The sequence below is a fragment of the Vibrio sp. WZ-1 genome (genome assembly GCF_052037695.1).
Lineage (GTDB): Bacteria > Pseudomonadota > Gammaproteobacteria > Enterobacterales > Vibrionaceae > Vibrio.
The window spans coordinates 1-57,671 of record NZ_JBQEQR010000075.1 but is presented as its reverse complement, the minus strand read 5'-3'; the positions used below and the strand labels follow the sequence as shown (position 1 = coordinate 57,671).

Here is a 57,671-nt window from a genome sequence, read left to right as displayed (position 1 = left end):
TAGCTGCTTGTAGGTATCCGCTATCCATTCACTTAGATCGAGCCTATCTTCGGGTTCTGCGGTATCCAGCAGTGACATTGTACTTTCTTTTAAATCGGATAGCGCATCTTGAACATCAGTTTGAGCGCTATTGAACAATGGCGGCGTCATTGTAGAGAGCTCAGATATTCGATACTTAATGTCTGTTATGGGAGAGGGCGCTCTGTTGTCTTTAGCGATTTGATAAATTTCGGACAAATTATCAACATACTTTGAGAATAGTTCTGCTCGTTGTAGGGTTTTAGATTGCTCAGAGAGATTCAGCACTTGCTGAGTGGCAAGTATAAGCAGCATACATATTGGCAATAAGACTAGGCCAAAAAGTTTATGTTTAACTGGAAGGTTGTTCCAAGAAATCGCTCGTGCCACTGTTTATATCCATATAAAACTAGTTGATATAAAAAGTGTAGTTTAATCTTATTAATGTGCTTGATTACAATAAGATAATAGAATAAAAATCACACCTTAGGCTTAATTCTAGCTTTTAACCATGCTCGTATCGCTGAGCATTCCAGAGAAGTCATGTATAAAATAGCGATTTGACCAAAAAGTTACTTCACCGCTGAATAGAGTTGGTGTTAAATACGCTTCGGCCAAGTCTTTATATAGTAAACTCATGATGATTACTGCTGCAAAACTAATTCTAATTCGAGGTCTTCCTGGGTCTGGCAAATCGACGTTGGCTCGAAAGCTAGCAGCGGAGCTAGATGCAAAGCACTTTGAAGCTGATATGTTCTTTGAAATGGATACTGGGGAGTATCGGTTTGATCCTTTGCAGCTGAGCGATGCTCACCAATGGTGCTTTTCGCAAACTAAGAAGTGGTTGAAACGAAAGCGAGTCGTGATTGTTAGTAATACTTTCGTTCAACATTGGGAAATGCAACGTTACTTAGATTTAAGTAAAAAAGAAGGCATCCCGGTAGAGATTCACATATGTAAAGGTGAATACCAAAGCATTCATGGTGTCCCACTGGCGACCATCGAAAAAATGCGCCGCCAATGGCAAGATTAAGGGTGGGATACATAGCGCTATTGGCCTCGACCATCAATCATAACAACTAGAGTTCTTGTCATTATAGAGATATCAGTCGTAATCCAACCTTTATACGAATCTAAGCTCAACGCATAGCTATGGTCAAATGCCACTTTTTTTCTGACATCTTCAATGCATGAGTCATACCCTTGATTGACTTGAGCTAGCCCTGTGATTCCTGGTAATACGCCATAGGTGCGTTCGACAAAAAACGGAATTTCATCTTCTAGTTTTTGATAGAAGTCCGGTCGTTCCGGTCTAGGACCAATTAACGACATATCCCCTTTTAGTACGTTAAATAACTGAGGAATCTCATCGAGTCGGGTTTTTCTAAGAATGCGCCCTACAGGTGTGATTCGCGGATCGTTTTTGCTCGCCCATACCGCCCCTGAACGTTGCTCTGCATCCACATACATGGTTCGAAATTTCATTATGTAGAACAAATCCATTTGCTCAGGTGTTGAGCGGCCGACGCGAAGCTGACGATATATGATTGGCCCCCTAGAGTTACTCATTATCACTAGTGCGATCACTGGAAATAATGGAAGTGTAATCAGCAATATAACCAATGAAATAACCACGTCGAAGATGCGTTTTGAGTTGCGAATTCTAGATTGTACTGATTTCATAATGCTTTCCTTAGTGCCCAATACGGGTCCAGCGGTGACGTTCTAAACCTAATAAATATCTCAAACCACCAACAAAATTGGCGTAGTGTCCTACCAATAAGTAACTTCCAAGCTTAAATGGTTTACTTACTAGGTGCTGAGGAGCGAAATGTGCAATGGCAAAAGCGGTATAAATCACTACCTGAGCAGCCACGATATATTGGAACAGCCAGTAGTCGAACAGTGCTATTGAACAAGCGAAGCTCACCAACATTAGATAAGGAACCGCTACTCTCAGCACTTTACCGGAGAAAAATGTGAATGCTGTCCCTCTATATCTCGGCATCAATAAATGGTGAAGCTTTATCAGTTGTTGCATGTTCCCGGCGGAAATACGAAGACGACGTTTAAAGTCTACATCGCGGTCACTTTCTTCAAGCTCAAGTGCGCGCATTCTAGGTTCATAAATCGCTTGCTTTCCTTTGGCGACAATACTCATTGGTAATACAAAATCATCATTAATAATGTTCGCTGCTAACGGGGAAAAGAGCTCCGTGCGAAAAGCGTAGAATGCACCGTGGGAACCTATCGAAGAACCGATGAGGGATTCAAAGTATTTAATGTTACTCTGGTAATGCCAATACTTTACTTCGCCTTGATTTTGAGAATTCAGTATTTGATAGGAGGCATTGACCACTCCGACTTTTAGGTTTCGAAAATGATCTGCGGCAACGAGCAAGGAATCACATGAAATCAACGCGGAAACATCACTAAGTACTGTAACGTCAGAAGTTACCGTCGGAACCAGTTCATTAATGACGGCAATTTTACCTCTATTCATTGAGAAACTTTTCACGATAAACAGCGTATCTGCGCACATAGCTTCTTGGATGGTTTGCTCTGCAATTTCTACTGTCTTATCGATACAGCCGTCACAAGCTATGATGATGGCCAATTTGTTGCGAGGGTAATCTAAGCTCGCAAGGTTTTTGATTTTTTCTGCGATCCATTTTTCTTCATTGTATGCGGGAACGATGATGGTAATGCTCGGTAAAAACCGATCCGCTTTGCAATCCATGTAACCACGTTCAAGAGGGCTTGAAGTAGGAGGAACGACATGTCTTTTGGACAAGTACTTTAATAATAATGGATAGCCGATGTGATGGTAGATAATTAAAGTAACTGAAATTCCGAAGATAATTAACAATGTCATTTCAATCATAGCTGTGCTCCTTCGATGATGTTTGCATAGCGTTTAATCATTGTTCGAATATCAAAATGGCGCTTAACATGATCCCGTGGTGAAAGGGGAATGCAGCCCAGTTGTTGCTGAAGTGCTTTCGCTAATGGCTCTGCTGCATTCGGTGGAACCAGCACGCTGCTTTGGGGGCACAGTGTTTCACTGACTGCACCGACGTCTGACGCAACGCAAGGTACGTTACATGCCTGCGCTTCTAAAGTGGACAATGGAAAGCCTTCTTGTAGAGAAGGAAGACAGAAGAGGTCGAGACTTTGGTAAAAAGTCGGCATGTCCTGAACAAGTCCTAGAAAGGATACTCTATTGCTCAAACCTAATGACTCGACTTGAGCTTTCAGGGTTGGTAGGCAACTACCTATACCTGCGATTGCTAAATGTACATCCTCAGGAAGCGAATGAAGTGCGCGGATCAGAATGGCATGTCCCTTTACTAGTTCCAGTCGTCCGGCTGTACCGATGATCTTTCTGTTGGTAGGAAGGCCTAGGGCGCTTCGACACTGTAGCGGGTGTCCAGAGACGAATCTTTCACAATCAATACCATTATGAATGGTGTTCACATTGGGATAATTCAATTTCGAGATAATTTGCTTGGCAACCAGATCGGCGTCGGCAATAACCTTAGGGCGCAGAAGCTTGAGTAAACGTGATTGTAGTCGAGCTGCTTTTCTATTATTCAGATGCCAAGCATCATGTTCTGTATGAATCAGACAAGGTGTTTTTGTGATGCGAGCAGCGAGTCCTCCATAAAGCAAAGGGCCGATATGATGGGTATGAACCACATCAGGTTTGAAGCCTGTTATGAACTTGAGTAAGTCATACAAGCAGGAAGGGGAGAAACCGGGCTTTTTGTCTAAAAATATTAAGCGATTTTGGTATGGCTTCAGATTCGCCCACTTGTCTATTGCGTCGGCTGATGTTCCTTCGAGGCTAACGATCATGACGTGGTCTGAAGCTGGAGCAAAACGTAGCATTTCTAACACTAATGTTTCTAAGCCGCCAGGAGCCAGGTGCTGTACAACATGAACCACGTTTCGTTGGCTTTGCTCGACAGAGAGTCTCTTTTTCATTGCAATTTACCTACTATGACGTTTAAGTAGATGTTTGCACGAGTTGTGCCAGATTATGTTTCTTTAAAAACAAGGGCTTGGGGTTTTTGTTGAGAGCTGTTTCATTTTGAGAAGCAGAATGGAGAAGCATAAAATGGCAAAAGCGCCACGAGTGGCGCGAGACGAAGCAAATGATAAATGGGTTAAGGGGTAACTCGTGGAATCACGGTAATAACAGGCACCCCTAAGCTCTTGGCCAAACTTTGTTTAGAACGAATGGAGTTATCCATCAGTTCTAAAATGGTCGCTAAGCTGATGCCTAGCCCAGCGCCGCCAACAAAGCCTAACAATACAAATACGATTGCTGGTAAGTTTGAAGGAGAGCTGGGTACAAAAGGTTCATCAATGACTTTCACTCTTTTTCCTTCTTCAAAGCTACCCAATGAACCAGTCAGTTGTGCCATCTCGTAACGCTCGACAAGATCCTCATAGAGCTCTCGTTTGACCGAGACATCTCGAGCAAGGCGGTTAATGTCTGTCGTCGTGCTACCAAAACGGTTGGCATCATACTCAAGTTCAGTCACCATTTTTTTCAGACTAATGGTTTCTTCTGTGAGGGACTCAAACTTACCTCGCATGATTTGTAACTGATGTAACTGACTGACCAATAGTGGTTGTGCTTCTCCTAATTGGCTGAGCTTGGTGTTGCTGGCGATGTCCCAGAGTTGTGCGCTATTGAGTTCCGGCTGTTTCGATTTGATCAGTATTGAGCGTTCCTGCTCCAACCGCTGGAGCTCTCGCAACTTGCCTTGAACAAGGCTGTGAGCCTCTGTATACCTTGCGCGAAGGAGAGTAAGTTCACTGCGGATCTCGATAATCTGTTCTTCTATCTTACCAATCACTGGGTTTGTTTTTGACAACTGTTGGTCTAGGCTGCCAAGGCTTCTTTCTACACCTGCCAGTTCGGCTTCTTTTTCTGCCAAGGTTTGTTTTAAGCTAGCTAAGCGAGCAAGACTTTGAGATTGCATTTCTGGCGTAGCGTGTGAATAGGCATTTTTATATTCGGCATAAGCTAACTCGGCTTTGTCGAGTTGTTCTCTTCGCTTAGTAATGTGCATGTTAAGGAAGTGGCTTGAATCCTTAATCGATGAGCGTTCTGGCGCGAGCAACTGCTCAATAAAGTGTTCGCTTACAGAAGTAAGCAGAGTGTCCATTCCTTCTGAGTGAGGGCTTTTTAGTTGAATCTGAATGAAATCTTTACCTAACTGATGAACAGACAACTGGGAGGCTAATTGTCCGATGATATAGTCACGTTGTTCGTCTGTAGTGTGTTGATCGATCAGCCCCTGTTCTGTGGCCACAGAGTAAAGTACGTGGCGACTTTTCAATAATGTACTTAGCGCACTGAGTCGATCTTTGAGCATGGTCGAGACAGCGATGTCTTCAAGAAACGGATTCAATTTAGCTGTTTCTTGTATCAACATGCTGGTGTGAGATACATAAGTTGTTGGTAGTAATCTGCTCATTCCTAAACCTAGAATAGGCAGTATTATCATTGGCATGACGATCAAGTACCGTCTTCGCCATGCACCAACTAGCATTGTAGTTAAGTTACTCCTTAGGTCATTCATAGCTGCCTCACTAGTTCATCAATGAAATCTGCTTTGTTATCCCAACTTTGTTGCTCAACTATACTCATCTTGTCTTTGTTGAGAGGAAGGTGGTTGTCGATGCATCTTTTTACATCGGTGGCGTTGTTTACAATATTGATCATCCCTTTATAGGGTTCGATGGCAGGAAAGTGAGTACTGATCACCGGCTTTCCTACAGCGAGATACTCGAGTAGCTTGAGTGGATTACATGCTCTGATCTGTTCGTTATCGACAAATGGTAACCAACTTATCGCCCAATGCTGCGAGTATTTAGGCAGGTCTGCATGAGGTTTTGAACCCAGATAATGTACGTTCGGTAGGTTAGGAAGCAAGTTTGTTGTTAACTCGCATGGACCAATAAATACAAAGGCCCAGTCTGGGCATGACAAGGCGGCTTGGGTTATTAAATCATAATCTAACCAGTTGGAAAGACTCCCATAAAAACCAATGACTTTCTCTCTTGGGTATGGCAAATCACTCGCGGCGGGCGTTGGGGTAGAGAATAAGGCGTAGTCGACGCCATGAGGCACGACATAAGTTTTGTTAGGGGGAAACTTACTCGCAAGTGAGTTGCTAGCAACAAGAATGAGGTCTGCGCATTGTATTAAGTCTGACTCATGGCGGATAACAGTATTGTGGTCAACGCCCGCTAATGCCGAGAAGTCGTCACCGCAGTAATAAACAACACCGCTGTTGGTCATTGACTGGCATACATCAACAGCGGTTGGTAGAGAAGTCCAAAAAAGAGGCTTATCAAATTTCAGTTTTTTTAGGGTGTTTGCCAGTTGGAATTTGATCATTTCACAGGCAATGCGTCGTGCAAATCGAGTTTTAGGTGCCGGTATGGTGAGGCAATCTACGACATCGATATTGTGAAACTTGCCATTTGAGTAGGATGCTTCTTGTTGGGAGTTAAATCGGTTTTTAATTTTTGATGTAGCCCGTTTTAAGTCTTTGGCTGATAAGGTCGGTTGGCGAAGTCCGATGGAGTTAACCCAAAGAACGCGATAGCTGCGACTAAGCTTCTTGATGATATGCTGAGTCGAAGAAGGTAAACCACCAAAGTCTTCACCAAAAACCACAATCTCTTTCATAAACAACTCCAAAATAACTTTTAACTGTAATCTAGGGAAATTGTTTCATAGTTCATGCCAGAGTTTTATTTTATGAAAATCAATTAGTTATATTGGTTCCTTTTGCCGCGCTGTTGTTATTCTCATTTTGAAAGTCACTTTGCGCGATTCTGTTTATTGCAACGGTGAGTGCCGCAAGAATATAAATTGGCCACGTAAAGCCTTGGGTTAAGAAAGTGCCAGATACGATGGTGCCAATCAAGCCACCAAACACTGCGTTCGCGCCAATTACGAGTGCTGATGGGGAGTCTTCACGAAGTAATTTAATGGATTGTCGAGATGTGCGGCATAAAGAGATGATCAGTGCGATAAAAACAAATAGGCCAAGAAAGCCGGTTTCAGCTAAAACCCCAAACCAAGTTGAATGCACTGCGTGGTTGATACCGTCCCAATGAGGGCTGTAGAAGAAATAGTTGTAATAGAAGTTGTCTAGTCCCACACCAGTGATAGGGTTATGTATCGCCATCTTAAATGCAGCTTCCCATGCGTAGAGTCTGCCCATGGCTGAGGCGTCTATTCCTGCTTCCGCAGCACCACCTGAGGCTCTTCCTGAAATGCCTGCTACCGCGTACAAAACGAGCGCGCCAATCAAACCAAGCGTGATAACCAGAGTTTTGCTTTTAATATGCTTGAATGCGAAATAACCAAACACTGATAGCGAGCCTAATAGCCCCCCTCGGCTTTGCGTTTCAATAATTGAAGCAAACAGGACAATACAAACAAAGAGAGCGAATCCTCTCAAGAGCCAATGTGAACGAACGTCTACCGCTTGAGCAACCGCAAAAGCCAGAGGGAACATGAGAACTAATGCGAGGTCGTTTGGGTCGCCTAGCACTGAACCAAAGCTACGACCTATGGATACACGAGTCCCTTCAACAAGATCAATACCATTGGATGCATTAGACAGGGCGACATAGCCGATGAGCAAGCCTGCAGTGATGATAGAAAATGATATTTTTGCAAGTTGCTTGGGACTATTTATCAGCCACGTAATAGCGAGTGTCATTAGGATTATTTTCCAATAAACGGTTTTGAACTCAGTAATAGCGATACCGCGGTTAGATGCGAAAACAATACCTATGGTGGTGAGAAGCCAAAAAATAGCTAACCATTTTAGCGATGGGTGCCAATACGGCTGTATGGAGCGGCTCAATATAATGTGGAAGCACAAAGCCCCCAATGCGCCTAAAGAAAGTAGCAAAGGGATTTTGAAGTTATAGATTGTAGGGAATGCTTCATGGATTCTGAAGAAAGAGAAAATGACGAAAAGAGTAACGAGCCAAAAGGTTTGGCTTAAAGCAAACAAGGCCACCAAAGGGAATACACAAAGCGCAACAATCATCACTGGATGAGGAAGGATCCACCAAGCGCCTGCCGCGACGAAGCAAAACCCCACGGCGATGGCAATATGTCCACTGGTGCTGCTTTGACTGTTCATTGGGATATCCTAGATAACTGAACGTGCCACTTTTGCACTTGTTCATTAACCGCTTTGCGTTGTTTTTTTGTCATATAGTTTTTGGCGATGAAGAAGTAAATAGAGCACATTGCTATACAACATAGTATTGCGATAAAAACGGAATGGCTGGAATGCACAAGTACGAGTCCAACACCAGATAGCAAGTGCATGACAACCAATAAGTTGATATTAAACCTTATTTTTATACAGCTCTTACCAACAAAGATCGTCATGAAGAGTTTTGCCATTTGAGCTATGTAGAGCGAGATGAATACTCCCCAGACTCCTATGTTGTTCAGGGCAAACAGTAGCAACACAGCAATACCTGCTGAGATAGCGTTGATCAGAAGTAATTTATGGGTGTGCTTTTTATAGAGAATCGGAAGGTTCAGGAGCTCGTACCATTCTTTAAGCATTGCGATTGGTAATAGGAATAGAGTGTATAAGAAGGCATCGTGATAAGCCTCAGGTAACAGAGTGTGCACAACAATATAGGCTAATGTCGCAACCAGAGTGGTTAATGATGCAATGTAGATGATACCCAGATGTGTTATTCGCATCGCGGTATTTGTATTACCTTCTTCAAGGTAGGCGAAGCGGCGAGGCATCCACCACATACCAAAAGGTTGAACCAATATACACATCCCTAAAGCAAACTTGGCAGCAATAGCGTAGATGCCTAGTGTTTCCAAAGATGCATTGGCACTGATAAACCACCGTTCAGCACCATTTAGGCAAAAAGCCATGAGCCCCGCGAGCATGATTGGTGTGCTGTAACGAAGAAACGAATGCACTTGTGCTTTGTTTGGGAAAGTGAAGTGGTAGCGATTAATGAGGTGGAGCCAAATAAACTGAACGACAGAAGCAATTAGGCCGCCAAACAGCACTGATAATACGGAAGGCGAGATGTTTAATGCCATGATGATAAAAATAACCTGAATTACGGTGGTTGTAACCATCACAGTAAACAAGGTTTTTGCCTTATCGTCCTTCATTCTTAACCAGGCGGTGCCAATGCCAATGCTCCCCTCAAAGCTGACACACAAAATGATGACGACAAACTCGAGTAACACAAATTCTAGTGGAAGCGTAACCAGAGAGAGTATTGCAAACAGAGCCAGTGCAGTAATAAACGATATGCTAACGGTTAACGTGTAGATGTTGTTTCTTAGTTTTAATTGTACGTTTGTTCGTTTTTCTGTTCCGACAAATCGAAAGAGAGCTTCGTTTAGCGCAAAGCAAACAACCAAAGCAATGACAACGTTAAAAGAAGTAAGTAACTCCAATTTCCCCATCTGTGCAGGTGCTAAGAAATGAGGGATTACAGGCAGCATTAATAAGCTAATGCTTTTATTAATAATCAGCGCCAAAGCGAAGTAAGACATGTTAATCATCGCCTTAGACATGATGAGCCCCCTTAGTAGGACTCGAATGGGTTGGTTTTGAAAGGTTAGCGCTATCATTGCTTAATGTACGAAGAATCGGTTCATAACAACGATTTGCTTTATAAAGCTTAGCGAGATTCATTGCTTCCATGCTCATGGTCACTTTTTGCCAAGGTGATTCATTGAGCAAGCGTATTGCGTTGTGAAGTGACTTAGGGCAATTCGGTGTGTATTTAATGCAGTTCTTTCCATGAATGAGCACGCGGTCCCAATAGCTGTCATCACTCGGAATCACCACACACATCCCTGCAGCTAGCGCTTCTAGAATCGAGAGGCCAAACGGTTCGTTAATACTGGTGGAAACAAATATTCCGCAAGAAGCGCGAAGCTCATCGAGATTGTTAGGGGATTTAACCCAGTGGATGTTATCCGCCTCGAAATCTGGTGTTGAGGTATCTAATTCACTTTGTGGCTCTATGTAGCATATTAGAGTGTCTATATAGTTGTCTTTGTCTAAACGGCTGGCTTCGACAAGAAGGTCAACATTTTTCCATTTGAGCAGACTTGCCGCCCAAAAAACTCGTTGAGATAGTGGGTTCGCAGGGCTTGACCAACGTTGTTCTGACAAACCATTCACAAAAATGTCGGCGTTACAGTTCGACCATACTTTCCTTGTTTCCGCTGAAGAGAGTTTTAAATACTTTGCTAAAGCGAGAAGAATAGAAGGCTTTGTACTGGCGAGATAGTAGATCTTTGCTGCTTTGGTCAGGCAATACCCCGTAGAACGAGCCATCGCCACAGGGCCGTGAATCATTTGTATGATGGGTTTATTACTAATTAAACGTAATAAATACAATGGCATATCATTACTTGGACAAGAAAGTCCCATATAGCTGTGAAATTTAGCTTCTCTGATTGCGATGAGTAAGAGCTGTAGGGTGTAAAAGCAGCACATAATCCAGTAACCAAGACCAGAAGACTTTTGTATTGGAGAAGCTTTAAGTGGTAATAGCTTGATATGGGTGTTTATCTTTAACTGGGATTCCCAATGCTCAATATGAGTAGAGGCGATATAACCAGTAATGCTTTTATTCTCGCAGAGAGCCAAAATTTCTGAGTTGGCAATTTTTGAACCGCCATTCATGGGTATCGAGTCAAACATTAATACGCGCTGCATTGCTCACCTCCACTAGTTCAGGTTCAGCCATCGTGTTATTGGTTTCACGCCTCGTGAAAGAGGGATTCGTCTTGGTTTACAGCTGCTAAGTTCTTCAAGGTATATCGATTCAATTGCTTGTACTGAAGTCGAAATAGATAAGTTGGTTTCAGCATGCTTTCCGGCATTGTTCGACAATTTTTCGCGTAATAAAGCATCCGTCATTATTTGTTGAATGGCATTTAGTAGGCTGGCCATACCAGTGCTTTGATACAAGAGAGCGCTATGATTGTGTATAAACAGCTCGGGTATACCTCCAATAAGAGGGGCAATAATTGGTAATCTCGCTAAAGCGGCCTCACCAAGCGCCAAGCCAAAAGCTTCTTCATATGCGCCACTAATGAATGCATCGACATTGCCAGTTAGCCAAGCCGCAACGTCATCTTGCTCACCAACAAAATGAACACGATCTTGAACCCCAAGGCTCTTTGATAACTGCTTTAAATGCTCCCTTTCTTCTCCGTCGCCGACAATGACCAAATGAGGGTTTTGATGGTGATAATTGTGCATGCGCATGGCATGAATGAGTCGATCAAAGCCTTTTCTTTTGATTAGGGAGCCTACGGATAAGAAGGTAAAGGCGTTGGCTGGTATACCTAAATTGTGCTTCACATCCTTTGGTTGGGATTTCTGAGTTAAAGAAACACCGTTGTGAACGACCCGCATTTGATGTTTTGGGTAGCCATCTTCTAACAGTTGTAAACTGACGTCTTCACTGACGCAGATTAATTTGGGTGAGAGGTGTAGGCCTAAAGAAAAGCGATCTCTTAAGGTGTAGTGGCAGTGCAGTTGCGTCACGAGGGGGATCTCTGCCATTCGTGCAGCCCAGCACATCCATTGACATGGTCCGCCACTGTTTACGTGTACCAGATCAATTGCGTGCTCTTCTATCAGGTTTATTCCTTGTTTGATGAGCGTGTTCCATCCGCTCACATCCCAGCGGGGCACATGCCAGCCTCCAACCATATGAAATTCAGAAACAGTATGCTGGATGCTGAGCTGTTGACATTTTTTTGCTAACGGTAAGCAGTTGGTCCAAACGATAGGCTTAAACTTCGAACGATCTAGGCCTTTGAGCAGGTCAATCAACACCACCTCACTACCTCGAAGCCAGTTGTCTCCGTAATGGACGTATAAAACGCGTTTGATGTTGTTCATAATCACCTCGGATAGCCAATCTGTTATGTATCAACAGTTGCAACCGAGATGCCAAAATATGCTATTAGTTTATGTGTATGATTTTATTCGAATTAAATATGGCGTCAGGTGCATATTGGGAGATGAGTTCTCAAAATGAGACTCGAAATGAGGATCGTGCCTAATAGTATTGGACGAGTTTAGGGATCACGCTCTCGGTCGAAAAGTCTTTGGATATAGTTTCAATCGCTTTTTGGCGAATTAGAACTTTCTGTGTTTCAGTTAATGTGTTCCAAATGGATAGTTTATCTGAAAGGTCTTGGATGTTTTTGGCTAGGAACCCATTGTCACCGTCGACGATAAGATCAGGCAACCGACCTACAGAAAAACTCAACACTACAATCCCTCTGGCCATTGCTTCAAGAGCTGCCATTGGTAACCCTTCGTAGCGTGAAGATATGACTAGCAGGTCTATATTTGACCAAACATTGTTCATGTTTTTCTGGTGGCCATAAAAAGTAACGTTGTTAGGTGCGTTAAGCTCTAACTGATCTCGGTCTGGGCCATCACCATAGATAGAGAAGCTTATGTTTGGATTGAGTTTTGCTAGTTGTATGAAATTATCGGCTCCTTTTTCATGGCTTAAACGTCCAACAAAGGCGATTTGTTGATAGTTAGGAATATCTAGTGGGAGAGATACAAAGTTATTTAACAACACCGAAGAGCAGGGCAGTTTGTGTTGTATCTCTTTGCTTACGGCAAATCGAGAACGCGAAATAAAACCAGTATAGCGATCCATAAAGTCATACAACCATACCTTACCTGTTGGTGATTCTCCCGCATGGAAAGTTGAAGCCAGTTTGGGAAAGGTACATGACAGAGTTTTAGCTACTCTTGCGATAAGTGCGGCTTTGTAGCCATGAGTGTGGATAACGTCAGGTTTATGCTGCTTTACAGCGGCTAATAACTGCTGAAAGAGCGGTTTTTGATGGTCGATGGAAGATAATTGATATAAGTAGGCACTTGTGATGTGCTCATCGGATAACTTTTGATGAAGAATCGAATGCATATCGTAATGGTTAGTAAAAATAACCAAAGGTTGATAGCCAAACTGCTTTAACCCTCTAGCCAATTCAAGTACGTGGCTTTCGATTCCTCCGAAGATCCGGCTATCTATCAGCAGCCAGATTTTTTTGCTCTTGGCATCCTTATTCAATTTGGGCCTCGTCTGATTCCCATGCTTGTTTCTTGCGATATACCGTAGATGGGCTTAATTCAAGCATTACTGCTGCATTGAGAACATTGCCATCACAAAAGCTGATAGCATTTTGAATCGCTTCTCGTTCGACTTCCCACATGGGTCTAATACTGCCATCTTCTTTAAAATAAGGGGTTCGATTCGCATTTATGTGTGTGATAGGCTCGCCCAAATGAGAAGGGCGTGGCTCTACATCAGCAATCTTCGAGCTAGGTGTAACCTGCTGCTGATGCTCCACTGGTTCACGATCATATTTAGTACTTGTTGTGTCTGTTTGATTTCTTGGTTTTGCTGTTAACTGTGCAGGTAAGTGGGACAGGCAAACTTGTTCTTCATTATTTAAAACGACAATGTTGCGAATGATGTTTTGCAGCTGTCGCACATTTCCTGGCCAAGAGTATGCTTTGAAGAGAGCCTGAACCTCTTTGCTTAAAGACTTGAACTTCTTCTTGTCTTGTTTTGCGTAAGTGTTCAAGAAGTGAGTAGCAAGCGTGACGATGTCACTTCCTCTTTCTGACAATGGTGGCATGTCGATAGGCACAACATGTACGCGATAATATAAATCTTCACGAAATCGACCTTGTTCGACTTCTTCTAGAGGATCTCGGTTCGTCGCACAAATAATGCGTACATCTACCTTCATCTCTCTGCTTGCGCCTAGTGGTGTATAGGTTCCTGTCTGTAAGAAGCGCAGGAGCTTTTTCTGCATTTCTAGCTCCATTTCGCATAACTCATCCAAAAACAGGGTGCCGCCATGTGCTAGTGTGGCTGCACCTTTTCGGTCTGTAGTTGCTCCGGTGAATGCCCCTTTAACATGACCAAATATCTCACTTTCCATTAGGTCTCGCGGAATAGCGCCACAGTTGATGGCTATGAAGGGTTTATCGCGACGATCACTTTGACGATGGATAGCTTCTGCACAGACTTCTTTACCCGTGCCACTTTCACCAACAATGAACACGCTGGCAGTAGTAGGGGCTACCGCATCGATTGTTTTGTAAACTGCCTGCATTGGGAGGCTAGAGCCGATAAAGCCGTGATAGTTGTGTCGATCAAACGTTGCTTGAATGTTTTCAACTAAATGTTCGAGCTTTGCTCGCTTAAGGTGTAATGAGACGGATGTTTTGAGACGATCGGCATTGATGGGCTTCTCTAAAAAATCTTCTGCACCCTTTTGAATGAGGTTGACAGCTAAGTTCACGCTGCCATGAGCGGTTGCAATAATTACCGAGGTTTGAATATTGTTTTCGTTTATCCAATCTAAGACGTCTTCACCAGACATATCGGGTAACTTAATATCCAGAATGACCAGTTGGGGTTTGGTTCGCTCGATGAACTGTTTGGCCTCTCTACCTGTTTCAACATGGAAAATGTCATAAGGCTCATCTTTAACATATTGCTTATATAAGATAGCAAGAGAGGTAGAATCCTCTACCAACAAAACCTTCGGTCTCATAATCCTTCCCCCAACGTTGTTCCATTGTCTGAATCATTTTAATAATCCTTGATTACATAAGTATTAGCATATGTTGTAGGGGATGGAAGATATTACTTTATTTTTTAATGAATTAAGTGATTAAGAGCAGCGGATGATGATGATTAAAACCCCATGTTTTTTCTATCAACTAACGCAGAAAAAGAGTGTTTAGCGACAGCAGTTAGGTTTTCACATTTGGCTATAGCCTGTTGGTTTTCACCGTCTAAGCATAGTCTTTCTATGTCTCGAGCTAAGTGAGATAGCGCTCTGTTTCCTAATGCTAAAGCAGAGCTTCCGAGAGTATGTGCTTCAAACTCAAGTCGCTCTAGATCGTGGGATCGGACTGCTTGCTCAATGCTTGTAAGTCGCTGTTGAGACTCATCGATATAATGGTCAATTAGCATTGGAATAACATCCGCACTTGTGTCTTTTATCATCTGCTGCAAGATCATTTCGTCAACGAGATCATCCTTTGATAAGGCTTCGGTTGCTTGCTTCATCGCTTTACCCCTTTCACAGTTCTAATAATTCACTTTTATTTACTGATTCTATCCAGTTTTGTCGCCAACGGATGGGAATGAATCGTAATTTTTCAATTTGTCTTTGTATCTCTTCCTTGAGGCTAGGTGAGTGCTTCATGTTTAAAATAGAACCAATCAGTTGCGCGCCACTCGAATCAAGAAGTGCTTTAGCTTGATCGAGCTGTCGTGTTGTCGTTTGACCAAAACAAGTGACTAGTATCGTTGCGTCACAAGTCGATGCGACCATGTGGGCTGGGACATTGCTTTTGTTCAGACTTAGGAGGGGTGAAGTGTCGAACACAATTTTATCGTAAGATGATAGCCAATCCTTGATATCACAAGATAGATGCTTTGGGTCTCGGAAGTTGAGCTGTTTGGTCGTTTGTTCGGGGGCGGTCACTCCAACGAATGTTTGGTGACTTAACGTATGGCCGATCAGTTGCCCAATTTCATCATCCAGTTTATACAGAGCTTCGAAAGCAGGTTTGTGCAGGTTTAAATCAACATACAAAGTGCGCTGACCGGACAATATAAATCGTTCAGCAAGTGACGTAGCAATAGAAGTGACACCGTCTTCACTTTGGCAAGCACTGATGCAGACAGAACGGTACCCATTAAGCTCGCATTGTAAATAAAGCTGCTCTATTTCAGCGTGTGTTGCTGGTATCGTCATTAGAGTGCTCCTATCAAGACAATGGTGGTTGTGATTTGGAGCAGATCGCGCAAGCCTGCTCGCGCCTTTTCTGCAAAGCTTTCATCTTTGTGCGGAATATATATCGTGTCACCAGCGCGAATGACAGGTAAATCATAAATATTGGCGGTTTTACTAAAATCGACCAAATTGAATGTTCTTGCCTGGCCTTGGCAGCAGGACATGTTGACCACGCTTATCTTCTCTAAATATGCGCTGTTTGTCGGGCCCCCAGCTTCTGCAAGCAAGTCTAAGATTGTCATGTTGTCATTAAATACATATCGACCAGGATCGCGAACTTCGCCAAGTACTCGAACGGTAGATTCTTTAGAACGGTCTAACCAATTTTTATCTTTCTCTGGTATATAGATGGTGTCTCCAGGACGGACTTTAGGCAAAATAGACTCATCGCCAGTTTCAAAATACAGAGACAGATTTAGCTTACTTACTTTGGCGTAACCCAATCCTCGGTGAGTAACGCGAATGTTATGAATGTCTGCGTTTTGTGTTGGTCCGTCGGCTGCGGATAGAATGTCTAGAAAGTGCATTTCGTGAGTAAATCGATAGCGACCCGGGGAGTTTATTTGCCCAAAAACATATATTGAGGCATCTGAACTTTGGCGCACCCATTGCGATTTGTTATCAGAAGGGTCATCAGGAAGTTCATGTACGCGAACGATAGAACCCGCGAAAATAGTGGGAAGTCTTGATCTTGGAGAGCCATCAAGGATGTACTTATCTAAATTGAACTTAGTCATTTTCCCGTTGCTTGCCACTTCTATCTCAGTGGTGTCTGCACGGCGTGTTGGGCCTCCAACATGAGCGAGCAAATCGATGAGATCCATTTCATCAGACCATTCTATTCGTCCAGGACGAACCACTTCGCCCATGACCGCAACTGCTCGGTCGGGGGAGACTTTCAGCCAAGACTTTTCATTCATATCGGTTTTTTCAGGGACGAAGATAGCATCGCCAGCTTGAATAGCTGGAGGTGGTTGGTTGCTTAGACCTTCGGTATGAGCCGTTAAGTCAAACTTTAACACTTGGCCATTGGCTTTAATAACTCGGATCTGGCGAGATTCAGCATAGCGAGTTGGCCCTCCCGCATTAGCTAAGATGTCCATAAAGCTTGCACCTTTTTTACCTTCATAGGCGCCTGGCTTGTCAACTTCTCCCATTATGTACACCACATTTGCACCCGCTTTGATTTCCTCTTCTTGCTTAGGAACAAAAATAGTGGCGCCAGGTTCAATCGCTGGTAGTAACTTAGCATCACCTGAATCTAAATAGTTCTTCAGATTGAAGAGGATAGGTGTGTTATTTGTGATGATTCGTATTTGCTCGACGCTAGCGTAACGGGTGACACCGCCAGCGCGCATAATGATGTCTACCAATGAAGAGCCAGATTTATAAGTAAAAGAACCAGGCGCGTTGACTTCTCCAAATACTTTGATTGCTTTGGCGGAGTCTGCGCTGTCCCCCGAGTTTGCTAACTTGGCAGCATCAAACTCTTGTTCAATGTTGCCCACCAATGGAGAGGCTGGCACGAAAAGAACGTCAAGGGACTCCAATGTAGGTAACTGATTCTCGTCACCAGTATCTAAAAAACGTTTGTAATCAAATTCGATGTTTTTATTGCCCCGTTTGACAATCATTTTGTCGAGTTGAGCACCTGAACGTAGGTCGCCAGCTTCATACAAAAACATCTGTATATTCGAACCTGCAGGAAGCGTGTATTCCCCAGGTTTGCTTACATAGCCTTGCACAGAGATAAGAAGTTGCTGTTGCTTGATGAACACTCTCGCGTTGCTTACATCGCGGTATACGGTGTTTAAATTCTCAATGATGACGGCCTGAAGTTGTTGTTCTGTATAACCAGCAACAAAAACGGGACCTATTTCAGGAAGCTCTATTCGGCCGCGCTTATCAACCTGAAATCCTTTATTTAACGTAGCTTCACCTGGGAGGTTGATTTGAACCAAATCACCGACTTTAACGGTGTCTGAACTATTATCTGCCAGAGTATTTGATGGAACAGTGCTAAAGAATATTGAGAACATCATTAGGAGTATGCGCATGTGTTTCATAATGTGCCTCCGTGAGGTGTCTCTGCAATCACTTCAATGCTCACACGTCGGTTGGTTAGTCGAACTCCGGGAGTTTGGCCTTCATAGAGAGGTAGTTCTTCCCCCAAGGATTTGGTCTCAACTCTATCAGGAGTGATACCAAAGACCGTAAGGTAGCGCTTTACTTGATCTGCTCTATCTTTCGCTAATTGTTGGTTGTAATCAGTATCTCCAGACGCATCTGCATGACCCGTTACGACGAGGGTTAGAGCTTGATGGTCACGTAGCAGATAGGCTGCTTCTGCTAAGTGCCCCATGTATTTCGGGTTAATTTCTGCTGAGTCGATAGCAAATTGGTTATCGATATTGAGTAATTGATAGATGTTAGCAACGACATCGAGGTCTTGTCGAAGTGCGTCAATATCTTCTGGTGGGGTGCATGTTGTGTGAGTTAATACGTAGTCGAGTTGTTGTTCGAGTTGGTTGAGCCGACGTCTTTGGATAACAAGATCATTAGCAGCGTCTAACAGCAGTCCACCTTCTAGCTCGCGCGCAATTCGGTTTTGCTTTTCTAGGGCTTGAACGACGGCAGCTGGAAAACACCATCTAGCACCTTCCTGAATCAAAGCGTCAAGGTGTAACTTGCTAAGGTGCCAATCAAAACGTAATCCATGCTCGGGGCCAAGTGGTTCGTCTGGCATCACCGGTGAAAACTGATAGTTTTCAATGGATATATCTTGATAGCTTTCAGCCAGACCACCTGTGCCATTATCTGGGTATCCGAAAGATGAGCACCCGATAATGCCGACCAACAAACTGCAAACGACTCCTTGTTGTACAGTATTTAGCATGCCAACCTCCGTTTATCACGGTTATTTTCGTTTTAAAGTTTTGAATTAACAGGTATTGCATGATCAATACGAAGCAGACTCATGATCTCTAATGGTTGGCCTGCTACATTCTCGATTCGCATACTTCTGTTGCGCTCAACTAAACGCTTATACAAGTAAACAATGGCACCAATACCAGAAGAATCAAGAAATTGGACGTTTTCTAAGTTCACTTCAACCTCAGGATGATTGTCTGAGTGAATGATGTCATCAATTTGGCTTTGCGCCTCACGGCAGCCTTTTGCGTCTAGATCACCATAAATTTCCAAGGTTAGTTGAGAGTGGCTTGTTTCGATTTTTTTTAGTTCCATTGTGATTCCTCCTTTGTTTAATTGTTAACTGCACTTAATGTGCCAAATAATTTATCCAATAAATACAATGCGTTAGATTCTTTTGCGCAATTGAACATGAGCGAAAGTCATTGACTCTCAAATTGAGAATCAAAACGAAGACGGCAACGAAAGACTCATATTGGGAAATGTGTTACAAAAATGAGAATGATATAGAGGAGCTAGTAATGGCAACATGAAGTGCTTTGAAGAATCATGTAACTAAGGTGACGATGAGCATCAGTAATGTTGCACTCTCTCGGATATATTTTGCTTATCTATGTAGCTTTGTTTATTGATGAGTTCTAATGATATTCAGGAGAGGGTAACAAGGTCGTTGGTTATTATGAGAATGAATTTAATTGCTTTGGCAGTACTTGCTACGTCTAGTGCTCTTGCAGAGTCTTTTGATACCCCCTTTGTTCCCCTTGCAGAAACCTACCATCAAGATATCGATATAGCGGAATATTGGTACAGTGAGAAGCTGGATGGCATCAGGGCGTATTGGACGGGCAGGCAGTTTGTTACGCGAAACGGGAATACCATTCATGCACCTGAATGGTTTAAAAAAGATTTACCTCCGTTTCCCCTTGATGGGGAGCTTTGGGCTGGGCGAGGTAACTTCAATATTGTTCAACAAACGGTTTTGGATAAAACACCCAACGATGCATCGTGGAGAGGCATCGATTTTATGGTGTTTGATATTCCTGAAGCGGCTGGTGATTACCAAAAGCGATACTATAACCTGCAAAGTATTGTCTTACAGCTAGACGCTGACCACGTGAAGTACATTGAGCACAGGCCGATAAAAAGTGAGAAACAACTTTTTAAGCAGCTCGACAACATTGCACACTCAAAGGGGGAGGGTGTGATGTTACGAAAGGTATCTAGCCGTTATCAAGCGGGGCGCGGTAGTGATTTACTTAAGCTTAAGCACCACGAAGATGCAGAGGGTATCGTCATTGGTTACAAACCAGGTACTGGAAGACTGCTTGGGATGATGGGGGCAATGTTAATACAGACATCCGATGGAAAGCAGTTCTATATTGGCAGTGGTTTTACCGATGAAGTTAGAAAGTCACCACCAAAACTAGGTGCAACCATTACTTTTCGTTTTAATGGCTATACGCATAATGGTATTCCTAAATTTGCTCGTTACCTACGCGAGCGTCTAAAAGAGTAGAGTTAGCGTGTGATGTTAACGCCACAACGTTCAAACAACGCTTTCCAAAAATGCACATGTTCTAATGTTTTTTGTCGAAACTGGCGATGTGCCCCTCTAATTCCGTAGATTGCTCCGTGTGCAGTCATCCTCTCTTCAACTAAGTTTATACCAACGTCCAGTTGTTGATAGGTTCTATCGACAAGTGCCATATATGGCTGAACTTCGGCAACATAGATGGATTGGAAGACGTTTCTTAAATAGCGAAATTGGGTCGTGTCTCGGTTGGCGCCGCAAAAGATTCGGTCTTGGTTTTCTTGGAGCATATGTGTGGTGTGCTCAAGCCATTTTGTTGCGTCAACGAGAGTGTAGTAAAGACGACCTACAAGACGCGTTTTTTCGAGTTCTTCTTGGTAGTTCACGATTGTGACGTCGGGTAAGCGAGAGAGCGTACGAAAAGGTGTTTGATACATTGCGTCCAATGCCTGAAAAGCAGCTCGGACATGAGCGACTTGATCTTTGCTATCCATTGGTAACCAATCTGAGCCTGTCAGTTGTTTACGCATAGCTTCGCTCGTAAGCAGCATGTTATCGAGGTGTACCATCAGGTGATGCCATTTCTGATCGTATAGTTCACTGAGCTTTGCCCTTTCTTCATCACTCAATGGGTAATCATTTAGGCAGCCATTGAGAGTGCGCAGTAGCTTGGTTTGATAATCGAAATCGTAAAAGGCGTCTTGGACTTTACCCATTTGTGAGTTCTTCTCAGCGAGCAAATTGAACAGGCCGCATTGGCGTAATTGGTAGCTTTCTAGCAAGCCAATTGACAGGCGAGGCAACTCTTGAAATAGATCTCGTTTGTCAGGAATGGTAACAGCGGGCGAGGCGTCTAGTTCAACTTTCGATGTGTCTAATACATTTGCCAGACGCTGATTGTACTTTTCGAACATCGCTTTTTCAGGGGCCAACCATTCGTTGCACCCGTTTAGCATAGTAGTTGACAGTAAAACTGCCGCAGCGACAAATGAAGTTCTCACAGCATTTCCTTTTTAATCACTTAGATAAGTATACCGCCCGATTATTCTTAGAGATCAAAAAAGCCAGCGGGTGCTGGCTTTTACATTATTATTTAGCGTCGAACTACAGCTGAGAAAAGTTCAACTGCACTTCTGGCTCTTGGCGATGCATCCAGCGTAGACGAATGCCCAATAGGAACGCTGCAGATGAAAGACCAATAATAAAGCCTAGCCAGAAACCTTGTGCGCCCATTGGCTCTACAATCCAATCTGTACGGCCAAGTACATAACCGATTGGCAAACCAAGTAACCAGTAAGCTATGAAGGTACGATTGAAGATAGCGCGCATGTCTTTATAGCCACGTAGTGCACCAGCAGCAATTACTTGAACTGCGTCAGTACACTGGTAGATTGCAGCGAACAGCAACAACACCATTGCAAGTTCGATTACTTCTGGGTTGTTGGTGTAAAGCAGGGCGATTTGCTCACGGAAGATAACGGTTAGGATTGCAGTCATCATCGCTAGGGCAAGGCCTACCATTATACCAACGCGAGAAGCCACACGAGCACCGTCTACGTTCTCTTCGCCTAAGCGATGGCCAACACGAATACTCACTGCTGCACCTACACTCATTGGTAACATGAAAACAAGTGAAGAGAAGTTAATCGCAACTTGGTGCGCCGCGACAATGATTGAGCCCAACGGAGAAACCAAAAGCGCCACCACTGCAAACAACGTCACTTCAAAGAACAACGCCGCAGCGACAGGGAAGCCAAGTTTGAACAAACGAACTTGCGCCTTAAGTTGAGGCTTGTGGAACTCACCAAACAGATTGATGCTCTTCAGGCGTGCTGACGTTGTCACGTAAAGCAGCAACAAGCCAAACATCACCCAGTACACGATAGCTGTAGCAACACCACAACCCACGCCACCCAAGGCTGGCGCGCCAAACTTCCCATAAACAAAAATCCAGTTGAGAGGGATGTTTAACATCAAACCGATGAAGCCAATCACCATGGCTGGTTTGGTCAAAGACATACCATCGGTAAAGCTGCGCAAGGTTTGAAATAGCAAAAATGCAGGTACAGCAAAAATTACGGCATGGATATACCCGATGGTCTTTTGTGTCATCGCTGCCTCAACATCCATAAGCTCAAGGATGAACTGGGTTTGGAAAAGCACACCGATGATCGGAATGCTAATAAGCAGGGCAAGCACGATACCTTGTTGGATCTCAAATGGGATCTTAACTCGGCGACCAGAACCGTTTAGTTGAGCAACAACGGGAACGAGGGCCATTAACAAGCCAACACCAAATAGGATAGACGGCAGCCAGATACTTGCAGCTACAGATACCGCTGCCATATCGGTAGCGCTGACGCCACCTGCCATCACGGTATCGACAAAGCCCATCCCCGTTTGCGCAACAGAAGCGATCAACACAGGGGTTGCTAGTTTTATAAGACTCGATGCTTCTTCTTTATAGCGATGCACGAAAATACTCCAGAGCGGAACAATAATTAGAAAAGATAGAGAGTGCTCGAGGACAAAAGATGTGATGAACTGATCTGATGGTTGATTTTAGTCACTATAAGGTGAAAAAATGCCTCGAAGGAACTCCGCGCAGATGATAAACAATTGTATGCTCAGATACCATACCCACAAGATGCGGATTTTTGGTTAATTGATAGACGATTGTAAAAACAGTTGGTGGTCGTTTATCTTGGCTATCGGCTACGAATAATAAGTAGGTAAAAAGAATGTTTACAGGAATAGTTCAAGGTACGGCAAAAGTCGTTCATATCGACAAAAAAGAGCGCTTCCAAACTCACGTTGTTGAACTGGAAGGTGCATTAAATGAAGGCCTAGAAGTTGGTGCATCTGTTGCGCACAATGGTTGTTGCCTCACCGTAACTAAAATCGAAGGGAACCGAATCAGCTTTGACCTAATGCAAGCGACACTAGCGTTGACCAACCTTGGTGAGTTGGCAGAGGGCGACAGCGTGAATATTGAACGCGCCGCTAAGTTTGGCGATGAGATTGGTGGCCATAGCATGTCAGGGCACATCAGTCTGATGGCAGAAATTACAGATATTATCGATACGCCAAATAACCGTACGATTTGGTTTACGCTGGCTCCAGAGTCAATGAAATACGTATTGGCGAAAGGTTATATTGGGCTTGATGGGTGTTCCTTGACGATCGGTGAAGTGAAAGAGAACAGTTTCTCTGTACACCTGATCCCTGAAACGCTAGAAAGAACGCTATTTGGTTGTCGCCAAGTTGGTGAAAAGATCAATGTAGAGTTCGACCCGCAAACGCAAGCGATTGTTGATACGGTAGAGCGCGTACTAGCAGCGAAACAGCTCTAAGACTTAATAAGAAAGCTTTAAATAACAAAGGAGCACATCAAGCTCCTTTTCTTATTTTTATTGATTAGAATGTTAGGTTCTACTCGTAATTATCGTCGATGAACAACTCGACTTTTTGCTGTAGTTCATCAACTTTCATGTTGAGGTGGATGGCATGGCAGCAAGCAGGGCAATCATCATAGAACTCTTGGTTACCGTTACTTGCATCGAGTGTGATGCCAATTGAGTGCCCACAGTGAGGGCATTTCACGTGTCTTTCTGTGTAATTTTGCATACAAAAACTCCTAATATTGCAGGGCTTTTAATACTTTGTTGTTTCGAAAATACAGCCCTTAACCCAAGTCATTTTCGTTGAACGCCGTATCTAGAGGCTTCTTGGGTATGATTACTCGCTCTTCTCTAAGGTTAAGAGATACAACGTAAGCCGAGTTACTAAGAATATTAGGTGTTCTTGTTGCTAATTGAGTCGAAATAAGTGGAAAAGTTGACCCCAAACTCACGGTTGAGCTTGGGGGGATTATGTGATGGTGATGTGCGTCGAAAATTTACAATATGAAATGATTTACATGCTAAATATGCAACGCATATTCAATATGAGACGATCTTATTTATCAGCACTTGAGCTTGTTCTAAATAATGTCCGCCAAATAAGTTGCAATGGTTAAGTACATGATAAAGGTTGTAAATTTCCTTTCTCTCACAATATCCAATGGGTAATGGAATAATCGATTCATAGCCTTGATAGAACTCTGGCTGAAAACCACCAAATAGTTCGCTCATTGCTAAGTCGCACTCTCTATCTCCCCAGTAACTCGCGGGATCAAAACAAATTGGTCCAAATGGGGTTAAAGCGACATTGCCATTCCATAGGTCGCCATGTAATAGCGAAGGAGTAGGAGTATGGTTTGCTAGCAGGCGTTTAACTACATCAATAAAATCTTCAATATCTACTAGCTCTATGCCTTTTTCTTTCAGAAGCTGCAATTGCCACCCGATACGCTGCTCAGCAAAGAAAACACACCATTTTTTGTGCCACTGATTGGGTTGCAGTGTAGATCCAATATAATTGTCATTATCGAAACCAAATTCTTTTTGCTCTCCCCATTGATGGAGGAGTGCTAACTGCTGACCAAACTTAAAGCTGTTAGAAGCATCTTCAAGTGGTTTTGTCGGAAGGTAATTCAAAATGATGAAGGAGTGAGCTTTGGTTTTTCCGACCAAGACGACTTCTGGTACAAAAACAGTTGAGGTCTCACGAAGCAAATGGAGACTTTCTGCTTCCAATTCGAATTTATTGAAAAACTCACGATCGTTGATTTTTACGAAGTAACGCTGTTCGCCATCGCTAATCATGTAGCTTTCACTGATGTCCCCTCCTGACAGCCTCGTTTTTTCAGTAATTTGATACTCAAATAATAGGGTGTCAGACAGCTGCTGAGCTATTGCTTGCCACATAGAAAACTCCACCAATCGACTTAACCTCCAATAGTTTAGATGAAGTGACGATTGATTGGCGGGTAATAGAGCAAACTTCAGCAACAAAAAATGTTGTAAATGTTAATAAATTGCATAATTGTGAATCAAGTCTCTTATAAGTGACTGATTTAAGTGCATACCATATGGCGATGCATCTGCACAACGAGTATTATTCTTTTTTTGACTTTAGTTCCATAGGCGATATGAAAATACTCATATGTGATGATTCTGCGGTAGCTCGAAAGTTGGTTATTCGTTCTATTTTGCAAGAGCCAGCACTTCAGCTAATCGAAGCTCAAGATGGCTACGAGGCGCTTCAAATAATGATGGAGCAAAACATAGATGTTATGTTTCTCGATCTGACGATGCCAGTAATGGATGGCTTTGAGTTACTAGAATCATTACCAGTAAGTTCCTATGAAACAAAAGTGGTTGTGATTTCCGGAGATGTACAGCAGTCCGCGAAAAATCGATGTTTAGAGTTAGGTGCAATTGATTTTGTAGAAAAACCCTTCTCTGAGCATCAAATAGTGCCTTTGTTTGCTCGTTTAGGGTTGCACTACGCATTAAAAAGCCCAGAAAATACAAGCGAGCAAACAAAGGTAGAATTGTCTCCAATTGCAAAGTTTCGTGAAGTCACCAATATCGCCTTAGGTAAAGGTGCAGCAATCATGGCTGATCACCTGAGCGAGTTTATACAACTGCCGGTTCCTCACGTCGGTCCATTGTCATACGGCGAGCTGCACATGACATTGGTGGATGTATTAGGAAGAGAGCGTTCTGTCGCTGTATCACAGCGTTTCGTGGGTGGCGGTGTTCATGGTGAGGCGCTTGTTTGTTTACGCGGTAAGGACATCAATCTCATTGGTGAAAAGTTGGGGTATTTGCTTGAGTTTACGCCATCAAATGAAATTATTTTAAATATCGCAAACCTTTTAGTGTCTTCTTTCCTTACCTCTTTGGGAAACCAACTCGACAAACAATTCTCATTACGTCAGCCTGCCATTATTGACTCAGTTTCTCCTTTCAAAGAAGAAAGTGAAGAGGGGGGCGAGCTCTTTACCATTGAGTACACTTACATGGCGGAGTCCCTTGATTTTGAGTGTGAGGTCCTTTTCCTAATCGACAAGTTGTCTGTGGAAATCATTTATGAAATCATGGAGCTAGTTTGATGTCTGAGATTACGTTAGATATTGCTGACTTTCATTGGGTTACTCAAATTCTTGATACGATGGATTCAGGATTGGTAGTAATTGACCGAGAGTATAAGGTTTGTGTCTGGAATGGCTTTATGCAGTCATACAGCGGGGTATTGTCACAGAACATTTTGGGGCGTTGTCTCTTTGACCATTTTGAAGACCTACCGAGAACGTGGTTAGAAACAAAAATCAAAACCGCGGCAGATCTAGAAACTCGTTCCTTTTCTAGTTGGGAGAATCGACCTTATCTATTTAAATTTCAGAATTTCTCCCCCGTTTCTAACGGCAGTAATTACATGTATCAAGATATCGTAATAACACCGTTGCATTCGCTTTCCGGCGAGATAAATCATATCGCTATACAAGTTAACGATGTTTCTGAAACGGCACGTAACCGAATCCATTTAAAAGAGACGAACTTGCATCTTTCTGAAATCAGTAGAAAAGATGGGCTTACAGGGTTATTTAATCGAGCATTTTGGGAACAAGCTTTTAAAGAGGAGTTCGCTAGACTTAAATGCATGGAAACCCCATGTTCTTTGGTTATTTTTGATATCGACCATTTTAAGAAAGTGAATGACACATACGGACACCATACGGGGGACGAGGTGATCCGTCGAACCGCTAACTTGCTGAAACGCACTGCGAGAGGGAGTGACATTTGTGGTCGCTTTGGTGGTGAGGAGTTTACAGTACTATTACCCAACACAAGTGAGGAGCAAGCAAAGTACTTTGCAGAGCGTTTGAGAAAGCGAATTGAGCAAGAAATCGTAAAAGTTGAAGAGTTTTTGATTAACTACACGATAAGTCTTGGCGTTTGCGAGTATAAATCTCAGTTTGATAGTCATACTCAATGGCTGAAGTCTGCCGATTCAGCACTATATCGTGCAAAAGAAGGCGGGCGAAACCAAACATGCAGTCAACAAGAAATGCATAAAATTGGTTGATATTCGTCCAGTTAATTGACTAATTTTGATATATATGAAATTAGTTAATGAAATTTTTTTGGCATGTCTTAGTATTGAAACTATTCGCTTTCCACAGTGAAAGCCAGCACCAAACGGAGAATAGAAGTGGTTGTAGAAACCGATGGATATCTGGCTCTAATTGAGCACTTGTCGCTAAACCTCGATATTTTTACTTCAGGAACCGGCGATACAGGTTCAGAAAGCATTGAAGATGTAGTAACCGACATGGTTGCCTCCAACATCATGGCGATCTTTGAACAGAACCCTGAGCTTCACTCAAGTGTTCGCTTTAAGCTTCTAAAAGAGGCTGACGCTGTAGTCGAAGATCTAAGCGAAGTGCTTGCGGGCGTTTGGCATAGAAAAGCGACAAACGAACAGATTACCTTCCTTGACGAATACATTGCCTTAGTTAAGAACCTATTTGATACCGCTGTCGCGACATACGATTAGTTTGGGTCGCTCTGAGTCCTTTTAATAGAAGAAGAGTTACAGGGTGACTCTTCTTACTTGCCAAAATTTAGATGACCAGTAGGGGTTATCTAACCTTGATATAATCACACCTTTTGATGTAGATGCGTGCATGAACTGCATATCTCCGAGGTAGATGCCTACGTGGTACGTTGTCCTCTTCGTCTTAAAGAAGACGAGATCGCCTTTTCTCGCATCTTGCCAATCCAGTTTTATACCTTGTTTTGATTGTTCCTTAGTTGTTCGAGGTAGTGTTAATTGGTATGCCTCAACAAAAGCTTTTTGCACAAAGGCGGAGCAATCAATACCATTTTTCTGATTTCCGCCATAGCGATATGGTGTGCCTTGCCATTCGACATAGAAGTCATTTAATGCCGGAGTATCGGAGAGCAATTGTGCCGAACTTAAGCGCTGGTCAGTTGTAGGGCTATTGCCTGGGCTAGACGAGCAGCCTACTAGTAATAGGCTGAATAATAACGAAAATTTTATATATCGCATCCTGTTTGCATTTAATCCTATTGTCTTATTAATGAAATCTTACCGTCATAAGCGCTCAATAAGATGGGCTAAAAATCACACTTAAGTCTCATTTTCGTGACAATCCAAGAGTGATGACTGAGCCCTAACTAGAGTAAAGCGTGGACATTATGACAAGCCGCAAACGTTCAAGTATTTCATTGTCACTGATACAAACCATCACTATTACATTCGTCACTATACTTGCTCTTGTTATAGCTTTATCTGCGTCAAGTTTCAAAGGTATGGAGCGAGTTGGTGTCGAGTTTGATGATCTTTCCACAAAAGCGCTGCCCATGGCGATGGCTAATGCTGCGCTAACAAAAAATGTCTTGGAACAAATCAAGTTACTCAACGTCGGTATGCAAGTAACGGAGCTCAATCAGCTTAGCTTGATAAGAGCTCAACTGATTGAACTGGCCTCTCAGACCAACGAATTGGTCAATCAAACTTCAGGAGTTGATTTCCATCTCTCTCAGATGCTTGCTGAGAATTTAGATGACTTACACAGCATAACGACAGTCGTTCTTTCCACACAAGCATCTGTAATCCAGATTCAAGCTGAGATTAACAGTGAACTGAGTGAGTTTCGATATGGTTTAAGCTCAATTGGTCCAGAAATGAATCGAATTAGTTCATTTCTTAGTATTGATAATCCAGAATCAGCCGATGCTGCAAATCGTTTTATTGCTTCCGCAAGTTCGATGGAAAGCACATTCCTGTTAATGATGATGCAAACAGAGTTGGAAGAAGCTGAGAGAGAGTATCGAGAGCTGAAGAATCGAATTGCGGGTATTCACCTCGCGTATGATGACTTTAAGGCTTGGCACCCTGAAATCTCTGAGTTTACGAGCTTAAGCGCACCCTATGAGATGGTACAAGCTGGTTTTGAAGAGGGTGGGCTCCTCCATAGGATTCTTGCTAAGTTACAACAAACAGAACAACAAAAAGTTGACTTGGAAAGAGCCTCACAGCTTTCTAATCAAACCATTGCGTTATTGAGTCAAGTCTCTGAAGCCGCACGTAACTTAATTGACGACAGAGAGAGGATAGTACAGCTAACGATTAAGGAAGCGAGCTTCATAGTTGTAATGAGTTGCAGCTTATTGGCTTGTCTCATTGTGATTTCTTGGTTTGGTATAAGAACGTGGGTTAATAGAGGGCTGAACAACATTACACGTGAGTTGTCTTTATTAACCGAGCACGACCTACGTTCAATCGCCGTCGCAATAGGGCCTAGAGAAATGAAGGATATTGCAAGAAAGCTCAACCAGGTTATAGATTCAACTCATGAATCCATAGCATTGGTTACGCGCAATTGTGAAACGCTCTATCAAACAGCAGAAATTAGTTACGAAGCGGCAGAGCAATCTAATCAGAGTCTGGGTTCGCAAAATGAAGCTTTAACATGCATGGTTACTACCGTTAAGCAGTTAGAGGCATCAATAAAGGAGATTGCTGTAATCACCGCTGCCTCATTTGAGGACTCGCAAGCCGCAACAAATAGTACGATGAAGGGTGTTGAGGTGGTCGACCAAAACCGAGAACGCCTTGCTTCTTTGGCCCAAGCACTGACTGCTAATGAAGACTCGATGCTTGAGTTAGATCAGCGAGTAAAGAAAATTTATGAGATGGTCGAGGTTATCAGTAGTATTGCCGAGAACACTAACTTGTTGGCTCTTAATGCAGCTATTGAGGCGGCTCGTGCAGGTGAACAAGGTCGTGGGTTTGCTGTTGTTGCGGATGAAGTTCGTAAATTGGCCAGTGGGACATCTCAACAAACCACCAACATTCGTGAAATGATGAAAGAGCTAGTGGCCGCAGCAGAAGGCTCGCGTAGAGCAGTCATAGACTCTCGAGAAGAGATGACACGAGCACTGCAATCGAGTGACGACGTTAAAATTGTTTTCTCGAACATTAATGTAGCCGTGAAACATATTCAGCAGAGAATTGAGCAGATATCCGTAGCAACAGAAGAACAAGACCGTGCTACGGCTGATGTTTCTCGTTCAATAACCCGTATTTCAGAACAAGGTGAGTTAACAAAACTCCGCTTGGATTCTATGGTTGAAAACTCAGAGCAAGTTGCAGAAATAGCAGGACATCAGCAAGCAATGTTACACAAGTATCAGCTACATCAAACGATTTAATATTTATTCAACTTCCAAAGATTAAAGGTGGGCAAATGCTCTGCCTTTAATCTTTCCATGTATTAAGGTGGGCTACAGTTAATAGCCACTGACTCGTGTTGCGATAAAAATGCAACCTTGCGCAAACTCCTTGATATACAAAATGTAATTACACGTATTTATAAATGCCTGAGTTGATATATAAAGCAACTCGTTGAATAATGGTTTTGTATTAGGACATCACAAAATACATACACAAGATGTCCTAGTTTCGACATAGACCTCACATTCCATCGATGCCAACGGAGGGCACTATAGAATGAAGTCTGAACCATTACATTCGCGTAAGTTTTCAATTCGTTTTACCGTTGGTAGTCTGTTTTTGTTTGCAACGGCAGTCACTGCGTTTATTGCGATCTCTTTACAGTACTATTTTGGCAAGCAGATGTCTCAAGAGCATGTGCTATCCAAACTCGTTATGGCAACGACTGAGGTGAGTGAGTATATACAGCAAGTGGATGCGAATGCGGCAAGCAGTGCGAGCATACTTAGAAGTGTGTCGATTGCTACACAGCATCAGTTTAGCGAAAATGAAATTAGGCAAATATTCACACAAGTATTGAAAGATAACCCTCTTTTTTACAGTCTGTACTTTGGGACTGAAACAGATGATTTCTATCAAATCATTAACTTAGCATCGTCTCCGATTGTCAGGGAAAAGATTGATGCTGACCCAGAAGATCGTTGGGTCATCATTAAGATAAATGGAGAAGGTGATTTAAGGCTGAGACAAACACAGTATTTCACCGAAAAGTTCGAATTAACAAAGAGTAGTACTGAAACAAGTAACTACTTTCCAACTCAACGACCATGGTTCGATGCCGCAACTCAGGATGGTATCTACAAAACTGATCCTTACTTGTTCCAACACTTAAAGATCACCGGACAAACCTATTCAGTCAGAAGTAAACAAGCTGTCATTGGTGTCGATATTGTTCTGTCAGCGATAAACGAAAAAATAAAGCCTTCAGAACTAGGGATGAGTGAAGATAGCGGTGCAGAGTCTTTTGTTTTCAATAATAAAGGGGAGGTTATCGCATCAAACATTTCCTTGTTTGCTCCCGTGGAAATTCCCAATTCTAAACCATTGAAACTGAGTCCCGAACAGCAGCAAATTATAATGAATACCCGTTCGCTAATGGTTTCAAACCAAAATGATTGGGGGCCTTATGATTACGCTCAGGCGGGTCAACCAAATGGTTATTCTGTCGATATGCTTCGCCTTGTCGCTGAGCAAACAGGGCTCCAGATAGAGTTTATAAATGGTTTTGACTCAAAAACATTGGTAGACAAGTACATTCAAAATGATATCGACATTTTGCACTCGGTGGCCAAAGGCGCCAAAGGCTTGGGATATCAAAGTGTGTCAATGTTTGAGGGTGAGTTAGCCATCGCAAGTCGAGGAATTAAAAATGTGGCAAAGGGACTTGATGGCTTCCAGCAACAGAAGGTTGGTGTTGTAAGCAGTTTTGGTCTAAAGGGATGGCTATTAGACCGTTATTCAACGCTAAACATCTTAGAGCTCCCTAGCTTAGACATAGCAAAACAAGCTCTGCTACAAGGCCAAATCGATTATCTGATTGATAACTATCACACCTTAGAAGAACTTAAGAGTTTAGATACTCGTGATTCAATTGAATTAACCACGCTAAAAACCAGTGAAAATCCGAGTTACCATCTTTTCATGAAAGAGTCAGATGGCTCAGTATTAGCGATAGTCAACCAAGCGCTATCAGCGATTACTGTTGAGCAAAAAGCTGCACTCAATGAAAAATGGTTAAATTCAAGCCAATGGCGTGGCAGCTTTGTACCTTACCCAGACATATACGAAATCACCAAAGACAGTGAAAAACACGACAGCATGATACCCGTTAGGATAAATGGTGAAATGAAGTATGTGTATCTGACACCGTTGGTCACCAATGGCAGAAGTGTTGAATACTTTGCAGTGGTTATCCCTCAGTCTGTGGTAACCGAACAAGTATTTTCTAAGCTGGTTACTTCAACGTTAGCCACCGGCTTGGTCATGATGGGGTTAATACCGCTAGCATGGAAGTTTGGCTCTCCAATTGTTCGGCCAATAACAGAGCTTAGAGAGGTCACAGAACAGATAAAAGCAAGGAAGTTTGATAGCTCGATGGCGGTAAATACTCGAATTAAAGAAGTATCTGAGCTATCAGACTCGGTCGTTGAGATGGCTGAGGAAATTCAACGTCATGAGAAACAACAGGATGAGTTTGTTGAAGCCTTTATCCGCCTTATTGCTCAGGCTATCGATGACAAATCACCTTATACAGCTGGGCACTGTAATCGCGTTCCAGAAATTGGTTTGATGCTGGCTGAAGCGGCTGAAGCCAGTACTAGTGGTAAATTTAAAGACTTTAAGTTCAATAATGCAGATGAGCGACGGGAGTTTAGAATCGCTGCATGGCTTCATGACTGCGGTAAGATTACAACCCCAGAGCATATCGTAGATAAAGGCACCAAGTTAGAAGCAAACTATAACCGAATTAATGAAATACGCACGCGATTTGAAGTATTGTGGCGTGATGCAGAAATCCAGTATTTAAAAACGATACTCTCTGGTGAGCTAACAAAAGAAGAAGCGACAGACATCTTTTATGAACAGAAACGTAAATTAACCGATGACTTCGAGTTTATCGCTCAGGCAAACATTGGTGGCGAGTTTATGAGTGATGAGAAGGTAGAGCGAATCAAACAGATCGCTCAACAAACTTGGTTAAGACACTTCGATGACCGTCTGGGTTTATCTCCGTTTGAAGAGCTGAATAAAAAAGAAAACAGCGCAAACTTGCCTGTTGTTGAGAAGCTATTAGCTGACAAGCCGGAACATATTATTCATCGTATACGCCCTGTGGAGTTTGATCCTAAGCATGGGATCAAAATGCAGGTTCCAGAGCACCAATACAACATGGGTGAGGTTTATAACTTATCTATTTCTCGCGGTACATTGACTGCTGAAGATCGCTATAAAATTAATGAACATATGATAAGCGGTATAAAGATGCTTGAGGCGCTGCCGTTTCCTCCTGAGCTACGAAATGTGGCCCGATATGCATCAACGCACCATGAGACGCTAAAAGGTTCTGGCTATCCTCGAAAGCTGAGTGCCGAAGATCTTTCTGTTCCTGAGAGAATTCTAGTTATCGCAGATATATTCGAAGCGTTAACCGCGGCGGATAGGCCATATAAAAAGGCTAAGCCTGTCAGTGTAGCAGTCGACATTATGTACAAGATGGCGTTGGATGAACACTTGGATATGGAGCTATTCCAACTGTTTTTGGAAAGCGGCGTTTATCTTGAGTATGCCAATACGTTTTTACCTTCTGCACAGGTTGATCATGTTGATGTGAGTAAATATATATACCCAAGTGACTTCAAGGTGCAGGATTCAGAGCGTTGTCATTGATTCGAGGGCAAGGAAAACAACGCAGTGTAATAGCCTGTTCTTTCCAAGTTGTTTGACGTAGCCATTGGTTTAATAAAAAACCGAGTCAATGACACGCTCCCAAAGGGCACTCTTTACAAATAGTAAGGGCCTTGGCTTGTATACTTTGTTGTCGATTCTTGATTTAGACCCACTAGACCTTTAAATCGCCGCGCGTCTACAAACCAAGTCATTCTCGCTGAACCTAGCATCTCGAGGTTACTTGGGTATAGATTCCAAGGATCAGAGTTTAGAAGGATTTCATTGAGGGGGCATCAGAAAATACAAGAGCTCATCAACTAGTGTACACACGTGCGCATCCAGTACTGTTCAATTAATTTACTACTTTGTTTTAACTCTTGAATGTACTTGGCTTTAATTGTCGACAATCTTCAGTGATCTTTTTGTTTAATGGTCGATTTCAACCTTAATTACCCTTCTTGGTACTATACCTTAGTCTAAATTGTCGACAATTTACTTGATTGTCGACAATCTGATCGTCTATTTTATATTCAGGTTAACAAATTGTTGACACTTTGATTTCTAAATACGAGTGCCTTGAATATGAATACAGAATTGAAAACTCGTCATAAAGTGATTGTCTCTGAGAAGGAGCACACTAAATCTGAATCGCTGACCGAATCGTTAGTGGAAGCGATTGTGAGTGGTGAAATTGAACCGGGCAGTAAAATCTCAGAGCCTGAATTAGCCAAGAAATATCAAGTGAGTAGAGGCCCTTTACGTGAAGCCATGATGCGCCTAGAAGGGCTTGGATTGATTGAGCGCATTCCGCATGTTGGCGCTCGTGTTATTACTTTCTCTCCAGAAAAACTCATCGAATTGTATTCAGTCCGCGAAGCATTAGAGGGTATGGCGGCAAGGCTAGCGGCTCGCTATATCACTCAAGAAGAGTTACTTAGTTTGGAAATGCTATTGTCGACACATTCCAAACATATCGACGAAGTCGAAGGATCGTCTTACTTCCACCAGCATGGTGACTTCGACTTCCATTATCGAATTATTCAAGCGAGCCGAAATAGCAAGCTTATCTCTTTGCTTTGCGACGAGCTGTATCACTTGTTGCGCATGTATCGTTACCAATCACCGCGTGCGCAATCTCGTCCTAATGAAGCACTCAACGAACACAAATTCATTCTGCAAGCAATTCGCAACCGTGATGAAGAGCTGGCGGAAATGCTGATGAGAAGGCACATCTCAGGCAGCCGAAAACTTATCGAATTACAGATTTCAGATTCCAAAACTTTACCCAAAATAATTGGAGTTGCGGCGCGGCAACAAGACAATTCAGCCCTATGAGCATAGGTGCGCTATGTAATTAGGGTGAATTGGCGCAGTTAACAAAGCTGCAGCTTCAAGTATGAAGGGTAAAACAAGACTAGAAGGAAATTGTCATGAGCTTATCTCCGGGGGCGAAGTTCAGACTCGCCATTGAGCAAAACAACCCGCTGCAGATCGTCGGCACCATTAACCCATACTGCGCCATGATGGCGAAAAACTTGGGTCACCAAGCTATCTATTTGTCGGGTGGTGGCATCGCTAACGCGTCTTACGGTTTGCCAGATCTTGGCATTACGACACTGAACGATGTTTTAGTCGATGTAGACCGTATAACCAACGCGTGTGATTTGCCGTTATTGGTTGATATCGATACCGGTTTCGGCGGTGCGTTTAATATTACTCGAACCATTAAAGCGATGGAAAAAGCGGGTGCGGCGGCAGTGCATATGGAAGACCAAGTGGCACAGAAGCGCTGTGGTCATCGTCCAAACAAAGCGATTGTTAGCCAACAAGAAATGGTCGACCGAGTGAAAGCGGCAGTGGATGCGCGTAATGACGAGAGCTTTGTCATTATGGCTCGTACTGATGCGTTAGCGGTGGAAGGCATGGATAGCGCGATTGAACGAGCGATTGCATGTGTGGAAGCGGGCGCAGATATGATCTTCCCAGAAGCCATGAATCAGCTAGACCAATATCAACAGTTTTCGACAGCGCTTGAAGACGCGACAGGGAAGCACGTGCCGATTCTTGCCAACATTACTGAGTTTGGACAAACGCCACTTTACGGTTGCGAAGAGTTAGCGCAATCCAAAGTGGACATGGTTTTGTACCCATTGAGCGCATTCCGTGCGATGAACAAAGCTGCCGAGATGGTTTACAAACACTTGCTTGAAGTTGGCAACCAAGAAGCGATGCTTGGTTCAATGCAGACACGAAAAGAGCTGTATGAGCACCTTAATTACCACGACTACGAGAATAAGTTAGACAAGCTGTTTTCGGAGGGTAAATAAGGTCAACAAAGAAACAAACGGAAGCCCAAGAAAAGAATCTCTAATCCAATAACGTGAAAATTGTCTGATTCAAAAGAGCCCATTAAGAGAGCCAAATCAGACAGAAAAGGAGTTCAACAATGCCTCATTCTGTAGAAAAGAAAGCTGAGATAGGTGGCGCGGGTCTACGCGGTCAAAGCGCTGGAAGCACAGCTTTATGCACTGTCGGTAAAACGGGGACGGGTCTAACGTATCGTGGTTACGATATTACGGACTTGGCAAATCATGCTCAATTTGAAGAAGTGGCGCATTTACTGTTACGCGGTCACTTACCTAATCAACAAGAGCTAGACGCCTACAAGACACATCTATTGAGCTTGCGTGGCTTACCAGCGGAGCTTAAGCAAGCGTTAGAGCTGATTCCTGCAGATGCTCACCCGATGGATGTTATGCGCACAGGTTGTTCTATGCTGGGTAACTTAGAACAGGAAATGGACTTTGAGCAACAGCGACATGCTACTGAGCGCATGCTGGCGCTTTTCCCTGCCATTATCTGTTACTGGTATCGCTTCAGCCACGATGGCGTGCGAATCAAAACGCACGATAACAGTGAAGACTGTATTGGCGGCTACTTCCTAAAACTGCTTACCGATAAAGCACCAAGCGAAACACACAAAAAGGTGATGCACTGTTCTTTGATTCTTTATGCAGAGCATGAGTTTAATGCCTCAACATTTGCGGCGCGCGTGTGTGCTTCTACGCTTTCTGATCTTCATTCTTGTATCACAGCTGCTATCGGCACGCTACGTGGTCCACTTCATGGCGGTGCAAACGAAGCGGCGATGGAGATGATCCAAGATTGGCAAACGCCAGATGAGGCAGAAGCCAATATTCTGCAAATGCTAGAGAACAAAGACAAAATCATGGGCTTTGGGCATGCGATTTATCGTGAAAGTGACCCTCGTAATGCACTGATCAAGCGTTGGTCAGAAGCGTTATCGAAAGAGGTGGGTGACACACATCTTTACGCGGTCTCTGAGCGTGTGGAATCCGTTATGAAGCGCGAGAAAGGTCTGTTCTGTAATGCCGATTTCTTCCATGCTTCGGCTTACCACTTCATGGATATTCCAACCAAACTGTTTACACCAATCTTTGTGATGAGCCGACTGACAGGTTGGGCGGCGCACGTGTATGAACAACGTGCGAACAATCGAATCATTCGCCCAAGTGCGGATTATACCGGACCGGATCATCAAGACTGGGTGCCAATCGAACAACGCTAGCGCGTGACGCCTCTTTGTGAGTTTTGTCTTGATGGCATTCACAAGGGGCGTCTCTTTCACCGCGAATCCATTTCAAAAACAGTATCGCGGTGCGTTCAGGCACAAGATGTACACTAAAGCGGAAGCAAGCCCATGAGCATCACCACAAATATAAATACTCAATATCGTAAGCCGCTCCCGGGAACCCAACTCGATTATTTTGATACCCGAGAAGCAGTTAACGATATTTCTCCTGGAGCCTATGAAAAGCTCCCATACACCTCACGCGTTTTAGCCGAGCAGTTGGTTCGTCGTTGTGACCCAAATACGCTCACTGATAGCCTAAAACAGTTGATTGAACGCAAACGTGACCTCGATTTTCCTTGGTATCCGGCACGAGTGGTTTGTCATGACATCCTTGGACAAACTGCATTAGTCGACCTCGCTGGTCTGCGTGATGCGATTGCCGAACAAGGCGGTGACCCAGCGAAAGTAAATCCGGTGGTTGAAACACAATTGATTGTCGACCATTCACTGGCGGTCGAACACGCAGGCTTTGACCCAGACGCGTTTGAGAAAAACCGTGCGATAGAAGAGCGCAGAAACGAAGACCGATTCCATTTTATTGAATGGTGTAAAACGGCGTTTGAGAACGTCAGTGTTATTCCTGCGGGTAACGGCATCATGCACCAAATCAATTTGGAGAAGATGTCTCCGGTGGTGCAAGCTAAACAAGGCATTGCTTATCCAGATACCTGTGTCGGCACTGACAGTCACACGCCTCACGTTGATTCTCTTGGCGTTATTGCGATTGGTGTCGGCGGTTTAGAGGCGGAGACGGTTATGCTGGGTCGCCCGTCGATGATGCGCCTGCCAGACATAGTTGGCGTAAAGCTTACTGGTAAGCGTCAACCGGGTATTACCGCCACCGATATCGTGCTGGCGATTACCGAGTTTCTGCGAAATGAACGCGTGGTTTCATCTTATCTCGAATTCTTTGGTGAAGGGGCGCGAGACCTAACCATTGGTGACCGCGCGACCATCTCAAACATGACACCAGAATACGGTGCGACCGCTGGGATGTTCTACATTGATGAGCAGACCATTAATTACCTCAAACTGACGGGGCGTGACGAACAACAGGTCGACTTGGTCGAGAAGTACGCCAAGCAAACCGGCCTATGGGCAGATGATTTAGACACTGCCGTTTACGAACGCGTGCTTGAGTTTGATTTGTCTCAAGTCGGGCGCAACCTGGCTGGTCCATCTAATCCGCATCGTCGTTTGCCTACCTCAGAGCTTGCTGAGCGGGGCGTTTCTGGCGAGTGGCAAGAGAAAGAAGGCGAACTTCCAGATGGCGCGGTGATCATCGCGGCGATTACTTCTTGTACCAACACCAGTAACCCAAGAAACGTTGTGGCAGCAGGTCTTGTTGCTAAGAAAGCGAATGAGCTTGGCTTGGTGCGCAAACCTTGGGTGAAGTCTTCATTTGCTCCGGGTTCTAAAGTTGCTCGACTTTACTTGGAAGAGTCTGGTTTACTCCCTGAACTAGAGAAGCTTGGTTTTGGTATCGTGGCTTATGCGTGTACAACCTGTAACGGCATGAGCGGCGCACTTGACCCGAAAATCCAACAAGAAATCATCGACCGCGACCTGTATTCAACGGCGGTACTTTCTGGGAATCGCAACTTTGATGGTCGAATTCATCCTTACGCAAAACAAGCATTCTTAGCATCGCCACCTTTGGTCGTTGCATACGCGTTAGCCGGTACGATTCGTTTTGATATCGAACGTGATTCTTTAGGCACAGACAAAGACGGCAAGCCGGTTTATCTCAATGACTTGTGGCCAACAGATGAAGAAATTGACGCTGTGGTGGGTGAGTACGTTAAGCCAGAGCAGTTTAATCAAGTCTACATTCAAATGTTCAAACTGAATGATGAGGCTCGTAACCCGAATCCGCTCTACGATTGGCGCCCGATGAGTACGTATATCCGAAGACCTCCTTACTGGCAAAAAGAGGGGGAGGGAGCATTGGCTGGTGAGCGAACTCTGTCTTCAATGCGTCCTCTTGCAGTTTTAGGCGATAACATTACGACCGACCATTTGTCGCCATCGAACGCGATTTTGGCAAGCAGCGCAGCAGGTGAGTATCTCGCAAAGATGGGCGTGCCAGAAGAAGACTTTAACTCATACGCGACGCACCGAGGGGATCACTTAACCGCGCAGCGCGCCACTTTCGCTAACCCGAAACTGTTCAACGAAATGGTCACGGAAAATGGCGAAGTCGTGCAAGGATCGCTGGCGAGAGTCGAACCTGAAGGCAAAGTGACGCGCATGTGGGAAGCGATTGAGACTTACATGAATCGTAAGCAGCCACTTATCGTGGTCGCAGGTGCGGATTATGGTCAAGGATCGTCGCGAGATTGGGCGGCGAAAGGCGTTCGCTTGGCGGGTGTAGAAGCGATTGTCGCGGAAGGTTTTGAGCGTATTCACCGTACCAATTTAGTTGGCATGGGTGTACTGCCTCTGCAATTTAAAGATGGCGTGAACCGAAATACGCTCGAATTAGATGGCACTGAGCTTTATGACGTTATTGGCGATATCACTCCTGGTGCTGATTTGGCGTTGGTGATTACCCGTGCTAATGGCGACAAGGTTGATGTACCAGTGACTTGTCGACTCGATACCGAAGATGAAGTTCACGTGTACAAAGCGGGCGGTGTGTTACAGCGCTTTGCTCAAGATTTCCTCTCGCAATAGATAGCGCAATAACGGAGCAAGATATGGATAGCAAGATGCAAAGCCAAATCAAAGTCCCGGCGACTTACATGCGCGGCGGTACGAGCAAAGGTGTGTTCTTCAACCTTGAAGATTTGCCACAGCCAGCTCAAGTTGTAGGCGAGGCAAGAGACAAACTGCTACTTCGTGTGATTGGTAGCCCAGACCCGTATGCCAAACAAATTGATGGCATGGGCGGCGCGACTTCCAGCACCAGTAAAACTGTGATTGTGTCGCGCAGTCAGCGAGTCGATCACGACGTTGATTACCTGTTCGGACAAGTATCGATAGATAAGCCATTTGTCGATTGGAGTGGTAACTGTGGCAACCTTTCTGCTGCAGTCGGACCTTTCGCCATTCATGCAGGGTTGATCGACGAAGATCGTATTCCTCAAAACGGCATCGTTACCGTTCGTGTATGGCAGGTAAATATTGGCAAAACCATATTGATTCATGTGCCAATCGTAAATGGTTTCGTTCAAGAAACAGGGGAGTTTGAGCTTGATGGTGTGACGTTCCCTGCGGCAGAAATCCAAGTTGATTTTGTCGACCCTGCTGACGGCGAAGGCAGCATGTTTCCAACTGGCAATCTAGTAGACGATTTGGTCGTAACGGATGTTGGGACTTTTAATGCCACCTTCATCAACGCTGGTATACCGACGATCTTCATTGATGCAGAAGCGCTTGGCTACCAAGGTACTGAGCTTCAAGATTACATCAATAACGATGAATCTGCTCTTGCAAGGTTTGAGTCTATTCGTGCTTATGGCGCGCTAAAAATGGGGCTTATTGATTCGCTCGAAGAGGCTCAAACATGTCAACACACGCCTAAGATTGCGTTTGTTTCACAGCCTAAATCCTATTTATCGTCGAGTGGTAAAACCGTAGAAGCAGGTGAGGTCGATATTCTCGTCCGGGCTTTATCTATGGGTAAACTTCACCACGCTATGATGGGAACCGCAGCGGTCGCCATTGCCTCGGCGGCATGCGTACCAGGTACTTTGGTCAATTTAGCGGCTGGTGGCGGAGAGAAAGAATCTGTGACGTTTGGGCATCCATCAGGAACGCTTAAGGTGGGGGCAAAAGCCAAACAAACAGAACAAGGTTGGGTGGTTGAGAAAGCCACCATGAGCCGCAGCGCGAGAATACTGATGGAGGGTTTTGTGCGTGTTCCCTCCAATGTCTTTGAATAGCACAATTGCATGGTAGTGATACTTATACCAACCACATCAATTATTTGATCATTCTTGCTTGTTAAAACCGCTGATAACTTCGTTAAACCTATTTCTTAGTTAAAGAAGGTGTAGGTAGAACAACTAGCTAGCTGCAATCTTTGCCTTGTTCTAAGCGGTTTTACCTACGCAATCTTCTGAACATCTAATTAATGCGATTGGTATTAAAAAGCAATGTCATGACATACTGGAGGAAGCAATATGTCTGCATATCAAAAAGAATACCTTTGGGCACAAAATGAACCGGAAAACTTTTGGCGTGCTCAAGCTGAAAACATCGATTGGTTTGAAGCGCCAAACACCATCTTACAAGCTGACGAACATGGGATTGAACGTTGGTTTCCTGATGGCGTATTGAACACGTCATGGCTCGCGTTGGATTATCATTGCGAACAAGGGAGAGGCGACAAAACCGCCCTGATTTATGATTCGCCAGTGACGGGTCAAAAACAAACATACAGCTATCAAGCTTTGCGTGACCAAGTGGCAAAAATCGCGGGTATGCTTTCCAACCAAGGCGTCACCAAAGGCGATCGTGTGGTCATCTACATGCCGATGATCCCAGAAGCGGCAATGGCGATGCTAGCTTGTGCTCGATTGGGTGCGATTCATTCGGTGGTGTTTGGCGGTTTTGCTCCGAATGAGCTCGCAGTTCGAATTGAAGACGCAGAACCCAAAGTCATCATGACGGCGTCTTGTGGCATCGAAATCAATAAGGTAATTCCATACAAACCAATGGTTGATAAAGCCATTATGGACAGCCGTTGGAAGCCAGAGAAAGTCTTTGTTCTTCAGCGCCCACAGTGCGAAGCGGAGCTTAATCTTGAGCGTGATTTAGATTGGCAGCAAGAATACGCGCAAGCTTTGCCTCATGCGTGTGTCCCCGTGCTTGCGACAGATCCTCTTTATATTCTCTATACCTCTGGTACAACAGGGAAACCAAAAGGCGTGGTGCGTGATAATGGTGGTCATGCGGTAGCGATGAAATATTCGATGACGTCGATTTATAACATTCCCCAAGATGGTGTGTTCTGGGCAGCATCGGATGTAGGGTGGGTCGTTGGTCATTCTTACATTGTGTACGCGCCGCTGATTCATGGCTGTACAACAGTTCTATTCGAAGGCAAACCGGTTAGAACACCAGATCCGGGTGCATTCTGGCGTGTTTGTGATGAATACAAAGTGGATGTGCTTTTCTCCGCGCCAACCGCTTTCCGTGCAATTAAAAAAGAAGACCCAGAAGGCGAGTTCATTAAGCAATACGACTTGTCCAACCTCGACTCAATCTTTATGGCAGGCGAACGCCTTGACCCACCAACACTAGAATGGGTAGAAAGCAAAGCAGATAAGCCAGTCATTGACCACTGGTGGCAAACAGAGACTGGATGGGCAATTGCGGGTAATCCGACTGGTATCGAGTTAATGCCAGTAAAAGCGGGCTCTGCTACCAAGCCGATTCCTGGCTATCAGGTCGAGATTCTGAACGAAATGGGCATGCCAGTAGGCGCAAATCAACAAGGTTTTGTGGCTCTGAAGCGCCCATTACCACCAAGCTGTTTGCCGACTGTCTGGCGCAACCATGACCGCTTTGAAACAGGTTATCTAAGTCAATTTCCGGGTTACTACGTATCGGGAGATGGTGGTTACCTAGATGAAGAGGGTTACCTGTTTATCATGGGACGTATTGATGACGTAATTAACGTCGCAGGTCACCGTCTGTCTACTGGCGAGATGGAAGAAATCGTTGGTGGTCACCCAGCGATTGCGGAATGTGCGGTCGTTGGTATCCACGATGAGTTAAAAGGTCAGCTACCGCTTGGTTTCGTGGTTCTTAAAGATGGTGTGAAGATTGATGACCTAACGCTAGAAGGTGAGTTGGTGGGTAAAGTACGCAACGAGATTGGCGCTGTGGCTTGCTTTAAACATGCGCTGGTTGTTGACCGTTTGCCAAAGACCCGCTCAGGTAAAATTTTGCGAAGAACCATTCGTCAAATAGCTGATGGTGAACAATACGTGGTGCCATCAACCATTGATGACCCATCCAGTCTAGGCGAAATCGAACGCGTGCTTAAACGTAGTTAGTTAAGTGCAATCTTAATTAAGCACGATCTTAGATTAGCTACGAGCAATCATAAACATCCAAGCCTCTTGCTTTGTCAGCAAGAGGCTTTTGCATTCCTGCTTGCCTAAATGCATGTTTAAACACACACTATATGGATTCCCGTTTTTGGCTTCTTTTCTTATGTCTACTTTTTTAATCAAACCAGCGCTTTTTGACGATCTTGAACAACTCAATGATTTGATGTTCGAGTTACATGATGAGCACCACATTCAGTCTCCGGAGTTTTTTAAAACCGCAGAAGAAATCGAACAAGAGAAGAGCATCGCTCGTTATCTCGATAACCCGGAGTGCTTGGTTTATGTCGCTAGAGTAGGCGATGAGATCATCGGCTTTGTATCAGGACATTTCTGTGAACTTATTTCTACGGTTAGTAAGCCAGTAATGATGGGAAGTGTTGATGAGCTCTACGTCTTACCAGAGTATCGTAAACAGGGCACTGCAAAAGCTCTGATTGAGAAGATAGAGGCGACATTCGTTGATTATGGAGTGAAACAGATGTTTGTTGAGGTTTGGGACTTTAACCAGACAGCGATTTCTCTCTATGAGAACCAAGGTTTTGGGCATCATATTCATTGGTTAAGAAAGTCGTTAGCGTAATGTTTGGAAGTACGATGTTTCGGATAGCTGTCTACAAATACATTCCACACGCACCTGATAGAATTACGCATTTTGGTATGAGAGCCATTTCGATTGAATAACGCTTTCAATGGGTTAGGGTTAATAACAGGGCGTTACTCGTTTTTGCTCGTGAAGCCTAAGTATTTTAGTAGAATCACTTCTAGCCCAAAAATCACACCAAGAGCCACGCAAAACCATGTAAATGCCATTGTGGAATCAACACCAGGTATGCCGCCGATGTTGATGCCAAGTAAGCCAGTTAAAAAACTGGTGGGTAGAAATATGGTGGCAACCAAGGTAAAGAGATAGCTATTCTTGTTCGTTTTCTGCTCTCGTCTATGTCTGATTTCTTCTTGAAACAACTCAACTTCGCCAAGAAAGAAGTCGATTGTTTCGTTGATTCGAATGATGTTGTTATGGGCGAATCGATATTGGTGTGGCCTTGTTATTACCAACGGTGCTTCAGACTCAATTAGATCTCTAATCGCGTATTGTTGTGGGCGTATGAATCGCTTTATAGACATCAGCGCTTTTTGTGCGGAGATATGCTTGTAGGTTGATTCATCGCTTACATCGAACTCATTTAACGTATTTTCAATAACGTCTAAATAGGTATCAATTTTCCCATTCAGACCGTCGATAATGTGGTTTAACAAACTAGCTAAACTCTGTGGACCTTTTTGCTCTGCTAGGGCCTCTCTAATATCCATGATTGCTCTGGATGGTGTTTTACGTGTTGAGATTAACGCGCCGTTGTAATAGAGGATTCGGATACTGAGCATGTCCTCTGGAGAAGCGTTAGCGTTCATATTGATTCCGCGCAAAATGAGCAAAAAGTTCTCCCGATCTAATTGATGAAAAGAGGGGCGACTTTCGTCTGCGAGTAAATTGTCTATCGTTGATCGCGGTATTGTGTTGAACTCTAACCAGTCGCGGGTCGCGACGTGACCTCTCTCGCAGTGGTACCAATGATGTGGTTCTATTTTTTCACTTGAGTTTTCTTGTTTGGTAGGATTTTCGCTTAAGAAATCCCAATGTTCGATCATGAAACCCATCTTTGCGTCCTTGTAATAGAGGGAGAGTTATCTGATTATTTTCTATTGCTCAGCGATGAGTAGCATATCACAAGGAGGGGCTTTTAGTAGGCAGTCCACCGTACTTCCCATCCAGTAACGAGATGCGCTACTTCTTCGACAGGCGCCTAGTATCAAAATGGATCCTTTGTGTATTTTCACCGCTTCAGCGAGCGCGAAATCTGGATTTCCTTTGATGAAGGTAAGGGGTACCGAGTTAAGGTTTTTCTTTTTAAGGAATTCTAGTACGCCTTCTTTCTGGCTTTGCAAAATTTCTCGACGGAACTCTGTCAAATATTCTGCGACATATTGGCAATAAACAAGCTTGAAGCTTTGTGCCAGTGTATCAGAAAGACGTAACCCCGCTTTGATGATGGCACGATCTATGGTGCCGCTCTCGTCGTCCCTGTGTAATGGATCGATCGCTCCGAGCACTAAGGTTGATGTTGACCACGACTTGTCAGTGAGTAAGAACAAGTTTTTGTTCTCAGTTATTAAAACTGACATTAGTTCATGTGTTACATTAATGCTCTTAGCATCAACAAAAAGTGTGTTGTTATTACTGGATTCTCTAATAAGTTGCGAGATCCATTTCCGTCCGTCTAAATGTACAAAATCTAGCTCGAACTTTAAGTCTTCTTCTTTTGCTATAAGAGTGACTTTTTCAAGCACTTGAATGGTCCAATTTAAGTACCGATCGGTTGTACGTTTGGTTTTTCGTTCGCTATCACTGATGAAATCAAAAAAAGTTTTATCTTCGCTCCTTCGATAATCTTCTCCATAAATTTTGATCGGTGAGTTTTTTTTAGAGGCGTAGATAAGAGTTTTCATTAGCACCTTTCTGGACGGAATACTTGAAGTTTTCAGAAGTAAATCTACGGTTGGCATGTTTATCTCCTATCTATATCAGTGATTGTTGAGAATACTGCTATACACATTAATCAAAAATCTAAGACTTCTACTACCTAACTTACTCAAGTCTAGGAGAAAAAATACAAGAAGGGGGGAGGGAATTCATGCATTGTAAAGTCAATATATTAGCTGTGTACTGTGTCGACAAGCGTATGTTCCAATATTGGAATAATCATGGTTGCTAGGTTACAAATTCCGACGCAAAATATTCTGACCGTTGACTAAGGGATCAAGTTTGAATCCAAATATGTCGACGATCGTGAAATGTCGTGTTTTTCCCAATGATCTGTCGTTTGCTGTGAATTGAAGGTGACAGTGTGTTGTCTTGGTATATCAGCGAAAAAATACTTGTTTTACTGTTATTCTAATGTTGGCACCAACGTGGCACATGGTATGAGCAATATTTCACCATCTATGTGGATGGTGGCATCAAAGTTCGCGGTTATTGTTATGATTTTATTCATCCGAGATATGAAAATAGCGGCTATGCTATTTCCCGCTACTTGTTTATCGCTGGCTTAGAGTTCGAATATAAGGTCTGGAGCTAAAATCAGTCGTCTTCTTCCGTTAATATAGGACTAATATGCGAGCCATTGTGTTTGTGCTTGCTCATATTTGTATTATGAATCTTGTTTGCCATGGTAGTGTTCCACTATTGAGAAATGATATTTTCCATGTCAAAATTTCTGACATAATCCTGATATTGCTGGCAGAATCTCGCGCTCAACTAGATTAGTGTCTGAGCTAAGTCAATTGAAATTCAGTTTCTATCGTTGTTATAGCGAACATGCGTTAGGTAGCAAATCTACAATTCGTTACTTAATTTTTGTCGAAAAATATTTGTAGCTTGGACATTATAGGGCTGCGTAGCTTTGTATTATTATAGGTTTTGTTGTGCTGAGATCTTTGTTTATTCTCATCTTTTTGTTGCTGTCATCCCTTGTTTCAGGAAACGTATTGGCTGCTATTGATTCTCCTTCTGTAAAAGGTGCGCTTTGCGTTGTTAGAGCCGACAACAAGGTTGTTTTAGTTCATGAAATTCTGACAGACCGAATTTCCCTACCTGGTGGAACTATCATTGCCGGGGAGTCTGCGAAGGTTGCTGCCCAGCGAGAAACATGGGAAGAAGCTGGTTTGTCAGTGACCGTTGGAGAGGAGCTTGGAAGAACTGAGACAGCAGTCATTTATGATTGTATATCTGACTCTGAAATTATTGCTTTTTCTCAAAACAACATGCTTGATGCTAACGAAATGCCGAGTTGGTTCGCTCCTCATTATGGAGTAGAAGTTGCTTCTACGATGTTAATGCAAGCAGAATTATTGCCTTCGAGCCTTTATCGATATCAGAGCCAGTGGCAACAGGTAAAATCCTTTATCCAAGAAGCGACCAACCAAGACGTAGTGTATGTTAGCCAGTTGGTTGAGTCTGCACCTAGCTTTCGCCAGTTAGAGCTTAACTGGATGACTAACCTACAAAGCTACATTGGGTCTTTTTCAGCAACCAGTGAAAATACTGCGTGTAACTTTGCGAAGGCGGTGACTTTTCTGACTTCTCCAGTCATGTTATTACTGCTATTCCCATATGTAATGATGCGTTTCGATGGTCGGTTTGTGTACCGTCTTTTCTTTGCAGTCTCAATTACTTCGATAATGTCCTTAGTCGCCCAACAAGGCTTTTCTCTACCTAGGCCACATGTATATTTACCGATGGCAGAGTTAACTAAGAGCTATGGATTTAGTTTCCCAAGCCTTCCAATTGCGGTTTGGTTCTGTGTTGGCATGTTTATATTCCAACGAACTGAATCATTCGGGATTAATCGTACAACGATGGGCGCAGTTACGTTAACCGTTTTGGTGATGTTCTGTAAGTTCTATCTAGGTACTGCATTTATATTGGACATGTTGATAGGTGCTGTATTTGGCTCACTGGTTGCTTGGCATATTTTAAGGTTGGAAAGTAACCCCGAAGTTGATGTTGATAAGCTTCTATGTGCGAAAGGGATTTGGTTTACGGTTACTGTTATTACAGCAGTTATTTCAGTAGTTTGGCCGCTTCCTGTGTTTGTAGTTTGGTTAGCAATACTGATGACTGCTTCTGCACTGGTGATGACATTTAAAGATACAGAGGTCAAACTGACTTTCCAACAAATGCTGTATTTGATGTTAATCCTGTTATTGGCTAATCAGGTGGTGGATTACCTAAGCCAGTTAGTCGCTTATAGTGGCTTATGGTCTTTAATTGCAACTACATTGAAATACCCATTATTGATGCTCATTTTTGTCGCTATCGCACGAAAGCTGACTCTGAAAAAAATGGTCTTGTCCTAAAAGAAAGCCTCGCATTAACGCGAGGCTCTTTGCTATCTAGCCTTTCAGAAGAAGAGGGCGTGGGTCATTAAGCGTTGAGAACAAACTTCTCGATTGATTTAGCCACACCGTGGTTATCATTACTCTCGGCAATATAGTTTGCGATGCGTTTGGTCTCTTCCATCGCATTTGCCATGGCAATACCGAGGCCCGCGTACTCAAGCATATGGTGATCGTTTTCTGCATCGCCCATACAAATCACTTCTTCAGCTTTGATACCCAAGTATTCAGCGATCGCCGAAACACCGATGCCTTTGTTACTTGATGGGTTTAAGAACTCCAAGAAGAAAGGCGCGCTTTGCACTACCGTAAACTCTTCTTTTAACTCCGCAGGTAAAGCCGCAATCACTTCAGTTAGTTTGCTTGGCTCTGCAACCATCATCGCTTTAATGATCGCGTGATTATCTTCTAGAGCGTCGAAGTTCATTTCGGTAACTTCAAGGCCGTTGATCTTCGCTTCGATATCTGTGTAAGGATTGTTCTCTTCAGTGATTAGACCGTGCTCTTGGCTGAATGCGTGAACATGGGCGCCAAGCTCTCGTGCTTTACGTGCGATCTTCTTCGCTGCTTTGCCATCGATGATTTGCTGGTGGATGATTTCGTTAGTACCAATGTTCTTTACCATTGAGCCGTTGTAGTACAGAACGAAGTCTTTGTCTGAATCGATGTTCAATTCGTCTAGTTTGTCTTGCATTCCTTCAAGAGGGCGGCCTGAGGCAAGGACTACAGTGACACCTGCTTCACGAGCTTTAGCAATCGCTTGTTTGTTCTCTTCAGAAATTACTTTTTCACTGTTTAACAGCGTACCGTCCATGTCTAGGGCGATCAGTTTGTACATCATTACTTACCTTAAAAATTGGGAACCTGAGTATGAAACTACAAAACAACCTATTTTAACAATTTATTTTTGGTTTAAATTGACCTGAGTGCGCCTCTCCATTAAGGTCTTCGCCTCGAAGTATAATGAGTTGAGTGAGTTCTACGTTGTATAAGCTAAATGAGATGTTTGAAACCATCCAAGGGGAAGGGGTTTTCACTGGTGTACCAGCGGTTTTTGTGCGTTTGCAGGAATGTCCGGTTGGGTGCTCTTGGTGCGATACTAAACAGACTTGGTACGCAGAAGAGGAAGACCAGCGCCAGATCGGTGATATTTTGGTGAAAACAGAGGATTCTCCAACGTGGTGCTTCGCCTCGGCAGAAGACATCGTAGCTGAATACAAAAAGCAGGGCTTCAATGCGAAGCATATTGTGATCACTGGTGGTGAACCATGTATTTATGATTTACGTGCTTTGACGGCTGCATTTGAAGAAATGGGTTGTCAATGCCAAATCGAAACCAGTGGTACTTCAGAGGTAGTGACTTCAGAAAGTACATGGGTGACGGTGTCACCTAAAGTCGCAATGAAAGGGAAGCTACCAGTACTCAAAAGTGCATTAGAACGCGCAAATGAAATCAAGCACCCAGTTGGCACCCAAAAAGACATCGATCAACTGGATGTGTTATTGGCGTCTGCAGAGATCGGTGAGAAGGCAGTGATCGCACTTCAGCCTATCAGTCAAAAGCCTCGTGCGACTCAACTGTGTATTGATACCTGTGTTGCTCGCAACTGGCGTCTGTCGGTTCAAACTCATAAATACCTAAGTATTGCTTAAGCTCGGAGAGAAAGATGAAAAAAGCAGTGGTTGTTTTCAGTGGTGGACAGGACTCTACAACATGTCTGGTTCAAGCGTTAAAAGAGTTTGACGAAGTACATGCCATTACATTTGACTACGGCCAGCGTCATAAGCTGGAGATTGAAGTGGCAGAGAAAGTCGCAAAAAATCTTGGTGTCGCTGCACATAAAGTGATGGATGTTGGTCTACTGAATGAACTTGCTATCAGCTCTCTGACACGTGATGACATTCCAGTTTCACATGAGCTACAAGAAAATGGTTTACCGAACTCTTTCGTTCCTGGCCGCAACATCTTGTTCCTGACTCTTGCTGGTATCTACGCGTACCAAATTGGCGCAGAAACGGTAATTACGGGTGTTTGTGAAACAGACTTTAGTGGTTACCCAGATTGCCGTGATGACTTTGTAAAAGCGATGAACAGTGCGTTGGTTAAAGGCATGGATCGTCAGTTTGAAATCAAAACGCCATTGATGTGGTTGAACAAAGCAGAAACATGGGCGTTGGCCGATCAATATGACGCGTTGCAACTTGTCCGCGAAAACACGTTAACTTGTTACAACGGCATCATCGGTGATGGTTGTGGTGATTGCCCGTCTTGCGACCTGCGCAAAGCGGGCTTAGACGACTACCTAAACAACAAAGCAGCTGTTATGCATTCTTTGGTTGAAAAGCAGAAGGTGGAAGGTCAATAGGCTCATTGTAGGCATCAATGACTGAGTTTCGTCCCGTTTTCTTTACTTGATACAGGGCTTGATCAAGTATTGAATAAAGCTCATCAAAGTCTTTCAACGGTTTTGAGGTCGATAAATAGGACATGCTTGCGGTAACTTTGAGCGCTTGGTTACTTTCAGAATAGATGTGCTTTTCAGAAATCGTTTTATGCAAACTATTAATTCTGAAAGGCACATCAACCTCATCGACGTTCGTAAGTAAAAGTATAAATTCTTCTCCCCCTAATCGGCCAATCAACTCACCTTTGTGTAACTTTGCAGTCAAGCTATCGCAGATATAGCGTAATACCTTATCACCAGTAGGGTGGCCATATATATCATTAATATCTTTGAACTTGTCGAGATCTAACAACGCGAGTACGTGTTTATTCTCACTTCCACTGATTGATGCTTTAGTTTTGATTTTCTTTATTACTGAAGCTCGATTTAAGACACCAGTCAGGTCGTCAATTTGCGCTCTTGTTTTTGCCTTCTTATGTATGAACCAAAGGGCACCCATGGCTATAATAAGACAAGCAATTACAAAGTTATATGCACGTTGTTGATACTTAAGCTCTTGGAACTCGTGCTGCTTTAAATCTCTAAGGTTTCTAATCTCAGTTAACTTCAACTCGTGCTCAAGTTCTTTTTTGGTTAAGTCTAGAGCTTTTATAGCCTTGATGTTGCTCGCATCCCTTGTTGCAAGCTCAAGATTTGCGTATTCCTCGTAGTAAGAAAGAGCAGACTTAAAGTTCTTTCGCTGTTGTTCGATTTTTGAACTGATAAGCAAAGTCTGTGCTTGTAGTGAAGGCGCCGAACTATTACTTCCAAGTGAGAGTGCACTTCTAGCGTTGGTCTCTGCCTGTGACAGGGCGTTTGCTGATAAGTACGCATCAGCGAGTGCAATGTGGCTTTCGAGTTGTAGGCGATGGTTTTGAGTTTGCTTTCCTAGGTGGAGTGCCTCCTCTAGATATGGTAAAGCACGCTCAAGATCACCGGATTCCAATATCGTGGAGCCTAAACCTAAGTATGTTAGACCCAACCCATAGTAAAAACGCTCTTCTTTCAATATAAGCAACGCATTTTGGTAATGTTGAGTAGCTAACTGATATTCATGAGTCTTTCTAAATAGGGTTGCTAAACTATGCTCTACTTGAGCAACTTCTAACGGAGACCCCTTGGCTTTCCTTATAGATAGCGCTTGGAGTAAATAATCTTTTGCTTGGTCATATTGGCCTACTTCTATCATTAGTAAAGCAGCATCATTGTAGATGCCAGTAGGGTCGCTGCTCTCAGGTAGTAGGTTAAGTAATATTGCGTACTTTGATAGTGCCTCTTGATAGTTGCCTCTATGATCGTAGTTGTTTGCAATTACCCTGTAAGCAAGATCTAAAGGAAGGAAGGATAAACTTCCCGTTGCTAATGCTGCTTCTAGCGACGAACAGTAAAAATTTGCCTGATGATATCTGCCTTGTTCGTTGAGCGTGTAACACAACTGGTAATTGAAGAGGGCTTTCATCGGTAAGTCAGAATCAGCCTTCGCTATATTAAGAAGCTCAGTAAATTTTTTTACCGATAAGTCATATTTACCTTTTTTTCGGTTTGCAATCGCATTCAAATAATTGGATTCCACACGCGCAGCTTTCCCATCTTCGGCTTGGTTGTTGCCAAAGTAAGGCTGATTAAGCATAAACATGTAGTCAAGAATTAACCCGCTAATGTAGAGCTTTTCCGCGGTTGAGCTGACAGCATGATATCTGTCTTGAAGCATGTTGAGAGCCAGCTCTTTGTTTGTCTTTACCGTGCGCTGATAGACTGAGTGCCAATTTGTCATACTTTGGGCGTTTTCAGCGGATAGAGGAGCGCTTATGGCGAGCAGAGTAAAAAAAAGAAAAAGCTTGCGCATAGTGCATATAACCTTAATTTTTCTAAATTATTATTGGCGGAATGATATACCATTTGCATAAGGGGCTTTGTGACGTAGAGCTGATGATTGGGATTATTTTCTTGCGGAAAATATGTCACTGAAAAAGAGATAATAAAAAGCCCCGCATATGCGCGAGGCTTAACAATCAAATGGGGTTTTATGCGATGTATAGTTTCGCAAGGTCTTGAGGTTCCATTTCTTTACCCTCAAGTTGGGCATTCCAGTTTGTACCAACTAAAACACCATCTTCAGCAAGAGTTAGAAGCCAATCTTCAACAAAGATATCAAGAGGGATTTCTAAGACTTCAAAATCTGCCCACTCTTCAACATTATGCGCTTGTGCGTCTTCTTTCGACGACCAAAACGGCATAACTTCGCTGTTTTCGAATTCAGTTGAATCGCAAGATAGCCAACCTTCTTCGTTACGTAAACCCCAAACCAATTGGTTTTCTTTTGTTTCGGCAACAAAAAGATCCAAGTTTGCTTGGATATCTGATGTAAGTTTGCTCATTTCAAAACTCTCATTGTTAGAACATGTTAAGGGTAACACTAAACTCAACTTTCCCCCAATGATAAATAGTCTTTGAATCAAAGATGCCTACTTATTCAACACTTCAGTGCTAGCTTTTCGGTAAAGCTGTGAAGATTGTCCATTCTTTTTTTACGTTACCTTTGTAACCGACTACTGTCGCTGTCACTCTTCGATTCATGGCATGGCTAACTTCATCGCTTCCTTGGTAGGCTAATTTAGTATCGCCAAAGCCGACAATTCGCAAGCGTTCTGGAGTAATGCCAAAGTTTATAAGAAGATTTCTGACGTTTTCTGCTCTCCTTTGCGACAATTCAAAGTTGTGCTGACTAGTCCCGGTTTTACTTGCGTAGCCTTGAAGTTCAATTGACGTTGATGGGTATTCTTTTAGGAAACTAGCCATGTCACTGATCTGTTTTCTAAAGACAGGGTTAATTTCATCTGAATCATTAGCAAAAAGAACGCGTATTTGCATTTTTTCCGATGATTTAACGTACTGACCACATCCATCGTTGTCTAATTCAGATTCTAAGGGTGTTCCTGGGCACAAGTCCCTCTCGTTGATTACACCGTCAGAATCATCATCTTGTAGATCTGCCGATTGGAGCGCGACTGGCGCCGCTTGGTAAGCGTATTCATCTTGGGCATGGGTAGGTAGAGTAATAGCTAACGGCATCAGACTAAGTAAAAAAGTCAATTTTCGCATAATTAATATTCCACCTTCTGCTTCCACTCTTGGGGAGTGTCAATTCTCAATGCATTGAGTAACTGACCAGTAGCATTCATTACTCGATATTTTGCGTATTGCTCAGCATATTTAGCATCAAGATAACCTTTTCGTGCCTCAAACAGTTCATTCTCGGTATTGAGGACGTCAAGGAGAGTACGTTTTCCTATGCGATATTGTTTTTCATACGCAATAACAGTTTTAGCTGCAGAATCCACATGGTCTGACAGAAACTCTTTTTGTTGAAGTGTTAGATCTAGAGCGCTCCATGAAAGTCTTAAGCCTTCCTCTACATTCTTATAAGCTCTCTCTCTTAAGTCTTTTGCTTTGTTTAACTGGTATGCAAAGCTCTCTGCATTTGCACTATCACTGCCACCATTAAACAGGTTATAGCGCATGCGTAGCATAGCACTGGTCTCATTACTGTCACCTTCAATGCCTCCAGCATCATCTCGCCATGTCTGTGAAGCCTCTACAGACACTGTCGGGTAATAGTTACCTTTAGATTGCTTATACTGGAACTTGGCAGAGTCTACATCCACTTTTGCAATCTTGATGACTGGATGTTCTTCGAACGCCTTACCTATCGCTTCATCTATTGTGTACGGAATAAAGTTCTGATCTGCTCTTGGAAACACAAGGCCCTGAGGTGATTGGCCGACAATGCGCATAAACATGGTATGTGCATCAAATAAGTTATTCTGTGCCGCAGCAAGGTTACCGTGCGCTTTAGCTAAACGAGCCTCAACCTGTGTCAAATCTGCGGTAGAGCCGATCCCAGAGTTAACACGTTTCTTAATGTCTCGATAGATTTTCTTGTGTACTGCTAAGTTGTTTTCAGAGAGTGTTAAGATCTCGTACGCTTTTACAGAATCTAAATAGACCTTTGCAACTTGCAATGCCATGTCTTGGGCATCTGCCAACAGTTGATAGCGCAAGGATTCTGCATCTGCTGCCGTTCTATCCATATTATTTAGGGTGGCTGAACCATCCCAAATTAGCTGAGTGAAAGTAATGCTTGCTTCTTTACGTGTTAAGTCAGTTACATCACGGTCAGAGTCGGCGGAGTCTACACGCTCGTAACCTATGCCTGCGTCTAGATCAACACTCGGCAGGTAGGCTCCTGTGGCTGCTTCGTTTATATATTTTTTGCTAACGAATTCGTTAAACGCACCTTTGATATCTGGGTTGGTTTGAAGGCTATTGGCAACAGCCTGTTCTAAAGTTTGCGCACCTGTTGAAAAAGATGCCATCACGCTGAGGCTAATCAGCTTGGCTGGAGTCCACTTCACTTCGTTGCTCCTAAGTGATTTTTATTGGTGAATGCTCAGATCTGCGTGCTTAATGATGAGCGTCGTTCGTTGTGTCAATAATTTAACGTACATTGAGTTACATAATCAACAATACAATCGCTTGAATATTAATAAAATGTTACCAAGCGCTTTACCTTAAACAAGTTAATGATAGGTTTCACGTATTGTTTCTATATGTTTCTATAGTTTTCAGTATTTAAATTGCCATAAGTTCTGAACTAACATCACGATTTTGATGGGGCAGGTTCATTGGTAAATATGTGACCTATTGAATGAAAATAGTTATTAACGTGCTGTTAATAATACTGGCATTAAGGCAATATATAACTATTAAGCATTACTAGTCAAAAGTTTGACGCAAGCAAAAGGTCATATAGTATCATGGATCGTACATCTTTAGTTTCATATCAAGAGCAAGTGGTTGTAATAGGTTTAGATGGTCAGTTACGCATACTCTCCGAAGGCTCGCAGCCAAGTAACGGTGAGATTATCGTGGAGCGAGTTAGTCAAAGCGAATTGAAAGTGGGGCTCGTGAAAGATGAACAAAGTACTGATATCAGCGACGATATTGCTCAAATTATTGAAACTCTAGAATCGGGGCAAGATCCAACCCAACTCAGCGAAGAGTTTGCTACGGCAGCAGGTACTGCCAATGGTTCTAGCTATCAACTAACGGCGACACTTGAAAGAAGTGCATCTGAAATTTTAGCCGCGACAGATTTTCAAACCTCTGGCCTTCAAGATCTTGGTGTGTCACAAACTCAAACACTGTCATTGCTCGAAGCATATCTTAACTTCAACCAAGTTATAAGTTCCGCAAGCGGTAATCCAGATACACTGGCACCGAGCGTTCCAACGGTGGTGATAACTGAAGACAGTAACAACGATGGCTCGCTTGAAAACAATGAAATTGATGGTTTGGTTGATGTACTGGTTACCTTGCCAGCTAATGCAGAAGTGGGCGATACGCTCAGTGTGACTGGTCAGCCAGATCGAGTCATTACACAAAACGATTTAGATAATGGTGTCACACTGCAATACCCGGTTCCGGCAGAAGGTGAAACGCTGACCGTTGTCGCTACGATTACGGATCAGGCAGGTAATACTTCTGAGCCAGGCCAAGATGCGGTAACAGTTCCAGTCAACGAAGCGCCAACGGCGAGTATCGACCTCGATCCAATCGTGGTGGGTGACGACAACGTTATCAACCAAGCAGAAGCGACAGGCCAAGTCACTCTTACTGGTAGTGTAGGTGGTGAAGTTGTTGAAGGTGATACGGTTCAACTGAAATTGGGCGATAACCTGCTGGCTGAAGTGGAAGTTATCAAGCTAGCTGATGGCAATCTTGGCTTTAGCGCGGATGTTGACGCTAGCGCATTAGCGGGCTTCAACGACCAGTCTGTAACAGCGTCGGTAACCATTACTGATGGTGCAGGTAATGCTGTGACTGCAACTGATACTGAAACCTACCAAGTCGATGTGGATGCGCCAACGGCGAGTATCGACCTCGACCCAATCGTGGTGGGTGGCGACAACACTATTAACGAAGCAGAAAGCACAGGTAAAGTAACGCTGTCAGGTACGGTAGGCGGCGATGTGAAAATTGGTGATACCGTTACTTTAGCGCTTGGTGAAAACCTTCTGACCACGGTGACAGTGATTGACCTAGGCAATGACCAGCTTGGCTTCAGCGTAGACGTGGATGCCAGCGACTTGGTCGGCTTTGATGGCAAGTCAGTCACCGCCTCAGTGACCGTGACCGATGAAGCGGGCAACAGCGTTGAGAAGAGTGACACTGAAACTTACCTAGTCGATGTGGATGCGCCGACGGCGAGTATCGACCTCGATCCAATCGTGGTGGGTGACGACAACGTTATCAACCAAGCCGAAGCGACAGGCCAAGTCACTCTTACCGGTACTGTAGGTGGTGAAGTTGTTGAAGGTGATACGGTTCAACTGAAATTGGGCGATAACCTGCTGGCTGAAGTGGAAGTTATCAAGCTAGCTGATGGCAAGCTTGGCTTTAGCGCGGATGTGGATGCCAGCAAACTGGTTGGTGTCGATGGCCAAGCTATCACTGCGTCGGTGACCATTACCGATGGCGCAGGTAACGCCGTGACTGC

48 protein-coding genes (1 of these 48 running past the window's edge) are annotated in these 57,671 nt (G+C 43.6%); 19 read left to right on the top strand and 29 right to left on the bottom strand.

Annotated features, from left to right (window positions below; translation table 11 throughout):
* Positions 1 to 408: the beginning of a response regulator gene (locus ACTS60_RS11470; protein ID WP_440888338.1), read on the bottom strand. It extends 2,697 nt beyond the left edge of the window; only the first 408 of its 3,105 coding nucleotides appear in the window; it begins with the start codon at positions 406 to 408; its stop codon lies off the left edge, out of view.
* Positions 409 to 661: 253 nt separating this feature from the next.
* On the opposite strand from ACTS60_RS11470, the gene ACTS60_RS11465 reads away from it, so the two are divergent.
* On the top strand, positions 662 to 1,051 hold the full coding sequence (locus ACTS60_RS11465) for an ATP-binding protein (protein WP_440888511.1): 390 nt from the start codon (positions 662 to 664) through the stop codon (positions 1,049 to 1,051).
* Between the two features lie 17 nt (positions 1,052 to 1,068).
* Here the strand turns inward: ACTS60_RS11465 and ACTS60_RS11460 are convergent, their stop codons facing one another.
* The 16 genes from ACTS60_RS11460 to ACTS60_RS11385 all read right to left on the bottom strand — a co-directional run bounded on the left by ACTS60_RS11460 (position 1,069) and on the right by ACTS60_RS11385 (position 19,180).
* A complete protein-coding gene (locus ACTS60_RS11460) occupies positions 1,069 to 1,701 on the bottom strand; it encodes a sugar transferase (RefSeq protein ID WP_440888337.1) in 633 nt (210 codons plus the stop codon).
* Positions 1,702 to 1,711: 10 nt separating this feature from the next.
* On the bottom strand, positions 1,712 to 2,902 hold the full coding sequence (locus ACTS60_RS11455) for a glycosyltransferase family 2 protein (protein ID WP_440888336.1): 1,191 nt from the start codon (positions 2,900 to 2,902) through the stop codon (positions 1,712 to 1,714).
* Positions 2,899 to 4,005, bottom strand: a complete 1,107-nt coding sequence (locus tag ACTS60_RS11450) for a glycosyltransferase (RefSeq protein ID WP_440888335.1) — start codon at positions 4,003 to 4,005, stop codon at positions 2,899 to 2,901. The genes ACTS60_RS11455 and ACTS60_RS11450 overlap by 4 nt, the downstream gene beginning before the upstream one ends.
* Before the next feature lie 182 nt (positions 4,006 to 4,187).
* A complete protein-coding gene (locus ACTS60_RS11445; RefSeq protein WP_440888334.1) occupies positions 4,188 to 5,615 on the bottom strand; it encodes a GumC family protein in 1,428 nt (475 codons plus the stop codon).
* Entirely contained in the window at positions 5,612 to 6,730 is a 1,119-nt protein-coding gene (locus ACTS60_RS11440) for a glycosyltransferase (RefSeq protein ID WP_440888333.1), read from the bottom strand. The genes ACTS60_RS11445 and ACTS60_RS11440 overlap by 4 nt, the downstream gene beginning before the upstream one ends.
* Positions 6,731 to 6,809: 79 nt before the next feature.
* Positions 6,810 to 8,207: an O-antigen ligase family protein gene (locus ACTS60_RS11435; RefSeq protein ID WP_440888332.1), complete on the bottom strand. Its 1,398-nt coding sequence runs from the start codon at positions 8,205 to 8,207 to the stop codon at positions 6,810 to 6,812.
* Positions 8,204 to 9,634: a lipopolysaccharide biosynthesis protein gene (locus ACTS60_RS11430; RefSeq protein ID WP_440888331.1), complete on the bottom strand. Its 1,431-nt coding sequence runs from the start codon at positions 9,632 to 9,634 to the stop codon at positions 8,204 to 8,206. The genes ACTS60_RS11435 and ACTS60_RS11430 overlap by 4 nt, the downstream gene beginning before the upstream one ends.
* Positions 9,627 to 10,790: a glycosyltransferase family 4 protein gene (locus ACTS60_RS11425; RefSeq protein ID WP_440888330.1), complete on the bottom strand. Its 1,164-nt coding sequence runs from the start codon at positions 10,788 to 10,790 to the stop codon at positions 9,627 to 9,629. The genes ACTS60_RS11430 and ACTS60_RS11425 overlap by 8 nt, the downstream gene beginning before the upstream one ends.
* A 12-nt stretch (positions 10,791 to 10,802) precedes the next feature.
* Positions 10,803 to 11,987 carry a glycosyltransferase gene (locus ACTS60_RS11420; RefSeq protein WP_440888329.1) on the bottom strand — a complete coding sequence of 395 codons (1,185 nt, stop codon included), beginning with the start codon at positions 11,985 to 11,987 and terminating at the stop codon, positions 10,803 to 10,805.
* 160 nt (positions 11,988 to 12,147) lie between these two features.
* Complete coding sequence (locus tag ACTS60_RS11415; protein WP_440888328.1) at positions 12,148 to 13,182, bottom strand: glycosyltransferase; 1,035 nt, start codon at positions 13,180 to 13,182, stop codon at positions 12,148 to 12,150.
* Positions 13,175 to 14,680: a sigma-54-dependent transcriptional regulator gene (locus tag ACTS60_RS11410; protein WP_440888327.1), complete on the bottom strand. Its 1,506-nt coding sequence runs from the start codon at positions 14,678 to 14,680 to the stop codon at positions 13,175 to 13,177. The genes ACTS60_RS11415 and ACTS60_RS11410 overlap by 8 nt, the downstream gene beginning before the upstream one ends.
* Positions 14,681 to 14,823: 143 nt before the next feature.
* Positions 14,824 to 15,201: an Hpt domain-containing protein gene (locus ACTS60_RS11405; RefSeq protein ID WP_440888326.1), complete on the bottom strand. Its 378-nt coding sequence runs from the start codon at positions 15,199 to 15,201 to the stop codon at positions 14,824 to 14,826.
* 13 nt (positions 15,202 to 15,214) lie between these two features.
* Complete coding sequence (locus tag ACTS60_RS11400; protein WP_440888325.1) at positions 15,215 to 15,895, bottom strand: chromosome partitioning protein ParA; 681 nt, start codon at positions 15,893 to 15,895, stop codon at positions 15,215 to 15,217.
* Positions 15,895 to 17,976, bottom strand: coding sequence for an SLBB domain-containing protein (locus tag ACTS60_RS11395; protein WP_440888510.1), 2,082 nt, complete (start codon positions 17,974 to 17,976; stop codon positions 15,895 to 15,897). Before ACTS60_RS11395 ends, ACTS60_RS11400 begins: the two co-directional genes overlap by 1 nt.
* Before the next feature lie 20 nt (positions 17,977 to 17,996).
* Entirely contained in the window at positions 17,997 to 18,830 is an 834-nt protein-coding gene (locus tag ACTS60_RS11390; protein WP_440888324.1) for an OmpA family protein, read from the bottom strand.
* 32 nt (positions 18,831 to 18,862) lie between these two features.
* The gene (locus ACTS60_RS11385; RefSeq protein WP_440888323.1) at positions 18,863 to 19,180 is read right to left on the bottom strand and encodes an STAS domain-containing protein; all 318 of its coding nucleotides are present in this window, start codon (positions 19,178 to 19,180) and stop codon (positions 18,863 to 18,865) included.
* Between the two features lie 364 nt (positions 19,181 to 19,544).
* Between ACTS60_RS11385 and ACTS60_RS11380 the strand changes: the two genes are divergently transcribed.
* On the top strand, positions 19,545 to 20,381 hold the full coding sequence (locus tag ACTS60_RS11380) for a DNA ligase (protein WP_440888322.1): 837 nt from the start codon (positions 19,545 to 19,547) through the stop codon (positions 20,379 to 20,381).
* A 2-nt stretch (positions 20,382 to 20,383) separates the two neighbouring features.
* On the opposite strand, the gene ACTS60_RS11375 is transcribed toward ACTS60_RS11380, so the two are convergent.
* Both ACTS60_RS11375 and ACTS60_RS11370 read right to left on the bottom strand, forming a co-directional pair.
* The gene (locus ACTS60_RS11375; RefSeq protein ID WP_440888321.1) at positions 20,384 to 21,397 is read right to left on the bottom strand and encodes a DUF3080 domain-containing protein; all 1,014 of its coding nucleotides are present in this window, start codon (positions 21,395 to 21,397) and stop codon (positions 20,384 to 20,386) included.
* A gap of 103 nt (positions 21,398 to 21,500) precedes the next feature.
* Entirely contained in the window at positions 21,501 to 22,871 is a 1,371-nt protein-coding gene (locus ACTS60_RS11370) for an MATE family efflux transporter (protein WP_440888320.1), read from the bottom strand.
* A gap of 266 nt (positions 22,872 to 23,137) precedes the next feature.
* Here ACTS60_RS11370 and ACTS60_RS11365 point away from each other — a divergent pair, with 266 nt between their 5' ends.
* A complete protein-coding gene (locus ACTS60_RS11365; RefSeq protein ID WP_440888319.1) occupies positions 23,138 to 23,749 on the top strand; it encodes a riboflavin synthase subunit alpha in 612 nt (203 codons plus the stop codon).
* A gap of 79 nt (positions 23,750 to 23,828) precedes the next feature.
* Here ACTS60_RS11365 and ACTS60_RS11360 read toward each other — a convergent pair whose 3' ends face one another.
* Positions 23,829 to 24,023: a CPXCG motif-containing cysteine-rich protein gene (locus ACTS60_RS11360; RefSeq protein ID WP_005427574.1), complete on the bottom strand. Its 195-nt coding sequence runs from the start codon at positions 24,021 to 24,023 to the stop codon at positions 23,829 to 23,831.
* Positions 24,024 to 24,337: 314 nt separating this feature from the next.
* Positions 24,338 to 25,204 carry a fructosamine kinase family protein gene (locus tag ACTS60_RS11355; protein WP_440888318.1) on the bottom strand — a complete coding sequence of 289 codons (867 nt, stop codon included), beginning with the start codon at positions 25,202 to 25,204 and terminating at the stop codon, positions 24,338 to 24,340.
* Between the two features lie 224 nt (positions 25,205 to 25,428).
* On the opposite strand from ACTS60_RS11355, the gene ACTS60_RS11350 reads away from it, so the two are divergent.
* The 3 genes from ACTS60_RS11350 (at position 25,429) to ACTS60_RS11340 (ending at position 27,842) form a co-directional block, all read left to right on the top strand.
* Positions 25,429 to 26,397: a response regulator gene (locus ACTS60_RS11350; protein WP_440888509.1), complete on the top strand. Its 969-nt coding sequence runs from the start codon at positions 25,429 to 25,431 to the stop codon at positions 26,395 to 26,397.
* A complete protein-coding gene (locus ACTS60_RS11345) occupies positions 26,397 to 27,371 on the top strand; it encodes a GGDEF domain-containing protein (RefSeq protein WP_038884166.1) in 975 nt (324 codons plus the stop codon). Before ACTS60_RS11350 ends, ACTS60_RS11345 begins: the two co-directional genes overlap by 1 nt.
* A 126-nt stretch (positions 27,372 to 27,497) precedes the next feature.
* Entirely contained in the window at positions 27,498 to 27,842 is a 345-nt protein-coding gene (locus ACTS60_RS11340; protein ID WP_010448125.1) for a DUF3802 family protein, read from the top strand.
* A 36-nt stretch (positions 27,843 to 27,878) separates the two neighbouring features.
* On the opposite strand, the gene ACTS60_RS11335 is transcribed toward ACTS60_RS11340, so the two are convergent.
* Positions 27,879 to 28,358, bottom strand: a complete 480-nt coding sequence (locus tag ACTS60_RS11335; protein ID WP_038884165.1) for a C40 family peptidase — start codon at positions 28,356 to 28,358, stop codon at positions 27,879 to 27,881.
* A 149-nt stretch (positions 28,359 to 28,507) separates the two neighbouring features.
* Between ACTS60_RS11335 and ACTS60_RS11330 the strand changes: the two genes are divergently transcribed.
* The 9 genes from ACTS60_RS11330 to ACTS60_RS11290 all read left to right on the top strand — a co-directional run bounded on the left by ACTS60_RS11330 (position 28,508) and on the right by ACTS60_RS11290 (position 44,295).
* Positions 28,508 to 30,526 (top strand): methyl-accepting chemotaxis protein, encoded by a 2,019-nt coding sequence (locus ACTS60_RS11330; protein ID WP_440888508.1) that lies wholly within the window; start codon positions 28,508 to 28,510, stop codon positions 30,524 to 30,526.
* Between the two features lie 298 nt (positions 30,527 to 30,824).
* A complete protein-coding gene (locus tag ACTS60_RS11325) occupies positions 30,825 to 33,995 on the top strand; it encodes an HD domain-containing phosphohydrolase (protein WP_440888317.1) in 3,171 nt (1,056 codons plus the stop codon).
* Between the two features lie 582 nt (positions 33,996 to 34,577).
* Positions 34,578 to 35,330, top strand: a complete 753-nt coding sequence (locus ACTS60_RS11320; RefSeq protein ID WP_049536121.1) for a GntR family transcriptional regulator — start codon at positions 34,578 to 34,580, stop codon at positions 35,328 to 35,330.
* A 95-nt stretch (positions 35,331 to 35,425) separates the two neighbouring features.
* Positions 35,426 to 36,322, top strand: coding sequence for a methylisocitrate lyase (gene prpB / locus ACTS60_RS11315; protein ID WP_440888316.1), 897 nt, complete (start codon positions 35,426 to 35,428; stop codon positions 36,320 to 36,322).
* A 119-nt stretch (positions 36,323 to 36,441) separates the two neighbouring features.
* Positions 36,442 to 37,584: a bifunctional 2-methylcitrate synthase/citrate synthase gene (gene prpC, locus ACTS60_RS11310; RefSeq protein WP_440888315.1), complete on the top strand. Its 1,143-nt coding sequence runs from the start codon at positions 36,442 to 36,444 to the stop codon at positions 37,582 to 37,584.
* Positions 37,585 to 37,716: 132 nt separating this feature from the next.
* On the top strand, positions 37,717 to 40,326 hold the full coding sequence (gene acnD / locus ACTS60_RS11305) for a Fe/S-dependent 2-methylisocitrate dehydratase AcnD (protein WP_440888314.1): 2,610 nt from the start codon (positions 37,717 to 37,719) through the stop codon (positions 40,324 to 40,326).
* Between the two features lie 23 nt (positions 40,327 to 40,349).
* Positions 40,350 to 41,537 (top strand): 2-methylaconitate cis-trans isomerase PrpF, encoded by a 1,188-nt coding sequence (gene prpF / locus ACTS60_RS11300; RefSeq protein ID WP_440888313.1) that lies wholly within the window; start codon positions 40,350 to 40,352, stop codon positions 41,535 to 41,537.
* Between the two features lie 240 nt (positions 41,538 to 41,777).
* Positions 41,778 to 43,658 carry a propionyl-CoA synthetase gene (locus tag ACTS60_RS11295; RefSeq protein WP_440888312.1) on the top strand — a complete coding sequence of 627 codons (1,881 nt, stop codon included), beginning with the start codon at positions 41,778 to 41,780 and terminating at the stop codon, positions 43,656 to 43,658.
* 160 nt (positions 43,659 to 43,818) lie between these two features.
* The gene (locus ACTS60_RS11290; protein WP_440888311.1) at positions 43,819 to 44,295 is read left to right on the top strand and encodes an N-acetyltransferase family protein; all 477 of its coding nucleotides are present in this window, start codon (positions 43,819 to 43,821) and stop codon (positions 44,293 to 44,295) included.
* Positions 44,296 to 44,429: 134 nt separating this feature from the next.
* On the opposite strand, the gene ACTS60_RS11285 is transcribed toward ACTS60_RS11290, so the two are convergent.
* The gene (locus ACTS60_RS11285) at positions 44,430 to 45,371 is read right to left on the bottom strand and encodes a CorA family divalent cation transporter (RefSeq protein ID WP_440888310.1); all 942 of its coding nucleotides are present in this window, start codon (positions 45,369 to 45,371) and stop codon (positions 44,430 to 44,432) included.
* Positions 45,372 to 45,413: 42 nt separating this feature from the next.
* A complete protein-coding gene (locus ACTS60_RS11280; protein ID WP_440888309.1) occupies positions 45,414 to 46,277 on the bottom strand; it encodes a universal stress protein in 864 nt (287 codons plus the stop codon).
* A gap of 918 nt (positions 46,278 to 47,195) precedes the next feature.
* On the opposite strand from ACTS60_RS11280, the gene ACTS60_RS11275 reads away from it, so the two are divergent.
* Entirely contained in the window at positions 47,196 to 48,629 is a 1,434-nt protein-coding gene (locus tag ACTS60_RS11275; RefSeq protein WP_440888308.1) for a bifunctional NUDIX hydrolase/phosphatase PAP2 family protein, read from the top strand.
* A gap of 67 nt (positions 48,630 to 48,696) precedes the next feature.
* On the opposite strand, the gene ACTS60_RS11270 is transcribed toward ACTS60_RS11275, so the two are convergent.
* A complete protein-coding gene (locus ACTS60_RS11270; protein WP_440888307.1) occupies positions 48,697 to 49,506 on the bottom strand; it encodes a Cof-type HAD-IIB family hydrolase in 810 nt (269 codons plus the stop codon).
* Positions 49,507 to 49,670: 164 nt separating this feature from the next.
* Here ACTS60_RS11270 and queE point away from each other — a divergent pair, with 164 nt between their 5' ends.
* Positions 49,671 to 50,321 (top strand): 7-carboxy-7-deazaguanine synthase QueE, encoded by a 651-nt coding sequence (gene queE, locus ACTS60_RS11265; RefSeq protein ID WP_440888306.1) that lies wholly within the window; start codon positions 49,671 to 49,673, stop codon positions 50,319 to 50,321.
* Positions 50,322 to 50,335: 14 nt separating this feature from the next.
* Positions 50,336 to 51,034 carry a 7-cyano-7-deazaguanine synthase QueC gene (gene queC, locus ACTS60_RS11260; RefSeq protein ID WP_440888305.1) on the top strand — a complete coding sequence of 233 codons (699 nt, stop codon included), beginning with the start codon at positions 50,336 to 50,338 and terminating at the stop codon, positions 51,032 to 51,034.
* Here queC and ACTS60_RS11255 read toward each other — a convergent pair.
* From ACTS60_RS11255 to ACTS60_RS11240, 4 genes are all read right to left on the bottom strand, one after another.
* On the bottom strand, positions 50,991 to 52,958 hold the full coding sequence (locus ACTS60_RS11255; protein ID WP_440888304.1) for a diguanylate cyclase: 1,968 nt from the start codon (positions 52,956 to 52,958) through the stop codon (positions 50,991 to 50,993). The genes queC and ACTS60_RS11255 overlap by 44 nt on opposite strands.
* Positions 52,959 to 53,136: 178 nt before the next feature.
* The gene (locus ACTS60_RS11250) at positions 53,137 to 53,490 is read right to left on the bottom strand and encodes a DUF2750 domain-containing protein (RefSeq protein ID WP_010448080.1); all 354 of its coding nucleotides are present in this window, start codon (positions 53,488 to 53,490) and stop codon (positions 53,137 to 53,139) included.
* A gap of 109 nt (positions 53,491 to 53,599) precedes the next feature.
* Positions 53,600 to 54,214 (bottom strand): OmpA family protein, encoded by a 615-nt coding sequence (locus ACTS60_RS11245; protein ID WP_440888303.1) that lies wholly within the window; start codon positions 54,212 to 54,214, stop codon positions 53,600 to 53,602.
* Positions 54,215 to 54,216: 2 nt separating this feature from the next.
* Positions 54,217 to 55,488, bottom strand: coding sequence for a TolC family outer membrane protein (locus tag ACTS60_RS11240; RefSeq protein ID WP_440888507.1), 1,272 nt, complete (start codon positions 55,486 to 55,488; stop codon positions 54,217 to 54,219).
* A 441-nt stretch (positions 55,489 to 55,929) separates the two neighbouring features.
* On the opposite strand from ACTS60_RS11240, the gene ACTS60_RS11235 reads away from it, so the two are divergent.
* The coding region (locus ACTS60_RS11235; protein WP_440888302.1) for an Ig-like domain-containing protein at positions 55,930 to 57,671 on the top strand (1,742 nt) is incomplete at its 3' end.

What these genes read in the sequence shown, in the direction of transcription:
- queE (WP_440888306.1), top strand. Translation starts at nt 49,671, where the DNA reads ATGTTTGAAACCATCCAAGGGGAAGGGGTTTTCACTGGTGTACCAGCG.
- ACTS60_RS11320 (WP_049536121.1), top strand. Translation starts at nt 34,578, where the DNA reads ATGAATACAGAATTGAAAACTCGTCATAAAGTGATTGTCTCTGAGAAG.
- ACTS60_RS11255 (WP_440888304.1), bottom strand. Translation starts at nt 52,958, where the DNA reads ATGCGCAAGCTTTTTCTTTTTTTTACTCTGCTCGCCATAAGCGCTCCT.
- prpB (WP_440888316.1), top strand. Translation starts at nt 35,426, where the DNA reads ATGAGCTTATCTCCGGGGGCGAAGTTCAGACTCGCCATTGAGCAAAAC.
- ACTS60_RS11405 (WP_440888326.1), bottom strand. Translation starts at nt 15,201, where the DNA reads ATGAAGCAAGCAACCGAAGCCTTATCAAAGGATGATCTCGTTGACGAA.
- ACTS60_RS11450 (WP_440888335.1), bottom strand. Translation starts at nt 4,005, where the DNA reads ATGAAAAAGAGACTCTCTGTCGAGCAAAGCCAACGAAACGTGGTTCAT.
- ACTS60_RS11355 (WP_440888318.1), bottom strand. Translation starts at nt 25,204, where the DNA reads ATGTGGCAAGCAATAGCTCAGCAGCTGTCTGACACCCTATTATTTGAG.
- ACTS60_RS11285 (WP_440888310.1), bottom strand. Translation starts at nt 45,371, where the DNA reads ATGGGTTTCATGATCGAACATTGGGATTTCTTAAGCGAAAATCCTACC.
- ACTS60_RS11440 (WP_440888333.1), bottom strand. Translation starts at nt 6,730, where the DNA reads ATGAAAGAGATTGTGGTTTTTGGTGAAGACTTTGGTGGTTTACCTTCT.
- ACTS60_RS11410 (WP_440888327.1), bottom strand. Translation starts at nt 14,680, where the DNA reads ATGAGACCGAAGGTTTTGTTGGTAGAGGATTCTACCTCTCTTGCTATC.
- ACTS60_RS11240 (WP_440888507.1), bottom strand. Translation starts at nt 55,488, where the DNA reads ATGGCATCTTTTTCAACAGGTGCGCAAACTTTAGAACAGGCTGTTGCC.
- ACTS60_RS11295 (WP_440888312.1), top strand. Translation starts at nt 41,778, where the DNA reads ATGTCTGCATATCAAAAAGAATACCTTTGGGCACAAAATGAACCGGAA.
- ACTS60_RS11250 (WP_010448080.1), bottom strand. Translation starts at nt 53,490, where the DNA reads ATGAGCAAACTTACATCAGATATCCAAGCAAACTTGGATCTTTTTGTT.
- prpF (WP_440888313.1), top strand. Translation starts at nt 40,350, where the DNA reads ATGGATAGCAAGATGCAAAGCCAAATCAAAGTCCCGGCGACTTACATG.
- prpC (WP_440888315.1), top strand. Translation starts at nt 36,442, where the DNA reads ATGCCTCATTCTGTAGAAAAGAAAGCTGAGATAGGTGGCGCGGGTCTA.
- ACTS60_RS11400 (WP_440888325.1), bottom strand. Translation starts at nt 15,895, where the DNA reads ATGACGATACCAGCAACACACGCTGAAATAGAGCAGCTTTATTTACAA.
- ACTS60_RS11280 (WP_440888309.1), bottom strand. Translation starts at nt 46,277, where the DNA reads ATGCCAACCGTAGATTTACTTCTGAAAACTTCAAGTATTCCGTCCAGA.
- ACTS60_RS11385 (WP_440888323.1), bottom strand. Translation starts at nt 19,180, where the DNA reads ATGGAACTAAAAAAAATCGAAACAAGCCACTCTCAACTAACCTTGGAA.
- queC (WP_440888305.1), top strand. Translation starts at nt 50,336, where the DNA reads ATGAAAAAAGCAGTGGTTGTTTTCAGTGGTGGACAGGACTCTACAACA.
- ACTS60_RS11365 (WP_440888319.1), top strand. Translation starts at nt 23,138, where the DNA reads ATGTTTACAGGAATAGTTCAAGGTACGGCAAAAGTCGTTCATATCGAC.
- ACTS60_RS11360 (WP_005427574.1), bottom strand. Translation starts at nt 24,023, where the DNA reads ATGCAAAATTACACAGAAAGACACGTGAAATGCCCTCACTGTGGGCAC.
- acnD (WP_440888314.1), top strand. Translation starts at nt 37,717, where the DNA reads ATGAGCATCACCACAAATATAAATACTCAATATCGTAAGCCGCTCCCG.
- ACTS60_RS11455 (WP_440888336.1), bottom strand. Translation starts at nt 2,902, where the DNA reads ATGATTGAAATGACATTGTTAATTATCTTCGGAATTTCAGTTACTTTA.
- ACTS60_RS11345 (WP_038884166.1), top strand. Translation starts at nt 26,397, where the DNA reads ATGTCTGAGATTACGTTAGATATTGCTGACTTTCATTGGGTTACTCAA.
- ACTS60_RS11430 (WP_440888331.1), bottom strand. Translation starts at nt 9,634, where the DNA reads ATGTCTAAGGCGATGATTAACATGTCTTACTTCGCTTTGGCGCTGATT.
- ACTS60_RS11290 (WP_440888311.1), top strand. Translation starts at nt 43,819, where the DNA reads ATGTCTACTTTTTTAATCAAACCAGCGCTTTTTGACGATCTTGAACAA.
- ACTS60_RS11390 (WP_440888324.1), bottom strand. Translation starts at nt 18,830, where the DNA reads ATGCTAAATACTGTACAACAAGGAGTCGTTTGCAGTTTGTTGGTCGGC.
- ACTS60_RS11245 (WP_440888303.1), bottom strand. Translation starts at nt 54,214, where the DNA reads ATGCGAAAATTGACTTTTTTACTTAGTCTGATGCCGTTAGCTATTACT.
- ACTS60_RS11425 (WP_440888330.1), bottom strand. Translation starts at nt 10,790, where the DNA reads ATGCAGCGCGTATTAATGTTTGACTCGATACCCATGAATGGCGGTTCA.
- ACTS60_RS11395 (WP_440888510.1), bottom strand. Translation starts at nt 17,976, where the DNA reads ATGATGTTCTCAATATTCTTTAGCACTGTTCCATCAAATACTCTGGCA.
- ACTS60_RS11460 (WP_440888337.1), bottom strand. Translation starts at nt 1,701, where the DNA reads ATGAAATCAGTACAATCTAGAATTCGCAACTCAAAACGCATCTTCGAC.
- ACTS60_RS11335 (WP_038884165.1), bottom strand. Translation starts at nt 28,358, where the DNA reads ATGCGATATATAAAATTTTCGTTATTATTCAGCCTATTACTAGTAGGC.
- ACTS60_RS11435 (WP_440888332.1), bottom strand. Translation starts at nt 8,207, where the DNA reads ATGAACAGTCAAAGCAGCACCAGTGGACATATTGCCATCGCCGTGGGG.
- ACTS60_RS11330 (WP_440888508.1), top strand. Translation starts at nt 28,508, where the DNA reads ATGACAAGCCGCAAACGTTCAAGTATTTCATTGTCACTGATACAAACC.
- ACTS60_RS11325 (WP_440888317.1), top strand. Translation starts at nt 30,825, where the DNA reads ATGAAGTCTGAACCATTACATTCGCGTAAGTTTTCAATTCGTTTTACC.
- ACTS60_RS11445 (WP_440888334.1), bottom strand. Translation starts at nt 5,615, where the DNA reads ATGAATGACCTAAGGAGTAACTTAACTACAATGCTAGTTGGTGCATGG.
- ACTS60_RS11420 (WP_440888329.1), bottom strand. Translation starts at nt 11,987, where the DNA reads ATGAACAACATCAAACGCGTTTTATACGTCCATTACGGAGACAACTGG.
- ACTS60_RS11380 (WP_440888322.1), top strand. Translation starts at nt 19,545, where the DNA reads ATGAGAATGAATTTAATTGCTTTGGCAGTACTTGCTACGTCTAGTGCT.
- ACTS60_RS11270 (WP_440888307.1), bottom strand. Translation starts at nt 49,506, where the DNA reads ATGTACAAACTGATCGCCCTAGACATGGACGGTACGCTGTTAAACAGT.
- ACTS60_RS11350 (WP_440888509.1), top strand. Translation starts at nt 25,429, where the DNA reads ATGAAAATACTCATATGTGATGATTCTGCGGTAGCTCGAAAGTTGGTT.